We start from the raw sequence: 56,111 nt of genomic DNA on the forward strand, positions 1-56,111 counted from the left end.
CGGAACCTGGATCACTTCTAGGCGCATCTTCATGCGCCTAGGCTACCCCGCTCCCCCGGCGGGTAGCCGCGGTCCCTGGCCGCGGTCCCTAGAGGAACTCGGCGCGGCCTTCCATGCCGGAGGACGCCAGCGCGTGCTCGCGGCGCGGGATGCGGCCGGCCAGCCGGGCCAGGCGGCCCGCGGCGACGGCGTGTTTGAACGCCTCTCCCATCAGCACCGGGTTCTGTGCCCTGGTCACCGCGGTGGCCAGCAGCACGGCATCGCAGCCCAGCTCCATGGCCAGCGCCGCATCCGAGGCCGTGCCGATGCCGGCGTCGAGGACCACGGGTACCGAGGCCCGGGAGACGATCAGTTCGATGTTGTGCGGGTTCAGGATGCCCAGGCCGGTGCCGATCGGCGCGCCCAGCGGCATGACGGCCGTGGCACCGAGGTGCTCCAGGCGCAGCGCCAGGACCGGATCGTCGTTCGTGTAGGCGAAGACCTTGAACCCGCGCGCCACCAGCTGTTCGGTGGCGTCGGCCAGTTCCAGGGCGTCCGGAAGCAGCGTCTGTTCGTCGGCGATCACTTCGAGCTTCACCCAGTCCGTCTCCAGCGCCTCGCGGGCCAGTTCGGCGGTGAGCACCGCGTCGCGGGCGGTGAAGCATCCTGCGGTGTTGGGCAGCACCCGGATGTTGCGGTCGGCCAGCAGTTGGAACAGCGATCCGCTCTCGGCCGGGGAGTAGCGGCGCATCGCCACGGTGGTCAGTTCCGTGCCGGACGCTTCCAGTGCGGCGCCGAGGCCGTCGAGGCTGGGTGCGCCGCCGGTGCCCATGATGAGCCGGGAGCCCAGCTCCACGCCGTCGAAGGTCACCGGGTCGCGGTGCGCCGTGGCCTTCACGGCGGGCTCCTGCGCGGTGTCTGCTTCCTTCATGCCGTTCATCCTCCCTGTACCGCGGTGACGAGTTCGACGTCGTCGCCCTCGATGAGTTCTGTTGCGTGCCACCGGCTGCGGGGCACGACCTCGGCGTTGCGCGCGACGGCGACGCCGAGTTTGCGTCCGTCCGTGGCCTGGCCGTTGTCCGCCAGGGGCCGGCCGGTGACGCCGCTGACGAGGGCGCCGACCGTGGCGTTGTCCGGGAGCGCGTGCGGCTTCCCGTTGAGGGTGATGTTCATGCGGTTGTCCTGTGGGTCGCGGGGTGGAGAGCATTGGTAGGGCTGTGCGCCTGGCTGGTCGACTGGCTGTGCTCAGCGTCCGTGTGCGGGCGGTCGAAGCGGTCCGGGAGGAACCCGTCCCACCGCGGGTCCGGGGTGCCGTCCAGCAGCTCCCGGCAGATGGCCGCGGCGGCCGGGGTCAGCAGCACCCCGTGCCGGAAGAAGCCGGTGGCGATCACCAGGCCCGGGACGTGGCCGCCGCCGGCGGCACGGACCCGTCCCAGCAGCGGGGCGTTGTCCGGGGTGCCGGGGCGGGCCCTGGCCGTGGCCTCGTCGAGTTCCAGCTCGGCGACGGCCGGGACCAGCTGCTGGGCGTCGCGCAGCAGCTGGTAGACCCCGCCGGCGGAGACGGCCCGGTCCCGGGCCTGGTCCTCGCGCTGGGTGGCGCCCACCACCACGGTGCCGTCCCCGCGCGGAACAATGTAGACCGGGACGCCCCGGACCAGTCCGCGCACGGTGGAGCTCAGCAATGGACGCAGCCGTTCGGGCACCCGGAGCCGGAGGATGTCGCCGTGGACCGGCCGCAGCGGCAGGGTGAGCCCGGCCGGGAGGTCCTGCAGGGCGGCGGCGCCCAGGCCGTTGGCCACGATGGTCTCGACCGACCGGATCTCCCCTCCCCCGCTGAGCCGCACGCCGGCGACCCGGCCGTCCGCCTGGATTAGGCCCTCGGCCCGTTGCGGGACGGCCCGGAACCCGGTGTCGGCGGCCAGCAGCGCCGTGATCCGGGTGATCAGGCGGCGCGGGTCCACCTGATGGTCGGCGGGGATCTCGAAGGCGCAGGAGATCGCCGGGCTGAGCAACGGTTCGCGGCGGCGGGCCTCCCGCACGGTGAGGGGTCCGACGGACAGGCCGGAGGCCAGTTGGAGGGCGCGCAGGTCCGCGAGCGCCTGGCGGTCCGCGGCGTCGGCGCCCACGGCGAGGGTCGGCGTCGTGAGATAGCCGGTGCCGGCGCCTTCGTCGCCCCCGTCGGCGAGGCTGCCGGCGAAGGCGGGCCAGAGCCGGGAGGACTCCAGCATCAGGGGCAGGAGGCCCTCCTCCTGGTAGTGGAGTTCGCTGACGGGGGCTAGCATGCCGGCGGCGGCCCAGCTGGCGCCGTCCCCGGGGGCGTCGTCGACCAGCGCCACGGTGCGTCCGGAGCGCCGGAGTTCCCAGGCGATGCCGTAGCCGATCACGCCCCCGCCAATCACGGCGACGTCGACGGCGCCGTGGCGGCCGTCAGGCGGGGCCCCGGGGCCGTGCGGCCGGGCCTTAGGGCTGGGGGTGGTGTTCATGGGTTCCTTCCCTACGCCGGTACTAGCCGGATCAGGTCAAGCGGTCGGCTCTGACGCCCTCTCAGCCCTGCGCCGTCACCGGCCTGCGGGGCTCCCGCGGTATGCGCCCAGTTTAGAGGAACTACGCTTGGGGCATGAGCCAGGATGTCCACAGCACCGCCCGTTTGTACCTCTGCACCGATGCCCGCAAGGACCGCGGAGACTTTGAAGCCTTTGTCGATGCCGCGTTTACCGGGGGCGTGGACATCATCCAGCTCCGGGACAAGACCATCGAAGCCGCGGAGGAACTGGAGTTGCTGGAGGTCCTGCACACGGTCGCGGCGCGCCACGGCCGGCTCTGGGCCGTCAACGACCGCGCGGACCTGGCCTCGCTGGCCGGCGCGCCGGTGTTCCATATCGGGCAGAAGGACATTCCGTTCGGAGCGGCCCGGGACTTCCTCGGCAAGGACACCGTGATCGGCCTGTCCACTCACACCCCGGAGCAGGTCGACGCCGCCATCGCCGCCGCGCCGGGCCGGAGCGGGCTGGACTACTTCTGCGTGGGCCCGGTCTGGGCGACACCCACCAAGCCCGGCCGGGCCGCCGTCGGCCTGGACCTGGTCCGCTACGCCGCCGACGCGATCGAGCACGCCGAGGCCGCGGGCGACGGCGGCAAGGTGGCCGGCGTCGTGCCGTGGTTCGCGATCGGCGGCATCGACCTGACAAATGTGGAGCAGGTCCTCGACGCCGGGGCCCGGCGGATCGTGGTGGTCCGGGCGATCACCGAGGCGGAGGACCCCGCCGCTGCGGCGCAGGCCCTGCTCGCCGCCCTCGACGCCCGGGCTTAGTCGCGGCCGTGCCTAAGCGCGGCCGGTCGCCTCGGCCTCACCGGCCGCAGGCCCTCTACCCCGCCAGGCCCAGCAGGGTCATCCGGCGTGAGTGCGCCGTGGCCAGCGAAGTCAGCAGCGCCCGGACCGGATCCGTGCCCGCAGGGACGCCGTTGCCCGTTGCCCCGTTGCCCGCTGCTTCCGAACCCTGGACGGCCAGGAAGGCGTGGTCGGCCGCGACCCGCTGCGCCTGGGTCAGCGCCTCGCCGAGAAGCCGCCGTGCCCACAGCGCCAGCCGGGAGGCCAGCCGGGGATCGTCGGCCAGGGCCTGCTTGAGCCGTTCACGCAGCACCCCGGTGGCCTCTTCGGAGGCCTGGACCTGCTCCACGAGTTCCGCGGTGGCGGGATCCAGCCGCGGAATCAGGGAACGGTAGAAGTCGGCGGAGACGGTGTCGATGACGTAAGCCTTCATCAGCGACTCGAACCAGTCGGCCGGCCGCGTCCGCTCATGGAAGTGGTCAACCGAGCGCTGGAACGGCACCATGGCGCCCTCCACGTCCTCACCCACGGCTTGCAGCCGGGCGCACACCAGTTCGTAGTGCTCGAACTCCCGCACCGCCAGCCGGCCCAGCACTGCCCGGTCCCGGAGGGTGGGCGCGTAGCGGGCGTCGGAGGAGAGCCGTTCAAAGGCGGAGAGTTCGCTGTAGGCCATCACGCCGAGCAGGTCCGTGAGAAAGCGGTGATCGCGGGCGGAATCCGGCGTCGGAGTGCTCATCGTTCAAGACTAGCGGCGGATTTCGGGCTACCCTGACTTTCGTGTCTCACCATCGCCTGACGCCGAGCGTCCGCCAGCAGCAAAACCAGCTCGCCGGGGCGCTGAAGGCCCTGCGAACAGTACTGGAACTGCCTGGGCCGTTCCCCGAGGAGGCGCTGCGCGACGCCGAGGCGGCGGTGGCCGGGCACGAACTTCCCGGCCTGGACCTGACCCACGTGGAGTTCGTGACGATCGACCCGGCGTCGTCCACGGACCTGGACCAGGCCCTGTTCATTGACCGCTCCGGCGACGGATACAAGGTCTTCTACGCGATCGCCGATGTCCCGTCCTTCGTGGCCCCCGGCGGCCCGCTCGACGCCGAGACGCGCCGCCGCGGGCAGACCTTCTACACGCCCGAGGGCCGCATCCCGCTCCACCCCGAGGTCATCAGCGAGGCCGCCGGCAGCCTCTTGGCCGGCCAGCTCTGCGCGGCCTTCGTCTGGGAGTTCGAGCTCGACGCCGCCGCCGAGGTGTCCTCGGTCCTGGTGCGCCGCGCCCGGGTCATCAGCCGCGCCAAGCTCAGTTACGCCGGGGTGCAGGCGGACCTCGACGCCGGCACGGCCGCCCCCGTTCTGGAACTGCTGAAAGAGGTCGGCGGCAAGCGGGTGGAGCTCGAGCGGCAGCGCGGCGGAGCGAGCCTGAACATGCCGGACCAGGAAATCGAACAGCTCCCCGACGGCGGCTACCGGATCGTCGCGGCTCCCCCGCTGCCGGTGGAGGACTGGAACGCGCAGATCTCGCTGATGACCGGGATGGCCGCCGCGGGCCTGATGCTCGAGGGCAAGGTGGGCATCCTGCGGACCATGCCCGCGCCGGACGAACGCTCCCTGCGCCACTTCCGCCGGCAGACCGGAGCGCTCGGCAAGCCGTGGGACGGGCAGACCAGCTACGGGGAATACCTGCGCACCCTGGACCCCACGGACCCCAAGCAGCTGGCCATCCTGCACTCGGCCGGGATGCTGTTCCGCGGCGCGGGGTACACCCCGTTCGATGGCAGCGTCCCGGACGACGCCATCCAATCCGCCATCGGCGCGTCCTACGCGCACTCCACCGCCCCGCTGCGGCGGCTGATCGACCGGTTCGTCCTGGTCATCTGCGAGGCGCTCTCGAACGGCGCCGAAGTTCCCGCCTGGGCCCGGGAGGCGCTGCCGTCCCTGCCCGCGATCATGGCCGCCTCGGACCAGCTCGCCGGGAAGCTGGAGCGGATGTCGCTGGACACGGTCGAGGCGGCGCTGCTGGTCAACCACGTCGGCCAGGAGTTCGACGCCGTCGTCATCTCCGGGTCGAAGCCCGCCAACGGTAACGGCGCGGGGGCCGGCAACGGCAACGGGAATGGGACAAAAGCGAACGGAAACGGCAACGGTCCGTCCGGAATCGTGCAGATCGCGGAGCCGGCCGTGACCGCCCGATGCCCGGGTGAGATGGAGTCGGGCAGCCTGGTCCGGGTACGCGTCGTCTCGGCTGACATCGCCGCCCGCGAGGTGCGGCTGGAGCTCGCGGGCTGAGGCCGCACCGCGCCGCAACGGCCGCGCCGTCGGGGACGCAGGGGCCGAACGGCTAGACTGGAAGGGTAGTAATGGATGCCCGGTCGTTGATTTCCTCGTAATTTCGAATCAACAAGCCCGCCCCTACGCGATCTTGAGACACACCCGCTGGTCCCAGTGCCAGCATCTAGATAGCCCGCGATCGGCTCCACTGGACTTGCTTGCGCCTACCGAGCGTGCTCCGGAACGGCCCTCCGCCGCCCCGTCGAGCAGGCAGCGCAACCCAAATGAATAAGGAAACTCCCCGTGAGTGAATTGCACACGCATCAGCTTCTGACCGACGAATCCGGCACGGAATCGATCGAACCGGAAGAAACCATCAGCTCCGACGAGGCGCCCCACGCCCTTCCGGAAAAGACGTTCGCCGACTTCAACGTCCGCGCCGACATCGTCGAATCCCTGGCGGACGCCGGGATCACACACCCGTTCCCCATCCAGGCCATGACCCTGCCGGTGGCCCTGGGCGGCCACGACATCATCGGCCAGGCCAAGACCGGCACCGGCAAGACCCTCGGCTTCGGCATCCCCGCGCTGCAGCGGGTCATCGGCCGCGACGACGCAGGCTACGACGCCCTCCCGACACCGGGTGCCCCGCAGGCCCTCGTGATCGTCCCCACCCGCGAGCTCGCCGTCCAGGTCGCCAACGACCTGCAGAACGCCGCCCGCAAGCGCAACGCCCGGATCGCCACCATCTACGGCGGCCGCGCGTACGAGCCGCAGGTCGATGCGTTGCAGAAGGGCGTGGAAGTTGTCGTCGGCACCCCCGGCCGCCTGATCGACCTGTTCAAGCAGAAGCACCTGGTGCTCAAGAACGTGAAGATGGTCATCCTCGACGAGGCCGACGAGATGCTGGACCTGGGCTTCCTGCCCGACGTCGAGACGCTGATCGCCGCCACCCCGGCCGTGCGCCAGACCCTGCTGTTCTCCGCCACCATGCCCGGCCCGGTCATCGCCATGGCCCGCCGCTACATGAGCCAGCCCACCCACATCCGCGCCGCGGACCCCGAGGACGAGGGCCTGACCAAGCGGGACATCCGCCAGCTGATCTACCGCGCCCACAGCATGGACAAGGTCGAGGTGGTGGCCCGGATCCTGCAGGCCCGCGGCCGCGGCCGGACCATCATCTTCACCAAGACCAAGCGCACCGCCGCAAAGGTCGCGGAGGAACTCGTGGACCGCGGGTTCGCGGCCGCCGCCATCCACGGTGACCTCGGCCAGGGCGCCCGCGAACAGGCGCTGCGCGCCTTCCGCAACAACAAGGTGGATGTCCTTGTCGCCACCGACGTCGCCGCCCGCGGCATCGACGTCGACGACGTCACGCACGTGATCAACTACCAGTGCGTCGAGGACGAGAAGATTTACCTGCACCGCGTGGGCCGCACCGGTCGCGCCGGCAACAAGGGCACCGCCGTGACCTTCGTGGACTGGGACGACATGCCGCGCTGGGGCCTGATCAACAAGGCCCTCGGCCTGAGCGTTCCGGAACCCATCGAGACCTACTCCTCCTCCCCGCACCTGTTTGAGGATCTGGATATCCCCGAGGGAACCAAGGGCCGCCTGCCGCGCGACAAGCGCGTCCTGGCCGGCGTGGACGCCGAGGAACTCGAGGACTTGGGCGAGACCGGCAAGAAGAACCCACGCAGCAGCTCACGCGCCACCGGCAGTGACGGCGCCCGCACCGGCTCCCGCGACGGCGGCCGCCCGGGCTCCCGTGAGGGCGGACGCTCCGGCGGCCGCGAGGGTTCGCGGGCCGGTTCGTCCGAAGGCGGCCGCGAGGGCGGACGTTCCGGCTCCCGCTCCGGTTCGCGCGAAGGCTCCCGCGAGGGCACCCGCGAAGGCTCGCGCCGTCGTCGGACCGCCCCCGAGCAGGAGACGGCCGCAGCGCCCGTGGAGGCCACCGGCCGCGCCGCCGCCGCGACGTCCGCCACCGAGGTTGACCGGGCCACCCGTGCCCGCCGCCGCACCCGGACCCGCCGCCACAACGGCGAAGTGGTTTCCGGGGAGGCCCAGGGCGGTACCGCGACGCGCAGCGCCGAGGCCTAATCCCCACCATGCCTGACTCCGTCTGGGCGCCGGACGGCAGCAACCTGGTGGTACACGCGGACAACGCGGAGTTCCTCCAGACGCTGCCGGACGGCGCCTTCACCCTCATCTACGTGGACCCGCCCTTCAACACCGGCCGGGTCCAGAAGCGCCAGGAAACGAAGATGGTGCTCAACGCCGACGGCGTGGGCGACCGGGTGGGTTTCAAGGGCCGCTCCTACGACACGATCAAGGGCGCCCTGCACAGCTACGACGATGCCTTCAGCGACTACTGGTCCTTCCTGGAGCCGCGGCTGGTGGAGGCGTGGCGGCTGCTGGCGGATGACGGCACGCTCTACCTGCATCTGGATTACCGCGAGGTGCACTACGCCAAGGTGATGCTGGACGCGATTTTCGGCCGCGAGTGCTTCCTCAACGAGATCATCTGGGCCTACGACTACGGCGCCCGCGCGAAGTTCCGCTGGCCCACCAAGCACGACAACATCCTCGTGTACGTCAAGAACCCGGCGAAGTACCACTTCGACAGCGCCGAGGTGGACCGGGAGCCGTACATGGCGCCGGGCCTGGTCACGCCAGCCAAGCGGGAGCTCGGCAAGCTCCCCACCGACGTCTGGTGGCACACCATCGTCTCCCCCACCGGCCGGGAGAAGACCGGGTACCCGACGCAGAAGCCCGAGGGGCTGATCCGCCGCGTGGTGGCAGCCTCCAGCCGGCCCGGGGACTGGTGCCTGGACTTCTTTGCCGGGTCCGGGACGCTCGGCGCCGTGGCCTCCAAGCTCGGCCGCAAATTCGTCTGCGTGGACCAGAACCAGGCGGCCATCGACGTCATGGCCAAGCGCCTGTCCGGCGCCGCCGAGTTCACCGCCCACCCGGCCGCGCCGCCTGCCTGAGAACTCGGCCTGAGAACTCGGCCTGAAGAGCTACATCCAGCTCTTCACGAAGGAGTGCACGGCGTCGGCGATCATCTGCACGGCGATCGCCGAAAGCAGCAGGCCGGCAATCCGGGTGACCAGCTCGACGCCGTTCTCCCCCAGCGCCCGCTGCACCAGCCCGGCGAACCGCATCGCCAGGTACAGGGACGCCAGCGTCACGGCGATGCCCACCCCCACCGCAAGGTACTGCGGCACCGTCGACGAGCGCTGGACGAACACCATCACCGCGACGATCGCGCCCGGTCCGGCCATCAACGGCGTGCCCAGCGGGACGAACGCCACGTTCTTGTACTTCGCCGCGCTCTCCTCCCCGCCGGTGGACCCGGTCAGCAACTGCAGCGCGATAAGGACCAGCAGCAGGCCGCCGGCGCCCTGCAGCGCCGCCAGGGAAATGTGCATGTAGTTCAGGATGGACTGGCCGAAGATCGCGAAGGTGACAATCACGCCGGAGGCCACCACGAGCGCCTGCAGGGCCGAAAGGTTGCGTTCCTTCGCGTTCATCTGCGCCGTCAGGGACATGAAGATGGGCACCGTGCCCGGCGGGTCCATGATCACGAAGAGCGTCACGATCACCGAGGCCAGCAGCTGCAGGTCGATCCAGTCCATCAGCGCACCACCGCGGTGCCGCTGGCGAGTTCCTCGATGCGTGCCAGCACCTCCGGGGCAGTGGTGTTCTCACCCAGCAGGTTCGGCTTCCCGGCGCCGTGGTAGTCGGAGGAGCCGGTCACCAGCAGGTCGTGCTCGGTGGCCAGGCGGCGCAGGAAGGCCCGGCCCTGTTCGGGGTTGTCCCGGTGGTTGATCTCGAGGCCGGCCAGGCCGGCGTCGATCATCTCGCGGTAGGTGTGCTCGCCGACGATCCGGCCGCGGGAGGACGCCACCGGGTGGGCGAAGACGGGGACTCCGCCGGCGGCCCGGACGAGTTCGACGGCGGCTGCCGGATCCGGGGCGTAGTGCTGCACCCAGTAGCGGGACCGGGAGGTCAGGATCGTCTCGAAGGCCTCGCTCCGGTCCTCGACGACGCCGGCGGCCACGAGCGCGTCGGCGATGTGCGGGCGGCCCAGGGTGGCGCCGGGGGCTACGTGGTGGATCACGTCGTCCCAGCTGAGCGGGTAGTCCTCGGCCAGCAGGCTGACCATCCGTTCGGCCCGGGTGAAGCGGGCGTCCTTGGACTTGGTGATCTCCTCCAGCAGCCCGGGATGGGCGGGGTCGTGCAGGTAGCTGAGCAGGTGCACGCTGATGCCCTCGCGGGTCCGGCACGAGACCTCCATGCCCGGGACCAGGGCCACCCCCAGCTTCAAGGCCGCGGCAGAGGCCTCCGCCCAGCCGTCCGTGGTGTCGTGATCGGTCAGGGCCACCACATCGAGTCCGGCCCCCGCGGCGGCGGCGATCAGCTCCGCCGGCGGCTGGGTTCCATCGGAAACATTCGAGTGGGCATGCAGGTCTATCCTCACCTGCCCAGCCTAGTAGATCGGGGTGCCTCCGGGCCCCGGGCGGCCTGTTGGCCTAAGCCGCGCCGCTGGTGAGACGATGGGGACGTGAACGATGCAGATAACACCCAGATCTCCGCTTCCCAGCCCCTCGAAGAGCGCGTCAACAACCGCTCCCAGCGCCCCGCTTCCGAGGCCTTCAAGGCCTTCATGGCCAGCAACTGGGCGGCCGCCCCGGCAGAGCTGCCGGAACGGGACGCCGTCGCCGGCCACGCCGCCTCCCGCCGCAAGGCCATCTCCGAACAGTTCAAGGGTGAACGCCTGGTGATCCCGGCCGGCCCGCTGAAGGTCCGCTCCAACGACTGCGACTACCGCTTCCGCCCGCACTCGGGGTTCGCGCACCTGACCGGCCTCGGCCTGGACCACGAGCCCGACGCCGTCCTGATCCTGGAGCCCACGGATGAGGGCAAGGGCGACGACGGCGGCCACCACCACGCGACGCTGTACTTCCGTCCGCTGGCCGGCCGCGACACCGAACAGTTCTACGCCGACGCCCGCTCCGGTGAATTCTGGATCGGCGCCCGCCCGACCCTCGCCGAGTTCAAGGCCCGCCTGGGCCTGGCGACCGCCGACCTGGCCGAACTCGAACTGGCCATCACCAAGGACGTCGGGGCGCCCGAGATCGGCGGGATCTCCATCCGCCTCGTCCGCAAGGTCGACGAGAACATCGACGCCCTCGTGGACACCGCCCGCTACAACACCGCCAAGGACCCGGAAAACCTGGACCTCGGCGTGCTGGACGCCCTCGACGAGAAGCTCAGCGAGGCCCTCTCCGAACTCCGCCTGATCAAGGACGAGTGGGAAATCGAGCAGATGAAAATCGCCGTCGCCGCCACGGTGGAAGGTTTCACCGAGGTGGTCAAGGCCCTTCCGCGGGCACTCACCCACCACCGCGGCGAGCGCGTGGTCGAGGGCGCGTTCTTCGCCCGCGCCCGTGAAGAAGGCAACGAACTCGGCTACGACACCATCGCCGCGTCCGGCAACAACGCCACGGTGCTGCACTGGACCCGGAACACCGGCAAGGTCAACGCCGGCGAGCTGCTCCTGCTGGACGCCGGCGTCGAGGCGGACTCGCTCTACACCGCCGACGTCACCCGCACCCTGCCGGCCAACGGCACCTTCTCCGAGATCCAGCGCAAGGTGTACGAGGCCGTCCTGGACGCCGCCGACGCCGGTTTCGCCGCCGCCCAGCCCGGCACCAAGTTCCGCGACATCCACACCGCCGCCACCACGGTCCTGGCCGAGCGCCTGTCCGAGTGGGGCCTGCTGCCGGTCTCCGTGGAGGAGGCCATCAGCGTCGAGGGCCAGCAGCACCGGCGCTGGATGCCGCACGGCACCAGCCACCACCTGGGCCTGGACGTGCACGACTGCGCCCAGGCCAAGCGCGAGCTGTACCTGGACGGTGTGCTCACGCCCGGCATGGTCTTCACGATCGAACCGGGCCTCTACTTCAAGGAGGAGGACCTGGCCATCCCGGCCGAGTACCGCGGCATCGGCGTCCGGATCGAGGACGACATCCTGATGACTGAGGACGGCCCGGTCAACCTCAGCGCCGCCCTGCCGCGCAAGGCCGACGACGTCGAGTCCTGGATGGCGGGCATCTATCAGGACGTCGACGCCCAGTAGGCCCCGGATCCTACTTGCAAGAGAGGCCCCCCGGCGTTGCGCCGGGGGGCCTCTGTCATCTCTTGGGTTCAGCTACTGCTGCGGCTTGCCGCCCTCGGGCCGCTGACCCTCCTGCTTCGGGGCATCGCCGACCCGGATGCCGTACTGCGGTCGGCCGTCGGGCAGGTCCGGGTAGCGGACGGCGGAGGGTCGGGCGGGCTGCTGGTTCTGCTCGCCGGCCGGGGCACCGTACTGGCCCTGCTGGGGGCCCGCCTGCTGCTGGCCGGGCTGCTGGCCGGCCTCCGGGGAGCGCTGGCCGTACGGGTCGGTCCAGCCGGCCGGACGCTGCGGGCCCTGCGGCTGGCCGCCGTACTGGGGTCCGTTCTGCTGCGGGCCGTTCTGCTGGGGTCCGTTCTGCTGGTGGCCGCCCCAGGGCTGCTGGCCCTGCTGCGGGGCGTGCTGCTGGTAGCCGACCGCGTCGGCGCGGTTCATCGGCAGCTGCTGAAGCAGGCGGCGCGCCTCGTGGGCCGCCTCGAACGCCACCACCACGTCGTAGTTGGTGGCCACCACCTGGCTGGTGGAGGTGAAGTCACGCTTGCCGCGCTGCATGGCGTAGGTGACGATGCCGAACAACATGAAGAACGCGGCGCCCATCAGCACGGAGGTCATGATGGAGAAGTAGCCGTCCGAGGTGGAGAAGAAGGAGAGCATGACGCCGACGAACAGGCCGAACCACATGCCGCTGAGCGCGCCGGAGAGCGCCACCCGGGGGTAGGTCAGGCGCCCGGTGACCCGCTCCACCATCTTCAGCTCGTTGCCCACGATCGAGACAAGCTGCACGGGGAACTGCTGGTCCGCGAGGTAGTCCACGGCCTTCTGGGCGTCCAGGTAGGAGCTGTAGGAACCGACCGTGTCGCCCTTGGGGACGGCGCGGGCATCGTCCGCCCCGCCCGGAACGTTGGCCTTCGGACCACCAAAAATGTTTGACATAGGCCCATTCTCACCCATCGAGCTGGTGGGTGCCTGCAAATTCAGCTAAAAGAGAGCAGACTCGGTAGCCTGTAGGAGTGAGCACCACTCTTTCGCGGGTATTTGTCGCGCGCCTCCTCGGACTGGACGTCTTCGACCCCCTGGGCGACCGTCTGGGCAGGTTGCGCGATGTCGTCGTGCTCTCCCGCGGCAACCGCGGCGCGCCCCACGTGGTGGGCATCGTCGTCGAGGTCCCGGGCAAGAAGCGCGTCTTCGTGCCGATGACCCGCATCACCTCGATCGACCAGACCCAGGTGATCTGCACCGGGCTGGTGAACCTGCGCCGCTTCGAACAGCGCGGCGCCGAGACCCTGGTGGTCGCCGAGATGTTCGACCGGCGCGTGACCCTGGCCGACGGCAGCGGCGACGCCACCATCGAGGACATCGCGATGGACCGGCACCGCTCGGGTGACTGGTTTGTCAGCAAGCTCTTCGTCCGCCGCGGCCACTCGCTCTCGCCGCTGAGCCGGCTGCGCCGCAACGAAACCCTGATCATCGACTGGGCCGACGCGCAGCAGGGCGCCCGCACCGAGCCGCAGGCCGCCACCCAGTTCGTCGCCACCCACGAGGACCTCAAGCCGGCCGACTTCGCCGAGGCCCTCCAGGAGATGAGCGACAAGCGCCGTTTCGAGGTGGCCAGCGAACTTCAGGACGAACGGCTCGCCGACGTGCTGCAGGAGATGCCCGAGGGTGACCAGGTGGAGATCCTGTCCGCCCTCGACGTCGAACGCGCCGCCGACGTGCTGGAGGAGATGGACCCGGACGACGCCGCCGACCTCCTCGCCGAGCTCCCCTCCGCCCAGGCCGAGGAACTCCTGCAGCTGATGGAGCCCGAGGGTGCCGAGGACGTCCGGCGCCTGCTCGAGTACGACGAGGATACCGCCGGCGGCCTGATGACCCCTGTCCCGGTGATCCTCCCGCCCGAGGCGACCGTGGCCGAGGCCCTGGCGCACGTCCGCCGCGAGGAGCTCTCCCCCGCCCTGGCGTCGTCGATCTTCATCGCCCGGCCGCCGCTGGAGACCCCCACCGGGCGGTTCCTCGGCGTCGTCCACATTCAGCAGCTGCTGCGCTACCCGCCGCCGGAACCCCTGGGCAACCTGGTGGACAAAAATCTGGAGCCCGTTTCCGACCAGGCGCACATCAGCGAGGTGGCCCGCACCCTGGCCACCTACAACCTCAACTCGCTTCCCGTGGTCAACGATGACGGCCGGCTTGTCGGGGCGGTGACTGTTGACGACGTGCTTGATCATCTGTTGCCCGACGACTGGCGCGCCCACGAGGATGACGCCCCGATAAGGAAGCTTGGAGGCCGCATTGGCTGAACTCAGCACCCCCCGGAACTCCAACGTCCGTCCCGGCACCCGCTCCGCCGGCACCCTCGACACCCCGCTGAGCGGCCGGCAACGCATCCTGCCCAAGCTCTCGCCCAACCCGGACGCGTTCGGCCACGCCACCGAGGGTTTCGCCCGCTTCATGGGAACGCCACAGTTCCTGGTCTACATGACCGTGTTCTGTGTCTTCTGGCTGGCCTGGAACACCTGGGCGCCCAGTGACTGGCAGTTCGACTCCAAGGACCTCGGCTTCACCCTGCTGACCCTGATGCTCTCGCTCCAGGCCTCCTACGCCGCTCCCCTGCTGCTGCTGGCCCAAAACCGCCAGGATGACCGGGACCGCGTCTCGCTGCAGCAGGACCGGCAGCGCGCCGAACGGAACCTCTCGGACACCGAATACCTGACCCGGGAACTGGCGTCCCTCCGCATCGCGCTGCGCGAAGTCGCCACCCGCGACTACGTCCGCGCGGAACTGCGCAGCCTGCTGGAGGACATGCTGGAGGCGCAGGAGGAGCTCCGCAACCAGGACGAACCCGGCGCCGGTCCGGACAACCCGCGGGACAAGGTCAAAGAGCACCTCAGGGAACGCCGGGACAAGCAGCGCGGTCCCCGCACCCAGCAGATCCCCCGCGTCCGCGCCGACGGCGGCGCCGAGACCCAGGGCCGCCGCTCGGTCCCCGAAAGCTGACATTGGTGAACACCCTGCAGGATCACTCCGGCGCGCCCGGACTGGAAACGGCGGTCCGCGCCGCGCTGGCCACCGTCATTGACCCGGAGCTGCGCCGCCCCATCACCGAGCTCGGGATGGTCGACGCGGTGGAGGTCTCCGACGACGGCCGGGTGCGGATCAGCGTGTTGCTGACCATCGCCGGCTGCCCGCTGCGCGGCACCATCACCGCCGACTGCGAGGCGGCGCTGGCCGCCGTCCCGGGCGTTACCGCCGTCGACGTCGAACTCAAGGTGATGACGCAGGAACAGCGGGACGCGCTCAAGGAGATGCTGCGCGGCCCGGGCGGTGTCCGCGGCATCCCGTTCAACCAGCCCGGCTCCCTCACCAAGGTCTACGCCGTGGCCAGCGGCAAGGGCGGCGTGGGCAAGTCCTCCGTCACGGTCAACCTCGCCTCCGCGCTGGCGGCGAAGGGTCTGCGGGTGGGGATCGTCGACGCCGACGTCCACGGCTTCTCCGTGCCGGCGCTGATGGGCATCACCGCCGCCCCCACCCGGGTGGACGACATGATCCTGCCGCCGGTGGCCCACGGCGTGAAGGTCATCTCCATCGGCATGTTCGTCGCCGGGAACCAGCCGGTGGCCTGGCGCGGGCCCATGCTGCACCGGGCGCTGGAGCAGTTCCTGACGGACGTCTACTTCGGGGACCTCGACGTGTTGTTCCTGGACCTGCCCCCGGGCACCGGGGACATCGCCATCTCCGTTGCGCAACTGCTGCCCGGTGCCGAGCTCCTGGTGGTCACCACCCCGCAGGCTGCCGCGGCGGACGTCGCCGAACGTGCCGGCACCATCGCCGCGCAGACCGGGCAGACGGTGGCGGGCGTCGTCGAGAACATGTCCTACCTGCAATTGCCCGACGGCGGCCGAATGGAACTGTTCGGCAGCGGCGGCGGCGCGGTCCTCACCGAGCGGCTCTCCGCCACGGTCGGCGCCGACGTGCCGCTCCTGGGCCAGATTCCGCTGGAGATCCTGCTGCGCGAGGGCGGCGACGCCGGCACCCCGCTGGTGCTGGCGCACCCGGAAACCCCGGCCGCGGCGGCCCTGGAAGCCATCGCGGGCCGGCTCGCCTCCGTCCCCCGCAACCTCGCCGGCCGCCCGCTGGGACTTCAGCCCCGCTGAGCTGACGGAACAAGGTGCATGCTTTTGCACTGTGCTTCGCATTGGAGCGGTGGACAGGAACGATCACTCCGGAGGAGTCGGAGGTCAGCCACATCGCGTTCTTCCCCCTCGCCGCACCGCCGGAACCTCTGCACCCGCCCACACGTGAGGTAATCCGGCTGTACCTGCGGTACCGTCAAAGCGGCGCCTTTCAGGCTCGATAGAGCATCGAAATCCGCCCAATGGACGCTGTCGATGCACCGCCGGGGAGCGGCTCTTTAGGGCTTGGACAGGTCGAAGTAAAGGTCGGTTTGGGAAGTGTGAAGTATCGTCCTGAACCCGAGCTCACGGGCGGCAGCGATGTTGGTCGCGTTGTCGTCAATGAAGACGATGTCCTCCGGATGGGCGGAAAGCTCAGCAGCCACATAGCGGAAGATTCGAGGGTCAGGTTTTGCCATACCGAGCTTGCCGCTAAAATAAAGTCTCGAAAAATATCCCACCCATCCTGATCCGTCCAGATGCCACTCTGCCATCCCACGCGGCATGTTCGATAGGAGCGCAACCTTCGCCCGGCGGCTCCGCAAGGTCTCGAGAACAGCGATCGTTTGCGGGTTCAGGCGGGACCACTGCGCCGCATCAAGGCGCTCCAGTTGGTCGAGGTCCGCTGAAGGGACCGGCCGCCCCAAAACCTCCGCCCAATACTCCGCCGGGCCTATTCTTCCGGCGTCGAAGGCTTCACGGCTCGCCCAGTAGGAGCTCGATGCCGACCTTAGGTCCAGTCCCGTTGCCTGTTCCAGGGTGGCCCAGTCGCTGGGTCTCGGGGCCGTCGAGACCACCATTCCATAATCGAAGAGATACCAGGGAGCCTGGCGGGAAGTGTCCGTCATCGATCCAGCGTAGCGGCGTCCGCGAAGCCATCGCCGGGCAGGCTGGTCCCGTCTGCTCCGCCCAGCTGTTAGCGTGATGCCATGCCGCACCTTGTACGTCCGACAGTGGTCCTGCGCGCGAAGTGGCTGGATGCCCACGACGAGTGGGGCGAGGGCCTTCACGAAGACGGTTTCGGCCTGAGGACGGCCGATGATGTCCGTTCCCCGCACGGCTTCGAGGCATTCGTAGACCGGCTGTCCGCCGCGGAGGCAGCCTGCGGAGACGCCGGGTGCACCTACCGGTGGATCGTCGAGGACGGTCAGGTGCTCGGAGGAATCGCCCTGCGCCACTCGTCAAACCCCGCAGTGACGACGCTCGGGCATGTGGGATACGGACTGAGGCCTTCCGCCCGCGGACGCCGGGTTGCGGCCCTGGCGCTGCAGCAGATGCTCGGCGTTGCGAGGCTCCGAGGAATGGAACGCGTCCAGCTGTGCTGCTTGATGGACAACACCGCCTCCATCAGAACCATCGAACGCTGCGGCGGGGTGCTGGATCACCAGATCGAAACAGCCCATGGGAAAATCGGGCGCTTCTCGGTCAGCCTTTAGCGGATGCTTCCGGGCAGCCCATCCCCAGGAAGCCCCGCATCAGGAGCCTCCTTGTCCGGGGATGTCGGAACTGTGCTGCCGGCAGTGCGGCGCAGGAAGTCCCCGGTTCGTCGAAACTGCCAGGCCGCCGCGGCTACCAGGCCGGCGAAGAGTAACAGCAAGGGGATCCAAACCCAAAGGAATCCCGGCTGGCCCCAGCGGGAGATCGCCAACAGCATCTGGTTGGCACACAGCAATAGATATCCCGGCGCCAACAGTAGCTGTAATGCCAGGCCCGGTCGGAGTTGTGTGGCCAGACCCCTTAGCGGCGGCAGGCGATGGCCTGAGGGCTCCTCCTTGCCCAGGATCTCCCTGCGCACCTGGGCGCGTTCCGGGCCGGTCAGCAAGGCCAACGGACTGCGCCGGCGTGGACGCACCAGCGGGCTGACCCGAGCGCGAAAATAGAGCATCCCGCCAATGAATTCGCCGATTGCTGCCAACGACAGACCGGCCCCAATGTACTCAGGCCAGTCGGCGGGGCCGAGAGCGAAGATCCGGGCTGCAAGAACGCCCCCGACCACGGCCAGCAACAGCAGACCCGCCGGAAGGTACACCAAGTAGTAGGTCCGGACGGCGCCGGCAATTCCATGGTCGGTGACGTCTCTGGCGGCCCGCTCGACGGCGGCCCATCGTTCCTGGGCGGCCGGGTCAGCGTCGTTCATCCGTATCCCCCTTGGCGGCAGCGATCCGCTGAGCGTACGGCATCCGGCGCCTGGCGCCTAGGACGGGGTTCGCTGCCCCTAGGTGGCTTCGGTGTCGAAGGGGGCCGGCACGCCCTCGGGCAGCCGTTCCACCACCCGGGCGGGCTTCCGATCCTCCGCGGCGGCTACGGCCGCGGGAGCACCGGCACTGACCGGCTTGGTGTCATCCTCCAGCAGGGCCTCGCGGATGATCCGGCGGGGATCGTACTGGCGCGGATCGTACTTCTTCCAGTCCACATCGTCGATGTCGATGCCGACTTCTTCCTTGATCTGTTCCCGCGCGCCGGACGCCATCCGCCGGACTTCCTTGACGATATTCGCCAGTTTCTGGGTGTATTCGGGGAGGCGGCTGGGGCCGATCACCAGGAGGCCGATGATCAGCAGCAGAATGAACTCCGGGCCGTTGATTCCAAACACTCTAGGAAGATTACCCTCTCGTCCCGGGAGCCGACGATTCGGCGTCGGAACGTCCCCCGGCACTCCGCGTGCCGGCGAAAATGCGGGCGCTCATCGGGCCAGCAGCTCAACAACGCGCTGCAGGCCCCGGCCCAGCCGGGTCTGCAGGGACTCCGCTGCCGGGGCACCGGCAGCATCGGCCCCGGGGCCGGCGGTGGAGGGCTGGGAGGGCAGCAGCGCCGCGGCGACGCCGTCGTCCGTCCCGGCCGGCGGAGCCTCGGCGACCACGGTGAAAGTGGCGCGTTCAGTCCGGTAGATGGCCCGGTAGGGCGGCTGGCGGTTGACCCAGAGGACACCGGGTGCCCCGTGCCCTGCGGCGTCGGCGGCCGTAGCGTGCAGCGTGACGGGCACGAAGCCGTCGGCCGGGGCCGGGTGACCGGTGAGGACGTTGACGGGCACGCCGCCCCCGGAGCCAGCGGCAGTACCGGCGGGATCCGGGTGTTGTTCCAGCACCGTGGCGAAGGACTGTCCGTCGGTCAGGCGCAGCTCCAGGACGTCTTTTCCGTCCGCCCCGCCCGCACGCGCCCAAGCGAGGTGGTAGCCGAGGTCGCGAAACTCGGGGCAGGCCCAGCCGCGGGTGCGCAGCGCGGAGAGTTGCTCGGCGCTGAGGGATTCGGCCGGCGCGATGTCCGGTTCACCGCTCAACCGCCAGCCGGAGACGGATGCCATCTGGGCGGAGACGAAGCGGCCGGTGCCGGGCGGGGTAAGCGCATCGGTGAAGGCGGGCGCGCCGGCGGCAGCCCCGCTTTCTTCACCGAGGACGTACGCGGTACCCGCGGTCAGGCAGGTGGCTGCGGCCACGCCCCCGGTCACGGCGGCGGCCAGCCGGACCCGCGCGTTGCGGGCCGATGCAGAGGCGACGGGCCGGGCGACAGGCGTCCCGGCCCCGGGGGATGCGCTATGGGGCTGTGCGGTACCCGGGCGCGTGGCTTCGGGCTGCCGCGCCATCTCGCTGGTCCGTGCCAACAACCGGGCGGTCAGGTCGCCGCTGGCCTCCGGGACGGCGGCGTTGCGGAGCCGCTGCAGGTACTGCCGCTCGTGGGCCTGGCGCCGCCTGCAGCCGGCGCAACGCTGCAGGTGGCGTTGGAGGCGGCGCTCGGCGGCCGCACTGGGCAGCACCCCGGCCGACCGGTCACGCCGGGCCCGCCGGGCGAGGAACTTACACGCCAGGCCCGCCAGGAGAACTCTCAGCTGTGCCATCGTCCCGTCAGAGCAAACCGGCGATGCGCGGCATCTTCAGGCGGGGCTTCAGGGCGGCTTTGGGCTGCGGACGGGGGTCACGGTGGGCGAGCTTCTCGCGCAGGAGGGTCCGGCCGCGGTGGATGCGGGAGCGGACGGTGCCGAGCTTGACGTCCAGGGCGGCGGCGACCTCGTCGTAGGAGAGGCCCTCCAGGTCGCAGAGGACGACGGCGGCCCGGAAGTCCGGCGGCAGCTCCTCGAGGGCGGCCTGCACGTCCAGGTCCAGGTTGTTCAGCTCGAAGCTCTGCTCCGGGCCCGGTTCCCGGCCGGGGATCCGGGATTCGGCGTCCTCGGCCAGCGCATCGAACCGGATCCGGCTCTTGCGGCGGGCCTGGTCCAGGAAGAGGTTGGTGGTGATGCGGTGCAGCCAGCCGTCGAGGGTGCCGGGCTTGAAGTTCTCGAGCGACCGGAAGACGCGGACGAACACCTCCTGGGTGAGGTCCTCGGCGTCGTACTTGTTGCCCGTCAGCCGGTAGGCGAGGCGGTAGACCTTGGCGGAGTGGTTCGTGACCACTTCCTCCCACGTCGGCCGGACCCATTCGGCATCGGCCGCGGGCTGGGCGTGATCACTGACTGGGACATTTGCCAGAACCGACATTGTCCACTCCCCTCGCAGATGGTGTTTACGTCTCCGTGGCGCCTGCTCCCGCAGGCTCCTGCACCACTGGTTCGACGCCGATCACCGTGGGGATGAGCGGATAGCTATCATTTCAAAAATTTCTGGGAAATTCCTGACCCGCCCGGGGACTTCCGCCATCGGCGGAATGCCGCGCCGGTTCGCGGGGCCGGACCCAGTACGCTGGAGGGAACACTCCCCTCCTGCCCGGAAAGCGATACCCATGAGCGCCGATAAGTCCACAAGCTGGTCCTACGCAGAAGATCTGCCTGCCGAGGACGAGGTCTTGCTGCACGCGCGTGAGCGGTCGTTCCAACTGGGTGTGACGCCGGTGGGTCCGGGGGTGGGCGCCGTGCTGACCGTGCTGGCCGCCGCGTCCAAGGCCCAGACCGCCGTCGAGATCGGCACCGGGGCCGGCGTCTCCGGCGTCTGCATCCTCCGCGGCCTGGGCCCGCAGGCGGTCCTGACCACCATCGACGTCGACGTCGAACACCTTCGCGCGGCGCGGGAATCCTTCCAGGAGGCAGGGAACCCCGCCAACCGCACCCGCACCATCTCTGGCCGCGCCGGCGACGTGCTCCCCCGGCTGACCGACAGCGCATACGACCTGGTTTTCATCGACGCGGACAAGCCGAACTACCCGCGCTACGTGGAGCAGGCCATCCGGCTGCTCAAGCGTGGCGGCCTGCTGATCGTCAACGACGCCCTGGACCAGGACCGGGTGGCCAACCCCGCGGCCCGGGAGGCCACCACCGTGGTGCTGCGCCAGATCGGCAAGGCCATCCGCGACGACGAACGGCTGGCCTCAGCCATGCTGCCCACCGGCGACGGACTCCTGGTGGCCGTCAAGAAGTAATCCAGGCAAACGCAGAAGGGACCGGCTGCCTCGCGGCAACCGGTCCCTTTGTTCTTGTCCTGCCAGCCGTGCCGGCCGCGCCCTATTCGGTGACGCCGACCAGGCATTCCCTGAGGTTCGAGGCCTCAGCGGCATTAAGTTCGACCACCAGCCGGCCCCCGCCCTCCAGCGGGACCCGCATGATCAGGCTGCGACCCTCTTTGGTCACTTCCATCGGTCCGTCGCCGGTGCGCGGTTTCATAGCAGCCATGCGGAATATCCCCTCCAAATTGTCCCGTGACTTTCCAGCCCGGCCGGGCTGTGTCCGCTTGGTCCATTAAGCTGCCCGCCGACCGCGAGCGGACGCCGGGGTTTGACACTCAGTTTTCCTTAGCTTGGGCACCATTATCCCGCAATTACCTGAGCGTAGCTAATCGATGGAGATTCTTGGGAGCGGCAGATCAGGGCGGATAGTCCCCGCCGCCGGGCAGTTGGGCCCAGGCCCAGAGCCACACAACCCACACCAGCTGGAGCAGCAAAAACATCACCACAACGGCGCCGCGGTACGCCCGGGACCGGGATATCCAGGCCGCGCTGAGTGCCAGCGGGAAGAGCGGCAGGAGCATCCGGAAGGTGCTGGTTTGAGGGTGCAGGAACACCAGCAGGTACCCCACGTAACAAACGCACCAGAGGCGCAATTCGGTCCCCAGCCGGACCGCCGGCTTGGACATCATCAGCAGCGCAAACAGGGCCACGAACACAAACGGGGCCAGCAGCCCCAGCACGGGTCCGAACAACTGGACACCGGTATCGAACCACGGCTTGAAGGGCACCAGGTCGTGGCCCCGCCACACCGTCTCGGTCCGCGTGTAAGCCTGGATGTCCCCGGTGACGGCCCACGCGATCGCGGGCCAGAGCAGGGCACCGACGCCCGCGACGGCGGTCAGGGCGGCCAGCGTCCAGAGCCCGGCGGGCGTATGGTCGGCGGGACCGCCGACGGCCGCCTGGCCGGGTAGGCCGTGGCGGCGCCCGGCGCGGACGCGGCCATACAGGCGGTACAGGAACAACAGCCCGAGCATCGCAGCGAACGGGACGCCCGTGGGCCGGGACAGGTCCATCAGCAGCACCACCGGAATGGCCCACAGGTACCGCCGCTCCAGCACCAGCAGCAGCGCCGCCGCCAGCAGGAGCAGGTTCAGCGACTCGGCATAGGGCACCTGGAGGATGGGAGCCAAGGGGAAGGTCGCCACGAAAACGGAACCCCACAGCGCGGTGCGGTGACCGGCCTTAAACCGAAACAGGCGGTAGATCACCAGGGCGGCGCCCAGCCCCGCCACCGAGGCGATCAGGGTGAGAGAGGTTGCCGGGGCCAGTCCCGTCAGGCCGCTGAGCACCCGGCCGAGCAGCGGGAACAGCGGGTAGAACGCCCAGGCGTTCTCCTTGACGTTGCCGGCCGCGTCCACCGGGAGTTCGGACGGATAGCCGTTCCGCAGCGCCTCGCCGTACCAGCGGGCATCCCAGATGTTGATGAAGTTCCAGTAGTCCGGTTTCGGCGGGAACCACGGGTTAACGCCCTGCTGCAGTGCTGCGCCGGCGAAGATGCACGCACTGACCAGGCGGGCGGCAAGGTACAGCGCCGAGATCTGGACCCACCGGGGCCACCGGGCGGCGCGGGCGCCAGCGCCTGCGATCACCCGCCACAGGGCGCCGTTCACGCCCTCCGGCGCGGCCGGGCCGGAGGGACGGAACTCGACGGCGGGGCCCGCCTCGCGGACGGGGCGGGGCTCGTTCACGGCGCCGGGTGCGTGGCCGGGGCGGAATGCGTGGAGGGGCCCGGCTCAGCGGCGGGCGCCGTCCCGGTCTCCGCGCCGGTCCGGGACCTCAGGTCCTCCAGTTCCCGGTCCTTGCGGGTAATCTGCGCCTTCAGCTCGTCCAGGACCTGGTCCACCTGGTCCATGCGGTAGCCGCGGACTCCCACGGCGAACCGGATCCGGTCGATATCGGCCGTCGTCGCGTCCTCGGGCAGCAGGACGGCCGGCAGCGACGCGACCGGCTCATCGAAGCCGTCGTCGAACGCCCGGCCCACCCCGCGGCCGCGGCGGAACAGTCGCGGCACCAGGTCCGTTCCGAGGAAAATGGCGGCGGCTGCCAGCACGACCGCCAGGAAGACGAGGAAAAAACTCACAGCTCCATGGTGCCAGAGAAGCCGGGGCGCGGCCGGTCAGGCGTGCGGCGCGGCCTCCCCGCCGGGCGCCGCACCGGGGTTGTTGCCGCTGGGGTTGCGGTGCCGGGCAGCCCCCTCGACGATGAGTTCGACGGCGAGCGCCGGATCGTCGACCACCTGGACGAGGTCCAGGTCCTGCTCGGCCATCATGCCCTCGGTAACCAGCGTCGTCTGGATCCACTCGAGCATCGGGCTCCAGAACGCGGTGCCGATCAGCACGATTGGGAAGGACGTCACCTTGCGGGTCTGCACCAGGACCATCGCCTCGAACAACTCGTCCAGAGTCCCCAGCCCGCCCGGCAGCACGATGAAGCCCTGCGCGTACTTGACGAACATGGTCTTGCGGGCGAAGAAGTAACGGAAGTTGATGCCCAGGTCCACCCACTGGTTCAGGCCCTGCTCGAACGGCAGCTCGATGCCCAGGCCCACGGAGACCCCGTTGCCCTGGACGGCGCCCTTGTTCGCGGCCTCCATGGAACCGGGACCGCCGCCGGTGATCACGGCAAGTCCGGCCTCGGCCAGCTTCCGGCCCACCTCGACGCCGAGTTCGTAGTTCAGGCTGCCGGGCTGGGTGCGGGCCGAGCCGAAGACGCTGACCGCCGGGCCCAGGTCCGCCAGGGCACCGAAGCCTTCGACGAATTCGCTCTGAATCCGCAGCACCCGCCAGGGATCCGTGTGCACGAACTGCCCGGGGCCCTTGGTGTCCAGGAGCGTCTGGTCGGACATCGTGACCTTCGCCGCCCGGCGCCGCAGTTCCAGTGGGCCCTTGTGCCGGATGCCGTTGGCCGGCGGATTCTCCCGCCGTCCGGCTCCCCCGTTGCCGCCGGCGGTACTGCCGCCGGAGGACGCGGGCTGCTCGGGCACGGGCTGCGGTTCGCTTTTCATGCCCCCAAGGCTAGCCCCCGCGGCGGCACCGGATGTCCGAGGCCCGCCGGGCGCGTCCTGGGGCGCCGGGTGACGGGTATCTCTTGTGTCACGATGTGGACGAACTGGGAGTGATTGGCGTCATAAGGGGCTAATCTTCGCTAGATTCTTCCTATGACTACTCAAGTACCCGGCGATGCCCTCGTCTCCCTGAAGGCCGTGAATAAGCACTACGGCCAGTTGCATGTCCTCAAGGACATCAATCTGAACGTCCGCAAGGGAGAGGTCGTTGTTGTCATCGGCCCCTCGGGCTCGGGCAAGTCAACGCTGTGCCGCACCATCAACCGGCTGGAAACGATCGACGACGGCGTCATCACCATCGACGGCAAGGAACTTCCCGCCGAGGGCAAGGGCCTGGCCAAGCTGCGGGCCGACGTCGGCATGGTATTCCAGTCCTTCAACCTGTTCGCCCACAAGACGATCCTGGAGAACGTCACGCTGGGTCCGATCAAGGTCAAGGGTGCCTCCAAGGCCGAGGCCGAAAAGGACGCCATGGCGCTGCTGGAGCGCGTCGGCGTCGGCCAGCAGGCGCCGAAGCTGCCCGCACAGCTCTCCGGCGGCCAGCAGCAGCGCGTGGCGATCGCGCGGGCCCTGGCGATGAAGCCCAAGGTCATGCTGTTCGACGAGCCCACTTCCGCGCTGGACCCCGAGATGATCAACGAGGTCCTCGACGTCATGGTCCAGCTCGCCAAGGAAGGCATGACCATGATCGTGGTCACCCACGAGATGGGCTTCGCCCGCAAGGCCGCGGACCGGGTGGTCTTCATGGCCGACGGCCAGATCGTCGAAGACGAGACGCCGGAGGAGTTCTTCACCAACCCGAAGAGCAGCCGCGCCAAGGACTTCCTGTCCAAGCTCCTGACCCACTAAGCACACCGCATCTCTCTCCGGCCGCCGCCAGGCGGCCGTCCAATGAAAGGTATCCGATGAAGAAATTCTTTAACGGGAAGAAGCCCCTGTTCGTCGCGGCCACCGCGGCCCTGGCTCTCTCCCTCAGCGCCTGCGGCGGCTCCGGCAGCACCGGCGGCGCTGCTCCGGCCGGCGGCGGGGACCAGGCACCGTACAAGGTTGCGGACAACGTCTCGCTGACCGGCAGCCCGACCTACGACGCGATCAAGTCCAGCGGCAAGATCCGCATCGGCGTCAAGCAGGACCAGCCCGGCCTCGGCTTCAAGGATGCAGCCACCGGCGAGTACTCCGGCTTCGACATCGAGATCGCCAAGTGGGTTGCCGCGTCCCTGGGCATGAGCAAGGACAAGATCGAGTTCAAGCCGATCCCGTCCGCCAACCGTGAGTCCGCCATCACCAACGGCGACATCGACTACTACGTCGGCACCTACTCCATCACGGACAAGCGCAAGCAGCTGATCGACTTCGCCGGACCGTACTTCGTCACCGGCCAGGGCATCCTGGTCAAGAAGGACAACTCCAGCATCAACAGCGAGAAGGACCTCTCCGGCAAGAACGTTTGCTCGGCCACCGGTTCCACCCCGATCCAGAACATCAAGGCCAACTTCCCGGGCACCAAGACCACCGAGTTCGACACCTACTCGCAGTGTGTTGAGGCCCTCAAGAGCGGCCAGGTTGACGCTGTCACCACCGACCAGGCCATCCTGCTCGGCTACGCCGCCCAGGAGCCGGACAGCCTGAAGGTTGTCGGCCAGCCGTTCACCACCGAGAAGTACGGTGTCGGCCTGAAGAAGGGTGACACCGCCCTGCGCCAGTTCATCAACAAGACCTTCACCGACGGCGGTTCCGTCTGGCAGAAGATCTACGACCAGACGCTCGGCCAGTCCGGCACGAAGGTCCAGCAGCCCGCAGTAGAGAACTACTAAAACCTGCGTTGAGGGGGCGGCCTCCGGGCCGCCCCCTCTTCCACTGTCGAAAGCGACGATTCTGTGAATACGCTGCTGAATAACTCGGACCTCTTCATTACGGGGTTCCGAAACACGCTCATCCTCTTTTTCTTCTCGGCGATCTTCGCCCTGATCCTCGGCACCGTCGTCGCCGCCCTGCGGGTGTCCCCCGTCCCCGCCATGCGTGCGACCGCGACGCTCTACGTCAACGTGGTGCGCAATACCCCGCTGACCCTGGTGCTGTTCTTCTTCGCTTTGGGTTACCCGAAGCTGGGCCTGGTGCCGATCGACTTCACCACCGCCGCGATCATCGGCCTGAGCCTCTACACCGCCACCTACGTGGCCGAGGCTGTCCGCTCCGGTATCAACACCGTGCCGGTGGGCCAGGCCGAAGCCGCCCGCGCTATCGGCCTGCCGTTCACCCAGACCCTTACCCTGGTGATCCTGCCGCAGGCGTTCCGCGCCGTGATCCCGCCGATGTTCAGCGTCTTCATCGCCCTGCTCAAGAACACCACGGTGGCTGCGGGCTTCTCGGTCTTCGAGGCCGGCGCCATCCGCGCCAACCTCTCCGAGCGCGGCGAGCCGGCGCTGACCGGCCTGCTCTGGGTGGCCCTGGTGTTCATCATCCTTGTCTTCATCCTTTCCGCCCTGCAGCGAAAGCTTGAACAGAAGTGGAAGGTTGCCCGATGAGTTCCGTCCTCTTTGACGCCCCCGGCCCCAAGTCCCGAGCCCGCTACCGGATCCTCGGCGTCGTCACCGCCCTGGTGATCTTGCTGATCATCGGCTTCGTCCTGCTCCGGTTCGCCGAAAGCGGCCAGTTCGAGGCGAAGAAGTGGCAGCTGTTCACCTTCCCGCTGGTGCAGCAGACCATCCTCCAGTCCGTCGGCGCCACGCTGTCGGCCTTCGGCACCGCGGCCGTCCTGAGCCTGATCCTCGGCATCCTGCTGGCCTTCGGCCGGCTCTCGGACCGCCGCTGGATCAGCGCCCCGTGCTACGGCTTCACGGAGCTGTTCCGTGCCGTGCCGCTGCTGATCCTGATGATGATCTTCTACTACGGCCTGCCCACCGTCGGCATCCAGGGCATCACGCCCTTCACCGCCGTCGTGGCCGGCCTGGTGCTGTACAACGGTTCGGTCCTGGCCGAGGTGTTCCGCGCAGGCATCGAGTCGCTGCCGCGCGGCCAGAGCGAGGCCGGCTACGCGATCGGCCTGCCCAAGAGCAAGGTCATGACCAGCATCCTGCTCCCGCAGGCTGTCCGGTCCATGCTGCCGGTCATCATCTCCCAGCTGGTGGTCATCCTGAAGGACACCGCCCTCGGGTTCATCGTGACCTACAACGAGATCCTGTTCCAGGCGAAGTACTTCGGCAGCCAGATCCAGTACGGCTCCCCGATCATCCCGGCCGCCATGGTGGCTGCCGTGCTGTACGTGGGCATGTGCCTGATCCTGGCCGCGATCGCGAAGTGGCTGGAACGCCGGCTCTCCCGCAAGCCGGGCGTGGCGGTGGTCCCGGCGGCCAGCGTCCCCGCCGACGCCTAGCCCCACCAGCAACGCAGCCCCACCAGCAACGCAGCCACACCAGCAACACAGCCTCGACGCAGAACGGCCCGGAACCTCAGGTTCCGGGCCGTTCTGCGTTTCGGGCGTTTCAGTGCCGACGCGTTCCTACTCGGCGGCGGGCAGTCCCAGCCAGGAGCGCAGTGCGCGCAGGCATTCGCGGACGGCCGCGGCGTCGACGTGTTCGTTGTCCTTGTGCGCCAGCAGTGCGTCCCCGGGGCCGAAGTTCACGGCGGGGACGCCCAGTTCGCTGAAGCGGGCGACGTCCGTCCAGCCGTACTTGGGCTTCGGCTCGGCCCCGACGGCGGCGACGAAGGACGCGGCGGCCGGATGGTTCAGCCCGGGCCGGGCACCGGCGGCACCGTCGGTGCGGACCAGGTCGAAGCCGTCCAGCAGCTCGCGCACGTGCGCCTCGGCCTGCGCCATGGTCTTGTCGGGAGCGAAGCGGTAGTTGATCTCCACTACGCAACGGTCGGGGATGACGTTGCCGGCCGTGCCGCCGTGGACGCGCACGGCGTTCAGGCTCTCCCGGTAGTCCAGGCCGTCGACGGAGACCGTCTTCGGCTCGTACGCCGCCAAGCGTTCCAGGATGGGCGCCGCCGCGTGGATGGCGTTGCTGCCCATCCATGCCCGCGCGGAGTGGGCCGCCTCGCCGACGGTGGTGGCCTCGAAGCGGATGGTGCCGTTGCAGCCGCCCTCGACGGTCCCGTCAGTGGGTTCGAGCAGGATCGCGAAGTCGCCCTCGAGAAGGTCCCCGTGGTTGCGCACCAGCCGGCCCAGGCCGCTCTTGACGCCCTCGACCTCCTCGTGGTCGTAGAAGACGAAGGTGACGTCCTTGTCCGGTGCCGCGCCGCCGTCGAACATCCCGGCCGCCAGGGCCAGCTGCACGGCGACGCCGCTCTTCATGTCGGTGGCGCCGCGGCCGTAGAGGATGCCCTCCCCCGGCGCGCCGGAGGCCCAGTAGGAGGGGACGGTGCCGAGAGAGCCCTCGGTGGTGGGCAGCGGCACGGTGTCCAGGTGCCCGGCCAGGATGACCCGCTCGGCCCGGCCCAGCGAGGTGCGGGCGACGATCGCGTCGCCGTCGCGGGTCAGCTCCAGCTGCGGGATGGCCCGGAGCGCGTGCTCGACGGCATCCGCCAGCCGGCGCTCCTCCCCCGAAACGCTGAAGATGTCGATGATGTCTGCGGTCAGGAGGGCCACGTCCTGGTGCAGGTCCAGGCGGGCGGGGGCGCTTTGCTCAGTCACCGTCCCACTGTAGCGTCCGTGCACCGTCACCGTTTTAGAAGACGGCGGGGCCCGTCGATAGACTTGGGCGCATGACTGACAACGCTTCCTCCGCCGCGCCCGCCGACTCCCGCTCCGCCTACGGTTACGGGGTGGCCACCATCGCCACCCGCGAGGGCGAGGCCACCGTGCTGGACGCCTGGTTCCCGGCCCCGGCCCTCGGAACCGCCGCGGAGAGCCTGCGGGACGTCGCCAACGCGGACCAGGCCCTGCAGGACATCGCGGCGACGGGCGACGACGCCGACCGCGGCACCGAGCAGAAGGTCATCTTCGCCCAGATCAACCTGGATGAGGCCCCCGCGGACACCGCCGACGCGTACCTGCGCCTGCACCTGCTCTCGCACCGCCTTGTCAAGCCCAACAGCATCAACCTCGACGGTATCTTCGGCAAGCTGCCCAACGTCGTCTGGACCAACTTCGGCCCCGCCCCGGTGGAAGGCTTCGAAATGACCCGTGCCCGGCTCCGCCGCCGCGGCGCCGTTACGGTCTACGGCGTGGACAAGTTCCCGCGCATGGTGGACTACGTCCTTCCCTCCGGCGTCCGGATCGCCGACGCCGACCGGGTCCGCCTCGGCGCGCACCTGGCCGAGGGCACCACGGTCATGCACGAGGGGTTCGTGAACTTCAACGCCGGCACGCTCGGCACCTCCATGGTGGAGGGCCGGATCTCCGCCGGTGTCGTCGCGGGAAACGGCACCGACGTCGGCGGCGGCGCCTCGATCATGGGCACCCTCTCCGGCGGCGGCAAGGAACAGATCTCCCTCGGCGAGCGGGTCCTTCTGGGCGCGAACTCCGGCGTAGGGATCAGCATCGGCGATGACTCCGTGGTGGAGGCCGGCCTGTACGTCACCGCCGGAACCCGCGTCCGCGTGGTGGGCCCGAAGGACGCCGACGGCGAGGACACCACCCGGATCGTCAAAGCAGTGGAGCTCTCCGGCGTCCCGAACCTGCTGTTCCGCCGCAACTCCACCAGCGGCCAGGTGGAAGTACTGCCCCGCAAGGGACAGACCGTGGAGCTCAACGAGGCTCTGCACGCCAACTAGGCACCGGCCGAGAGCCTGACGGCTCAGGATTCGACCGGCCCCGCGGGGCCCGAGGGAGTATAGACGTGGCACGCAGACGTGGCTGGCGCCGCAGGATCGTGCTGTTGCTGGTCCTGGCGATGGTGGGCGGCGCCGTGTACACCGCCGTCGCCTTCCTGCAGCGCTCCGAGACCCTGGTGACGGAGGGCTGCAAGGTCCCCGGCGCGGACGAGGACCTCGCCACCGACCAGGCCGGGTACGCGGCCCTGATCAGCGCGATCGCGGTGCGGCGCGGGCTGCCCGCCCGCGCCGCCAGCATTGCGCTGGCCACCTCGCTGCAGGAATCCAAGCTCCGCAACATCGGCCACGGGGACGAGGCCGGACCGGACTCGCGCGGGCTCTTCCAGCAGCGGCCCTCCCAGGGCTGGGGCACCGAGGCCGAGGTGATGGACCCGTACCATGCCACGAACGCCTTCTACGATGCGCTGGTCAAGATTCCCGGCTATGAGTCGCTGCCCATCACCGCCGCCGCGCAGGAGGTCCAGCGTTCGGCCTACCCGGGCGCCTACGCCCAGCACGAACCCACGGCCCGGGCCTTCGCCTCCGCCCTGACCGGGCAGTCGCCGCAGTCCCTGGACTGCACGCTGCGCGCCCCCGACGCCGCCGGCGACCCGGCCGCCGTGCAGCAGCGGCTGACGTCCGCATTCGGAGCGCTCACCGCCGGAACGGAGGGGCGCACGCTCACCGTGCAGGCCCAGGACACCCGGGCCTGGGCCTGGGCCGTGGCCCAGTGGGCGGTGGCGAACGCGAAGTCGCTGTCCATCACCGCGGTGGCCGTCGACGGCCAGACCTGGACCCGGTCCGGCCACAACGGCTGGCAGCCCGGGGACGCCCCGGCCGGCCAGGTCAGCATCACGGTCGCGGCGGAACCGGCCAAGTAACCGGGACCGGTACGCCGCAAAGACCGGCGGCCGCGGACGACGTTCGCCCGATCAGGCCAGCAGTTCGATGACGGGCTGGACGTAGCTGCGGAACAGTTCCGGGTCCGCGGCCAGCGCCGAGCTCATGATGATCTTGTCCGGCTCCAGGTACCAGGCCCGCGGCTCGGCCAGCGGCAGTTCGATGATGGTCAGCTCGAAGTCGCGGGCATCCCTGCCGGCCTCCAGCAGGCGGTCCTCGACCATGTCGGCCAGGATCGACGAGGCGCCGTTGGCGTCCCGTTCAGCCTCGAGCGCGCGGTACTCCCCCTGGCGCTCCCGGGCCCAGCTGAGCGCGGCGCCGAAGTGTGCCTGGAGCACGCGCCGCAGGGCCGGGGAATTGCCGAAGGCGCGGAAACCGGGCGGCCCCAGCTCGGGCTCCATCTCCGGGTGCGCCTTGAGCAGCTGTGACCACCAGGCCTCCCACTCCGTCTTCAGTGCCGGCATCCCGCCCACCTCGTTGATCAGGTGGGAATGGTTCGACGGATGGATCTTGGGAACGACCGGGCAGAGGACCGGATGACCCACGGTCTCCAGGCCGGCCGCGTCCCGTACATACAGCGCGATCAGCATGGGACCCGAGGTGTCCATGGAGATCCGCCAGCCGGGCCCGCCTGTGTGGTGCATCCGATGTGCCTCCCTTGGCAAGACGTACTTTTTCAGTGTATTCCCGTTGGCCGCACAGGTTAATGGCGGGCACAGGTTAGTGGCGGTGCAGGTGATGGTCCCCGGCGGTCAGGCAGGGACCGGGTGCCGCCGATCCAGTGTCGAAAGGTGCGCCTCCAGGACGTCGCGGCACACCTGTGCCGTCATCCATTCCGGCTGCAGCAAGGCATGCAGGACCAGCCCGTCGAGGGTTGCCAGGAGCCGCTCGGCCTCGGTGACCAGCTGTTGCTGGTCCGGCTCCGCGCCGTCTCCGGCGAGGGTGAGGACCAGACGGCCGACGACGGCGGCCACCGCCCGGTGGCTGCGGTCCGCCTCCGGGACCAGGAAAGGGCGGGTACGGGCTGCGGCCTTGAAGGCCATCCAGACGCAGGCGTCCACGGCCCGCTCCTCATCGAGCGGCAGCAGTTCCTCCAGCAGCGCCAGCACGGCGGTCCGGTGGCCGGGGGTGCCGGGGGCTGCCGCGGCGAGCTGCTCCTCGGCGCCGAGCAACCGGCCGGTGATGCTGTCAACGGCGACGCTGAAGGAGTGGATGAGCAGCTCGTCGCTGCTGGCGAAGTAGTGCCGCACGGAGCCGACGGCCAAGCCGGCCTCATCGGCCACCTCACGCAGGGACGCCCGTTCCAGGCCGTCGGTGGCGATAATGCGGAAGACCGCGTCGACAATTTCCTGGCGCCGCAAAACAGCGTCGACAAATTTGGGCATTGCTCCTTTTTAGCACGCACGTGCCCCGTCCACGGCGAACCACGCCGTCCCACCCGTCACTCCTGTACCAGCCACGGGCACTTCCGGCACGGAAAACGGCGGCGGCCGCGCCCCTGGAAAAGGGTGCGCGGCCGCCGCCGTCGGGCTGTGCTCAGCAGTGCAGTGCCGTTGGATGGGACCTAGACGGCCGGGTAGTTCCGTTCCGGCTCTCCCGTGTACAGCTGGCGCGGGCGGCCGATCTTGGTGTTCGGGTCGCTGATCATCTCGCGCCACTGCGCGATCCAGCCGGGGAGGCGGCCGATCGCGAAGAGCACGGTGAACATCTTCTCCGGGAAGCCCATGGCCTTGTAGATCAGGCCGGTATAGAAGTCCACGTTCGGGTAGAGCTTGCGCTGGATGAAGTAGTCATCCTGCAACGCCTTCTCTTCGAGGCGGAGGGCGATCTCGAGCAGTTCGTCGTTGCCGCCGAGCTTGCTGAGGATCTCGTGGGCCGTGGCCTTGACGATCTTGGCGCGCGGGTCGTAGTTCTTGTAGACCCGGTGGCCGAAGCCCATCAGGCGGACGCCGTCTTCCTTGTTCTTGACCTTCTCCATGTAGTCCTCGGGCTTGATGCCGTCGGCCTGGATCTGGCGGAGCATCTTGAGGACGGCCTCGTTGGCGCCACCGTGGGCGGGGCCGAAGAGGGCGTTGATGCCGGCGGAGACGGACGCGAAGAGGTTGGCGTTGGAGGAGCCGACCAGGCGGACCGTGGAGGTGGAGCAGTTCTGCTCGTGGTCCGCGTGCAGGATGAGCAGCAGGTCCAGGGCCTTGGCAACGACCGGGTCGACCTCGTACTGCTCGGCGGGGAGGCCGAAGCTCAGGCGCAGGAAGTTCTCCACCAGGTTCATGGAGTTGTCCGGGTAGAGCATCGGCTGGCCGATGGACTTCTTCAGCGCGTATGCGGCGATGACCGGCATCTTGGCCAGCAGGCGGTAGGTGGAAACCTCGACGTGCTCGGCGTTGAACGGGTCCAGCGAGTCCTGGTAGAAGGTGGACAGCGCGGAGACGGCGGAGGAAAGCACCGGCATCGGGTGCGCGTCGCGCGGGAAGCCGCTGAAGAAGCCCTTGAGCTCCTCATGCAGCAGGGTGTGGTGGCGGATCCGCTGATCGAAGGCCTCCAGCTCGGCCGGCGTCGGCAGGTTGCCGTAGATCAGCAGGTAGGACACCTCGAGGAAGCTCGAGTGCTCGGCGAGCTGCTCGATCGGGTAACCCCGGTAGCGCAGGATGCCGGCGTCGCCATCGATGTATGTGATGGCCGAGGTGGTGGCCGCCGTGTTCATGAAACCGGGGTCAAAGGCAACGGCGCCGGTCTGCTTCAGCAGCTTGGAAACGTCGTAGCCTTCGTTTCCTTCAACAACCTTGATGCGCGGGAGCTCAAGCTCGCCGCCTGCATGACGCAGGGTTGCGCTGGTGGTCTCAGTCATGGATTCTCCTCATGAGGCCCTGGGCCCCTGTTGAAAGCTTGATCCAACATCTGGTGAAGCCGCCCACGGAATCCGCATCTACATGCCGGTTCCAACGGCCGCGCTGCCTTCTTGTGGAAAGCCACCATTGATCGTCAGTTAAAAAGTACCGGGACTTCGCGGGTGGTACTAATCCGCAGGGCCTTCAAGGCGGCGAATCCGCGCTTTGTGTGCCCCGCGTCACAGCATCGTTACGGTCCCGTAGCCAGACGCTCCGCGGCGGTGGCGATCCGCTCGTCGCTGGCCGTGAGGGCCACCCGCACGAAGCCGTTGCCGGCGTCGCCGTAGAACACCCCGGGGCCGACGACGATTCCGCGGTCCGCCAGCCGCCCCACCGTGTCCCAGGTCGGCTCGCCCGCGGTGGCCCACAGGTAGAGTCCGGCGCGGGACTCGTGAATGGTCAGCCCGAAGGACTCCAGTGCGGGAACGATCCGCTCGCGGCGGCCGCGGTACAGGTCCTTCTGCGCGGTGACGTGGGCGTCGTCGCCGAGCGCCACGCGCATGGCCTCCTGGACCGGGTAGGGCACGATCATCCCGGCGTGCTTGCGGCTGTTGACCAGGTTGGCCATCAGGGCCCCGTCGCCGGCGACGAAGGCGGCCCGGTAGCCGGCCAGGTTGGACTGCTTGCTCAGCGAGTAGACCGCCAGCAGCCCCTCGTGGGAGCCGCCCGCCACCCGCGGGTCGAGGATGCTGGGTACGGGTTCCCCGCCTCGCTGGACGTCCCATTCGCCCCAGCCGAGTTCGGCGTAGCACTCGTCGGAGGCGACGACGGCGCCCAGCTCACGGGCCTGCGCCACGATCCGGCGCAGGGACTCGGCGTCGCGGACGCTGCCGGTGGGGTTGGCCGGGGAGTTGACCCAGACGAGCCGGACGCGCGAGCGGGTGCCGGCGTCGAGTTCATCGAGGTCGTCGGCGGCGACGTGCTCCGCGCCGGCGAACGTGGCCCCGATGTCGTAGGTGGGGTACGCGACGGTGGGCCGGACGACGACGTCGCCGGGCTTCAGGCCGAGCAGGAACGGCAGCCAGGCCACCAGTTCCTTGGACCCGACTGTGGGCATGACGTTCTGCGGGTCGAGGCCGGGGACGCCGCGGCGGCGCTCGAACCAGGCGGCGATGGCCTCGCGGAGGGCCGGGGTGCCGTGCACGGTCGGGTAGCCGGGAGCGTTGGCCGCGGCCCGGAGGGCGTCCTGGACCAGGGCGGGCGTGTCATCCACCGGGGTGCCGATGGACAGGTTGGCCACTCCCCCGGGGTGCCCGGCGGCGCGGGCGCTGTAGGGCGCCATCGCCTCCCACGGGTAGTCGGGCAGGCTGAGGCCGAAGCTGCGCACCGCAGAAGTCACCGTGGATCCGTCCTAGTGGTCTTGGTTCTGCGGCGGCAGGGCGGCGATCATCGGGTGGTCGGTGTGGGTGTTGCCGATCTTGGCGGCGCCGCCCGGGGAACCCAGCACGTCGAAGAACTCCACATTGGCCTTGTAGTAGTCCGCCCACTCTTCGGGTGTGTCGTCCTCGTAGTAGATCGCCTCGACGGGGCAGACCGGCTCGCAGGCACCGCAGTCCACGCACTCGTCCGGGTGGATGTACAGGGAACGCTCGCCCTCGTAGATGCAGTCGACGGGGCACTCCTCAATGCATGCCTTGTCCTTAACATCTACACACGGCTGCGCGATTACGTACGTCACGACCCTGGCCTCTCCACGTTGGCTCCGGCTTCCGCCGGGCGTTCTGCCCCGGCCTGAGCGCCGGGCTGCTGACTTCCGAGCCTATTATCCCCCAGCCCGCTCCCGCCAACCTACCCGGCCGTCACAGACGCCCGCGGCAGGCGGTCTGCCCGCGGACCTAGGATGGTCCGGTGAGCGATTCCCCTTCCCGGCCCCGTGACTTTCTGGCCTCCGCCGCGCCGGGCACCCGGGTGGTGGTCCGGTACCGCATCGAGGGCGGCCTGACCGACGCGCTGGGCGAGCTGCTGGGTTGCGACGGTACCGAGTGCACGGTCCGCACGCGCCGGGAGGACACGGTCATCACGCTGGCGTCCGTGGTGGCGGCGAAGGCCGTGCCGCCGCCTCCGCCCCGCCGGGCGCCGCGGGTGAGGCCGGGCTCTACTGAGCCGGAGAAATCCCAGGACGCTGCCGGGCCGGAGGAAGCCTAGGAGGCGGGTCCCTCGACGCTGTCCGGGAGCTTCCGCATGGACATCAGCGGCGAGAACAGCACCGGCGCCACGGAGAGCAGGCTCAGCGCGGCGCCCAGCCACATGGCGGGCACCATCCCGATTGACTCGCCGAGGAAGCCGCCGATCAGGGCCGCCACCGGCATGACGCCCCAGACGACGCAGCGGACGGAGGCGTTCATCCGGCCCAGCAGCCGCGGCGGGCAGACCCGCTGCCGCATGGTCAGCTGCATAATGTTGTAGACCAGCGCGCCGAAGGTGGTGCCGAACTCGGAGATGGTCAGCAGCACCAGGGCGTTGCCGGGTTCGGTCTGCAGGGCCGCCACCGGCACCAGCACCAGCGCCAGCGACCCAAGCAGTGCCCCCGCCGGGATGACCCGGCCCTCGCCGATCCGGCGGGCAAGCCACGGGCCGGACACCGCGCCCAGCAGGCCGCCCGCGGCGCCGACGGACATGATGATGCCCATACCCTGGGGACCCAGCCCCAGCTGCCGGAGCACCAGCACCGGCAGCAGCGTGAACACCAGCATGCTGGCGAAGTTCATGCCGGCGGTGCAGAGCACCACGCGGCGGATCAGTTCGTGCCGCACCACAAAGGAGAGGCCCTCGCGGATCTCGGTGCCCAGCGAACCGTGTTCCCGGGCCGGGCGGGGCTCCTCACGGTCGCGGGTGCGGGTCAGGAACACGGCGGAGAGCAGGTATCCCACGGACTGGCCGACAAAGAGCACCGGCGCCGTCACCACGGCCAGGAGCGCTCCGCCGGCGGCTGGCCCGCCGATCCGGGCGATCTGGGCCGTGGCCTCGAGTTTGGAGTTTGCCTCGCCCACGTGGCGGGCGGGCACCAGCAGGGGGACGAAGCTCTGATAGGAAACGTCGAAGAACACGGTGGCGACGCCGACGACGGCGGAGATGACGTAGAGGTGCCAGACCTGCAGCGCACCGGCCCACCAGAGCAGGGGCACGGCGCTGATCGCGACCATCCGGACCAGGTCCGCGAGGATCATGGTGCGGCGCTTGAGCCAGCGGTCCACCCAGGCGCCGGCAGGCAGCCCAACCAGCAGGAAGGCGGCGAGTCCGGCGGCGTTGAGGATGCCCACCTCGAACTCGGTGGCGCGCAGCAGGGTCACGGCCAGGACGGGGAACGCGAGCTGTCCGAGCTGGGCGCCGAGCTGCGAAAGGGACTGGGCGGTCCAGAAGACGCCGAAGTTGGCGTCACGCCAGAGCGAGGCCTCCCGGGCAGTGTCCCCCGGTGCCTCAGCGTCCCCGCCGACGTCGGAATCCGCGGCGAAGTCGGCGGGTTTCTGGGCTGTCACCGGGTCAGCTTTGCAGTAGAGGTGACAGCTGTCAATCACTTCGCGGCGCGCCGGGACGGCGTTGCGCCGCACGGCACCGGCAGAACCGGGAGGGCCGCTTAAACGGCTCTGCCGCCGGGCGGCGGTTGGACCGCCTGCCCGACGGCAGTTCGTGGTGGCGCTGGACGCGCCGATGCCCTGGCGGGCTGGACCCTAGGCCTTGGCGCGGGCGCGGTTGGCCTTGGCCCGCTCGTTGGAGTCCAGGATCACCTTGCGGATACGGATGTCTTCCGGGGTGACCTCGACGCATTCGTCCTCGCGGGCGAATTCGAGGGATTCCTCGAGGGTCAGCTCGCGCGGCGGGGTCAGGTTCTCGAAGGAGTCCGAGGAAGCGGCACGCATGTTGGTGAGCTTCTTTTCCTTGGTGATGTTGACGTCCATGTCATCGGCGCGGGAGTTCTCGCCGACGATCATGCCCTCGTAGACCTCGGAGGTGGGCTTCACGAAGAAGGAGCCACGTTCCTGCAGGTTGATCATGGCGAACGGCGTCACGACACCGGCACGGTCGGCAACCATCGAACCGTTGGTGCGGTATTCGATCGGGCCGGCCCACGGCTCGTAGCCCTCGGAGATCGAGGCGGCGATGCCGGCACCGCGGGTGTCCGTGAGGAACCGGGTGCGGAAGCCGATCAGGCCACGGGCGGGAACGATGAATTCCATGCGGCACCAGCCGGTGCCGTGGTTGGCCATGTTGGTCATGCGGCCCTTACGGGCGGCCATCAGCTGCGTCACGGCGCCGAGGTATTCCTCGGGCACGTCGATGGTCATGTGTTCCATCGGCTCGTGGATCTTGCCGTCGATGGTCTTGGTGACAACCTGCGGCTTGCCGACGGTCAGCTCGAAGCCTTCGCGGCGCATCTGCTCGACCAGGATGGCGAGGGCGAGCTCGCCACGGCCCTGGACTTCCCAGGCGTCGGGACGCTCGGTCGGGAGGACCTTGATGGAGACGTTACCGATCAGTTCCTTGTCGAGGCGGTCCTTGACCTGGCGTGCGGTGACCTTGGCGCCCTTGACCTTGCCGGCCAGCGGGGAGGTGTTGATACCGATGGTCATCGAGATGGCCGGGTCGTCAACGGTGATCAGCGGCAGCGGCTGCGGGTTCTCGGCGTCGGTCAGGGTCTCACCGATGGTGATCTCCTCGATGCCGGCGACGGCGACGATCTCGCCCGGTCCGGCGGACTCGGCCGGGACGCGGTCCAGGGCCTTGGTGGCCAGCAGTTCGGTGATCTTGACGTTCTTGAGCTCACCGTTGGCGCGGGCCCATGCCACGGTCTGGCCCTTGCGCAGGGTGCCGTTGTAGATGCGGAGCAGGGCGAGGCGGCCGAGGAACGGGGAGGCGTCCAGGTTGGTGACGTGTGCCTGCAGCACACCGTCCGGGTTGTAGGTCGGGGCCGGGATGTGCTCGATGATGGTCTTGAAGAGCGGTTCCAGGTCCTCGTTCTCCGGGGCGGTGCCGTCGGCGGGCTGCTCGAGGGAGGCGCGGCCGACCTTGGCGGCGGCGTAGACGACGGGAACTTCGAGGATCTTGTCCAGGTCCAGGTCCGGAACCTCGTCCGCGAGGTCCGAGGCCAGGCCCAGGAGCAGGTCCATGGACTCGTGCACGACTTCCTCGATGCGGGCATCGGGACGGTCGGTCTTGTTGACCAGCAGGATCACGGGCAGGTGCGCGGCGAGGGCCTTGCGCAGCACGAAGCGGGTCTGCGGCAGCGGGCCTTCGGAGGCGTCCACGAGGAGGACGACGCCGTCGACCATGGACAGGCCGCGCTCGACCTCACCGCCGAAGTCGGCGTGGCCGGGGGTGTCGATGACGTTGATGGTGATGGTCTCGCCGTTGGAGGACGGACCGTTGTAGGCCACCGTGGTGTTCTTGGCCAGGATGGTGATGCCCTTTTCGCGTTCCAGGTCACCGGAGTCCATGACGCGGTCTTCGAGGTGGTTGTGCTCGGCAAAGGAGTTGGTCTGCTTGAGCATGGCATCGACCAGGGTGGTCTTGCCGTGGTCAACGTGGGCCACAATCGCGACGTTGCGCAGGTCACTGCGCAATGCAGTGGCTACCGCAGTGTTGGTGGTGGTTTCAGACATGCGTTATTGCTCGATTCAGTGGTGAAGTCAGCTGTTGTATCGCGACATTTCCGACCGGAACGCACGACAGGAATGGCCCGTTCGCACAGGGCACCTGCATCCATTCTAGCGGCTCGGGCATTTATTGGCCTAAATCGCCCGCCGGCGCGGGGATCCCCGGGCACCGGGCCCGGCGCCCGGCGACGGCGGCGGCGCCCGGCGGGGTCGTGTCCACGTGAGGAATGTCACTGGCTTTTGGGAGCGAAGTACCGCATTATTGCCGTGGTAAAGAAAAGCAAAGCCCGGAGACCCCAGATGCGAATCGCCTCGGCTCTGACCCGCTACGCCGCACCTGTGATCGCCACCGGCGTTCTCCTGGCCGGCTGCGGGCAGGCACCCACCACTTCCTCGTCCGGCCCGGACTCACCGGCCAGCGCCAGCGCCCCCGCCTCCGGCGTACCCGGAAAGTCGGCGGCCCGTGCGGGTGCAGGTGCGTCCGGCGAACCGGTCGCCGCCGGCGGGCAGAAGTCCCTGCTGGCACCCCTGCCCAACCCGGCCACCATGGCCCCGGGCACGGTATACCGCAACCCGGCCAACGGCCGGGAAGAGGTCATCGTGGCCAACATCTCCCGGACCGCGCTCCTGATCGGCGACTCCCAGTCCGAACCGACCAATGGGTGGCCCCGGCAGGGCCTTTCCGCGGCCGGGTACGACGTCTTCTTCTGCGGTCTGGGCGGAACCGGCTATGTCGCGGCGAATGGGAAGACCGGCAACTACGTCGACGCCCTGCAGCGCGGGGACTGGAAGCTGCCCTACGGCGCGCCCGCCCTAATTGTCATGGAAGGCGGCGGCAACGATGCAACCCGCGGGGCCACCGACGCCCAGATCGTGGCCAACGCCGAGCGGCTGATCGCCTCCCTCAAGCAGCGCTACCCCTCCGCCCGGCTGGCGATGATCGGCACCCTGGCCCGCGGGGCGAACTACGGCGGCGGCCGCCGGACCCAGGTGGATTCGTTGCTGGGCGGCCTTGCGGCCCGGCATTCCATCCCGTTCATCAGCACCGGCGACTGGCTGACCAAGTACAACCTGACCTCGCAGATGGCCGACGGCGTGCACATGAACAGCACCGGCCACGCCGCGCTCGGTACGATCCTGGCCGGCAAACTCAAGGATCTGGGCCTCGAACTGCCCCCGCCCGGGCCCGTGACCACCGAGCCCGGCAACTAGGCAGCGGTACCGGAGGACCGGGAAGAGTTAAACAAAGGGAGCCGGTGACCACCCCGCGGGGTGGTCACCGGCTGCCTTTGTTAGTGAGGGCCCGCAGGGGCGTCCTGCCTGGAGGTCAGGCGACGTCCGGTGGGAGCATCAGCTTGGCGCCGGGGATGGCGTTCAGCAGGGCCTTCGTGTACTCCATTTGCGGCGCGTCGAAGACGTCGTCGGTCGAACCGGTCTCCACCAGCTTGCCCTTTTCCATCACGCAGACGTGGTCCGCGATCTGCCGGACCACGGCCAGGTCGTGGGTGATGAAGAGGTAAGTCAGGCCCAGCCGCGACTGCAGGTCCGCGAGCAGGTTGAGAACCTGCGCCTGGACCAGCACGTCGAGTGCGGAGACGGCTTCGTCACAGATGATGACCTCGGGATCGAGGGCCAGGGCACGGGCGATCGCGACGCGCTGGCGCTGGCCGCCGGAGAGCTCGTTCGGGTAGCGCTGCATGGTGGACTGCGGCAGGGCCACCTGGTCCAGCAGTTCGCGCACCTTCTTTTCCCGGCTGGCCTTGGTCCCGATCTTGTGGGTGCGCAGCGGTTCCTCGATGGTCCGGAAGATGTTGTACATCGGATCGAGGGAACCGTAGGGGTCCTGGAAGATCGGCTGGACACGGCGGCGGAACGCGAAGATTTCCTTGGCGTTCAGCGTCGAGGTGTCCACGCCGTCGAACACGATCTTGCCGGAGGTGGGCTGGAGCAGGTTCAGCACCATCTGCGCCACCGTGGACTTGCCGGAGCCCGACTCCCCCACGATCGCCGTCGTCGTGCCGCGCTTGACGCTGAAGGACACGTCGTCCACCGCGGTGAAGTCGGTGGACCGGCCCAGGCCGGAGCGGAGCTTGAAGACCTTGCGGAGGTTCTCGATCTTGAGCACCTCGTCCGGCTTCGCGGCCTCGACCACGCCTTCCTCGGCGGGGGCGAGCAGGTCCTCGGACTCGACGCCCTGCTCCTTGGCGACCTGGATCCGGCGGGACGCCAGCGACGGCGCGGAGGCGACCAGGCGCTGCGTGTACGGGTGCTGCGGGTTGCGCAGCAGTTCCAGCGACGGACCCGATTCCACCACCTGGCCGCGGTACATCACGACCACCTTGTCGGCGCGTTCGGCGGCGAGGCCGAGGTCGTGGGTGATCAGCAGCACGGCGGTGCCGAGCTCGGTGGTCATCTTGTCCAGGTGGTCAAGGATCTGGCGCTGCACGGTCACGTCCAGGGCCGACGTCGGCTCATCGGCGATGAGCAGGCGCGGCTGGCAGGACAGGCCGATGGCGATCAGCGCGCGCTGGCGCATGCCGCCGGAGAACTCGTGCGGGTACTGCTTGGCGCGCCGTGCGGCGTCCGGCAGGCCGGCCTGCGAGAGGACCTTGGCGACGTCGTCGGGACCGTCGGGCAGCCCGTTGGCCTTGAGCGTCTCGCGGACCTGCTGGCCGATCTTCCAAACCGGGTTGAGGTTGGACATCGGGTCCTGCGGGACCATGCCGATGCTGTTGCCGCGCAATTCGATCATGCGCTTCTCGCCGGCCTTGGAGATGTCCTCGCCGTCGAACAGGATCTGGCCGCCGGAGACCCGGCCGTTGGTGGGCAGCAGGCCGATCGCGGCCAGCGCCGTGGTCGACTTGCCCGAGCCGGACTCGCCCACGATCGCGACCGTTTCGCCCGGCATCACGGTGAGGTGGGCGTTGCGGACGGCGTTGACGTCGCCGCCGCCGGTCTTGAAGGTGATCGCCAGGTCCCGGATTTCCAGGAGCGGACGCACGGCGGCCGTTCCCTCTTCACGGATTTCAACAGGGGTGTTCATGGCTTCCCCTTTCATCGCTTGCGCGCTTTGGGATCGAGAGCATCACGGAGGGCGTCGCCCAGCATGATGAAGCTCAGAACGGTGATGGAGAGGGCGATGGCCGGGTAGAGCAGCGGCATCGGGTTCGAGCGCAGGGAGGCCTGAGCTGCCTGGATGTCGTTGCCCCAGGACATCACGCTGGGCGGGAGGCCGATGCCCAGGAAGGACAGCGTGGATTCGGCCACGATGAAGGTACCCAGGGAGATGGTGGCCACGACGATGATCGGGGCCAGCGAGTTCGGCATGACGTGACGCATCAGGGCGCCGAACTTGGAGACACCCAGGGAACGCGCGGCGGTGACGAAGTCGGCGTTGCGGACCTCGATCACGGCGCCACGGGTGATGCGGGCGATCTGCGGCCAGCCGAACGCCATCAGGATCAGCACCAGGGTCCACGCGGTGCGGTTGGAGCGGAACATCGGCAGCTGCATGACGACGATCGCGCCGAGGATCAGCGGCAGCGCGAAGAAGATGTCGTTGATGCGGGCCAGGACCGCGTCAACCCAGCCGCCGTAGTAGCCGGCCAGGGCGCCCATGATGCCGCCGATGACCAGGACACCGATGGTGGTGAACAGGCCGACGGTCACCGAGGAGCGCGTGCCGTAGATGACGCGGGCGTAGACGTCGCAGCCCTGCTGGGTGAAGCCCAGCGGGTGGCCGCCGGTGGGGCCGCCGTCGGAGTTGGCCAGCTGGCAGGCCTCGGAGGTGGGGTCGATGCCGGAGAACAGTCCCGGGAAGAGGGACACGGCCACGACCACCAGGATCAGGAACGCGGAGATCAGGAACAGCGGCTGCTTGCGCAGGTTGCGCCAGGCCTCGGCCCAGAGGCTCAGGGGTGCCTGGTCCTCCTTGACCTTGTCCGTGGCCTGCAGCGGGGTCTCGGAAAAGTCGGCGACGAAGTGCTCGATGTGGCGCGGGGCGGGCATCGGAGCGTCCTGCCGTGCGGGATTGGTTTCAGGAGTCATAGCGGATCCTCGGGTCAAGCCAGGCGTAGAGCAGGTCAACGAGCAGGTTGGAGAGGCAGTAGATCAGCACCAGGACGGTGACGATCGAGACCACCGTGGGTCCCTCGCCGGAGAGCACGGCCCGGTAGAGCCGGTTGCCGACGCCGGGCACGTTGAAGATGCCTTCGGTGACGATCGCGCCGCCCATCAGGCTGCCCAGGTCCGCGCCCAGGAAGGTGATGACGGGGATCAGGGAGTTGCGCAGGATGTGCACGCGGACCACTCGGAACCGGGACAGGCCCTTGGCGGTGGCGGTGCGCACGTAGTCGGCGTTCATGTTCTCGATCACCGAGGTGCGCGTCAGGCGCAGCACGTACGCGAAGGAGCCCAGGCCCAGCACGATCGCGGGCAGGATCAGGTCCTGCACCGTAGCCGCGGAACTGACCGTGGGCTTGGCCCAGCCGAGCTGGACGCCGATGGTGAACTGCAGCAGGAAGCCAAGGACGAAGATCGGGATGCCGATGACGATCAGGGACGCCACGAGGACGGTCGCGTCAAAGAGCTTGCCCTTCCGCAGGCCGGCGATCAGGCCGAAGATGATGCCGAAGACGGCCTCGAAGATCAGCGCCATGATGGCCAGGCGGGCGGTAACCGGGAACACCTCGCCCAGCACGGCGGCGATGGGACGGCCGGAGAAGTCCTGGCCGAGGTCGAAGGTGAAGATGCTCTTGAGGTAGAGCAGGTATTGGATCCAGAACGGCTGGTCCAGGTGGTACTGCGCGCGGAGCTTCGCGGCGACGGCCTCGTTGACCGGCTTGTCGCCGAAGAGGGCGACGATCGGGTCACCGGGGAGGCTGAAGACCAGGAAGTAGACCAGCAGCGTTGCGCCCAGGAAGACGGGGATCAGTTGGAGAAAACGCTTGAGGATGTAAGTCGCCATCAGCGAAGCACACCCTTGTCAGCAGGCATCCGGTCCAGGGATGCGGCGGAGTTGTTCATCGAAGAACCTTTTCACTTTGGACTGCGGCCCGGCGCCGGGTCGGTCACAGAGGACGGGCTGCAGAGTTCACCCGAGGCGGTGGCCGTCAGGGCGGACTGTCAGGGAGAACTTGCGGGGATCTGTCCGGAAAACAGAGTGGAAGCAGAACAACGGCGGAGGCCCCAATCCAGGCAGCCCCCGCCGTCGTTCAGTTATTTACTTGCCGCTGATGTTGTAGTACAGCGGGACGCCGTCCCAGCCGTAGTCAACGTTGGTGACCTTGTCGCTCCAGCCGCCCTGGGCAACCTGGTACCACAGGGGGATGGCCGGAAGGTCGGTCAGGAGGATTTCCTGAGCCTTGTTCATGGCCTTGTTGCCGTCGGCGACGGTGGAGGCGTTCAGGCCGTCGGAGATGGCCTTGTCGAACGTCGGGTTCGCGTACTTCGCGTCGTTGGAGCCGGCACCGGTCTTGTAGATCGGGCCGAGGAAGTTGTACAGCGACGGGTAGTCGGCCTGCCAGCCGGCGCGGATGGCACCGGTCAGGGTCTTGGCGGTGGCGTCGTTGCGGGCTTCCTTGAACGTGGCGTAGGGCTTGCCCTCAACCTTGATGCCGAGGGTGTTCTTCAGCTGGTTCACAACAGCCTCAACCCATGCCTTGTGGCCGCCCTTGTCGGCGTTGTAGGCGATGGTGAAGGTCTTGTCAGCGTCCCACTTCTGGATCGCGTCGGCCTTGGCCCAGGCGTCCTTGGCCTTGGTGGCGTCGAACTTCAGGTTGTCCGAACCCGGGATCGAGTCGCTGTAGCCGTCCAGCACGGGGGCGGTGAAGTCCTTGGCGGGCTGGCGTGCACCGTTGAAGATGACCTTGGTGATCTCATCGCGGTTGATGGCCATGGAGATGGCCTGGCGGCGCAGCTTGCCGGCCTCGCCGCTCCACTCCGGCAGGTATTCCGGGATGGCGATGGTCTGGTTGCCGGCGTACGGCTTGTTGATCGTGCGGTCACCCAGGTCGGACTTGTAGTTCTTCAGGGCGCTCGTCGGGATGGTCTGCAGGATGTCCAGGTTGTTGGACAGCAGGTCCTGGTACGCGGCGTCGTCGTTCTGGTAGATCTTGAACGTCACGCCGGCGTTCTTGGCCTTGCGCGGGCCGTTGTAGTCCGGGTTCGGGACAAGCTGGATCTGCACGTTGTGCTGCCAGCCGCCGTCGGCCATCTTGTACGGGCCGTTGCCGACCGGCTTCTCGCCGAAGCCCTTCGGGTCCTTCAGGGCACCGGACGGGACCGGCACGAAGGCGGTGTAGCCCAGGCGCAGCGGCCAGTCGGATTCCGGCTGGGAGAGTTCAACGGTGAAGGTCTGGTCGTCAACGACCTTCAGGCCGGACATGGTCTCGACCGTGGAGCCTTCCTTGCTGGCCTCGTCGTAGCCCTTGATGGACTCGAAGAAGCCACCGCTGAGCTGTGCGTTCTTCGCGGCGGCACCGAAGTTCCAGGAGTCAACGAAGGTCTTGGCCGTGATGGCCTCGCCGTTCGTGAACTTCTGGTCCTTCTTGATCTTGATCGTGAAGTGCTGGCCGTCCTTGCCCTCGATGGACTCAGCCAGTTCGTTCACGGGCTTGCCGTTGGGGTCGTAGCTGACCAGACCGGAGAACATCATGTCGATGACCTTGCCGCCGCCAACTTCATTGGTGTCGGCGGGCATCAGCGGACGCTGGGGCTCGGAACCGTCAGCAATGATGACCTTGCTGGTGTCGCCACCGGTGCTGCCGCCGGCGGTGTTGGAACCGCCGCCGCCGCAACCGGTCAGGGTCATGGCAGCGATAGCCACCAGGCCCAGTGCTTTGGAAGTGCGCGAAAAACGCATTCCTCCTCCTAAGAGTTGTGGGAGTTCTGCGGGAGAGACTTGTGCTTCCCGGCAGGCGCGGGCACAGGGATATCCCTGTGACGTGGCCTACATATGGAAGTAGCCTAACCGCAAGATGTCCAGATCATGGAACTCCGTTGCCAAACCGTGACTCGACAGCACTGTGACGGCTAGCGTCAAGCGCAACGTATTTCAAGTCACAGATTACTGGCTGGTAGGATACGTGCCGCTTCTCCCGTTCCTCGTGGATTCCCTCCCTGTTGCCCCTTTCCTAACCGCTCTCCTAGCTGGCGCCCGAGAGCAGCTGGGCCCGCAGTTCCCGCCGTTCCCGCTGCTTCTCCGGGTCCGGCAGGGGCACCGCGGCCAGCAGGCGCTGGGTGTACGGCTCCTGCGGGTTGCGCAGGATCTGGTCGCGGCTGCCCTGTTCGACGATCCGGCCCCGTTGCATCACGCAGATGCGGTCGGCGAGGACGTCGACGACGGCGAGGTCGTGGGTGACGAAGAGGCAGGCGAAGCCGAGTTCCTTCTGAAGGTTCTGGAACAGCTCCAGCACCTTGGCCTGGACCGAGACGTCGAGGGCGGAGGTGGGTTCGTCGGCCACCATCAGCTTCGGCTTCAGGGAGAGGGCCCGGGCGATGCCGACGCGCTGCTTCTGGCCGCCCGAGAGTTCGTGCGGGTAGCGGTTGCGGTAGTTGCGCGGCAGCTCCACCTGGTCCAGCAGCGCCTCGATCCGGGTTTGCAGCTCGGCACCCTTCGCGACGCCGGCCAGGAACATCGGCTCGCCGATGCTCTCGCCGATGGGCAGGCGGGGGTTCAGCGAGGAGGACGGGTCCTGGAAGACCATGCCCACGTGGCGGCGCATCTCGTGCAACTGCCGGCCGTTGCGCTTGGCGGCGGAGATGTCCTGCCCCACCACCTTCATGGTGCCGGCCGCGACGGGCAGCAGGCCGACGGCGGCGCGTCCGATGGTGGTTTTGCCGGAGCCCGACTCCCCCACCAGGCCGACGACCTGGCCCGGGTAGATCGCCAGGTTGGCGCCCTCCACCGCGCGGAAGGCCGGCACCCGGCCCTGCTTGGGGTATTCGATCGCGACGTCGGTCAGTTCCAGGACCGGGTCGCCCTGCGGCTTGGCGGTCTCCGCGGCGGCGGCGAGGGCCGCGGCGTTGGCCCGTTCCCGGCGAAGGAGTTCCTCGTGCGGGATGGCCTCGAGGTCGGCCTGGGTGGCGGCGGCGAGGGCCGCGGTAACGTCTACGTCGCCGTCGGCCTCCCCGCCCTGGCCCAGGTGCGGCACGGCGTCCAGCAGCGCCTTGGTGTACTCGTGCTGCGGGTTGTGGAAGATCTCCGCCGCCGTGCCGGTCTCCACAATTACGCCGCGGCGCATGACCGCGATCCGGTCCGCGAGGTCGGCGACGACGCCCATGTCGTGGGTGATCAGGACGATCGCGCTGTCGAGCTTGTTGCGGAGGTTCCGCATCAGGTCCAGGATTTCGGCCTGGACGGTGACGTCGAGGGCCGTGGTGGGCTCGTCGGCGATCAGCAGCTTGGGGTCGCAGGAGAGCGACTGCGCGATCATGGCGCGCTGCCGCTGGCCGCCGGAGAGCTGGTGCGGGTAGGAGCGGAAGGCCTTCTCCGGGTCCGGCAGCTCCACCAGCTCGAGCATCCGCACGGCCCGTTCCCTGGCCTGGTCCGGGGAGACCTCGTTGTGCAGCCGGATGGTTTCCACGATCTGCGCCCCGACGGTGTAGACCGGGTTCAGTGCGGTCATCGGCTCCTGGAAGATGACGGCGACGTCCTTGCCGCGGACGGCCCTGATGTTGGCTTCGCTGCCGCCCAGGAGTTCATTGCCGGCCAGCTTGACGCTGCCGTTGACGCGGCTGTTGCTCGGCAGCAGGCCCAGCAGCGCCATGGAGCTGGCGCTCTTGCCGGAGCCGGACTCGCCGACGATCGCGAGGACCTCGCCGGCCCGGACCTCGTAGTTCAGCCGGATGGCGGCCGGGACCCATTTCTTGTCCACGCCGAAGTCGACGCTGAGGTCGCGGACCTCCAGGACGACGTCGCCCTTGCCGGGGGCGGAGGGCTGCGCCGGGTCCACGGTGATGAAGTCAGTCATGATGGGGTGTTCCTTCCGCCGGGCCGCCGCACCGGGAATTTAGTGCGTTCGGCCGGAATGCTGAAATATGGGGGGCATGAGCACAGCGCCCGATGCCGGAAACGTCGAAATCTTCAAGGCCCGGACCAATAAATGGTTCGCCGGCCTGGCCTGGGGCGTCGGGCTGCTGGGCCTGGTCGTGACGGTGGCCTCGGCCGGTCCCGCGGGGCTGCTGGGCACCGCTCCCCTGCTGCTGGTGGCCTTCCTGGGCTGGCAGTTCTTTTGGCTTCCCGCCGTCGTGGTGCACGACGGCGGGGTCACCCTGGAGAACCCGTTCCGGTCCGTCGAGGTGCCGTGGGCGGCGCTGGTGCATGTGGACACCCGCTACGCCCTGACCCTGGTGACGGCCCGGCGCAGCTACGCCGCGTGGGCAGCCCCCGCGCCGGGCATCTGGGGCGGCCGCAACGCCCGCCCCGAGGACCTGCGCGGGCTGCCGGACACCAGCTACGGCCCGGGCAACTCGGTGCGCCCGGGAGACCTGAAGACCACCGACTCGGGCCAGGCCGCCCGGCTGGTGCGCGGCCGCTGGCAGGCCCTGGTGGAGAGCGGCGCCCTGGCCGCCGGCGAGGCCGCCACCACCGCGGTGTCCGTGACCCCGCGGTGGGCGGCGATCGCCGTCGCCGTGGTGCTGCTGGCGGCCAGCGTCTGGACCGTCGCCGCCGTCTAGCCTGCGGCCCGGGTTCGGGGCTGTCACCTTAGTCGTCCTTGGTGCCATCGAAGGCGGTGACCGCGGACTTTTCCGCTGCCGGCGAGGCACCCGCTGCAGCGGGAGAACCGGCGGGGGTGCCCGCGGCGGCGTCGGCTTCGCGGGCCTTCTTGGCGTTGAACTTCTTCTGCCGCGGGTCGAAGGCATCCCGCAGCCCGTCGCCGATGAAGTTGATGCTCAGGCAGATCAGCACGATGAACAGGCCGGGGAACCAGAACAGCCAAGGCCGGGTGGCGAAGGCCTGCTGGTTCTGCGAGATGAGCAGGCCCAGGGACGTGTCTGGGGCCTTGACCCCGACGCCCAGGAAGCTCAGCGCGGTCTCGGTGAGGATGGCCGCGGACATGGTCAGGGTGACGTTGACGATCAGGACGCCGACGGCGTTGGGCAGGATGTGCTTGAAGATGATCCGGGCGTTGCTGGCACCGGAGATCCGGGCGGCGTCGACGAATTCGCGTTCCCGCAGGGACAGGAACTCGCCGCGCATGAGCCGGGCGAGGCTGACCCAACTGATCAGGCCGAGGAAGATGCCCAGGGCCAGGACGCCGTTGCTGCTGGCGAAGGAAGCGAACCAGCTGCCGGAGTCGCGCCGGCCGGCCATCTGCGCCATGACCGCCGCGAGCAGCAGCGCCGGGATGATGATGATGACGTCGGTGAGGCGCATCAGGATGGCCTCGGCCCAGCCGCGGAAGTAGCCGGAAATCGCCCCGACCAGGACGCCGAGCAGGCCGGCGATCAGGCCGATGACCACCATGACGGTGATGGACTGCTGCGCTCCGCGCATGGTCATGGCGAACAGGTCGCGGCCGATCCGGTCCTGGCCGAAGGGGTGCTCGCCCCAAGCCAGCGGCCAGAGCGAGGAGGTGGGGGCGCCGTCGTTGACCAGGGCGGAGACCTGCTCGTGGTTGTACTTCCACCAGCCCGGGATGCCGAGGTAGCCCACGGAGGTGAAGGCCATCAGAAAGATGATGGCGAAGACCACCAGGCCGATGATCGCGCCGGTGTGGCCGAGGAAGCGCTTGCGTACGATCTGGCCCTGGCTCAGGCCCTTGGCCTCGAGGACGGGTTCTATGCCGGCCGCGGGGGCACCCTTGAGGGCCGCGTCCTCGGCCATGATTTCGTCTTGCTGGCTTGGCTGGCTCATGCTTTTACCCTTACGCGCGGATCAAGTGCGGAGTAGGCGAGGTCCGCAATGAGGTTGAAACCCATGGCCGTGATGGCCACACAGACGAAGACGCCCATGACCGGGTTGGGATCGGTGTGGGAGATGCCGTCCAGGAACAGGAAGCCCATGCCGCGCACCGAGAACACGGATTCGGTGATGACGGCGCCGCCGATCAGGCCGCCGATGTCGAAGGCCACGATGGTGGCGATGGGGATCAGGGCGTTCCGGAAGGCGTGCCGCATGACCACTGTCCGTTCCGAGACGCCCTTGGCGCGGGCGGTGCGGATGTAGTCCATGTTCATGATTTCCAGCATCGAGGCCCGGGTGAAGCGGGTGTAGCTGGCCAGAGAGATGAGGATCAGGGCCATGGTGGGCAGGATCAGGTGGGTGAAGGAGTCCAGGCCCAGGATCCAGAAGTCGCCCTCGATGTTGGGGGTGCCGGCGCCGATCGTGGCGATCGGGCGGCCGCGGACGCGGCTGTTGTCGAAGTAGCTCGGCCAGGCCTGCATGAACCGGTCCAGCAGGATCATTCCGCCGACCAGGAACGAGGTGATCGCGGCGGCGCGCATGGACTGGCCGCGGTCGTAGCCGCCCATCAGGTAGCCGATGCCCAGGCCCACCAGGACGGCGGCGACGGCCAGCAGCACGATCATCAGGAAGGTCGCCTGGTCCAGCAGCGGCTGGACCACGAAGTAGAGGACGACGCCGACGGCGACGGCGATCAGCGAGGATTGCAGCGCCTTGCGGTTTTTCAGGCCCGCGGAGAGCAGGGTGACGGCGAAGGCGATGCCGACGCCCGCGATGGCGATCACCACTGGTCCGAGGCCCGGGTTCTTGAACCAGAGGGTCGCGGAGAAGTAGATCAGGACGGCGCTGACGAAGGCAAATACGACGGCGCCGACGGTGAGCCGCCGCCGCAGTGCGCCGCCGGCGGCGACGGCGACGATTACGCCGAGCACCAGGCCGATGGCCAAAGCTACGGGGAGCGGGACGTCGGGGTCCCTTAGGAAGTTGTTGAAGCCGATGGCGCCGAATTCCTTGAGCAGGACGGCGACCCAGAAGATCGGCAGCGAGAAGAACAGGAACGCCATGAAGGTGACGCCGTAGTCCAGGGCGCTGTATTGGCGCAGGGCGGTGATGATGCCGAGTGTGATGCCGATCAGGATGGCCAGGATGGTGGCACCGGTGACCAGCGTCAGGGTCTGTATCAGGGCGTGGCCGAGGGCGTCCGTGACGGGCTGCCCGGCGATGTTCTTGCCCAAGTCGCAGGAGTTGGCGAACGGCACCAGGCACTGGGCCGCTCCGCCGAGCCAGCGGAAGTAGCGCACAGGGGCGGGGACGTCGAGCTGCAGCAGCTGCGTCCGGGCATCCATCAGGGCCTGTTTCTGCGGGGAGTTATTGACCCGGAATTCCTCCAGGGGGTCTCCGGACGCCGCCGTCAGGAGGTAGACCAGGAAGGAAGCGCCGAGAAGGATGAGGGCGGCCGTCATGAGCCGCCGGACTACGTAAGTCACCATGGGAGTACAACCTCGGTATTCAGGTCCTGGGATTGCCGGGACCGGTTGCTGGGTTCGCGCCGGCTGCGGGGATACGGCGGGCCAAACCTCTGTGGGGTGCCGCTAGAAAGGCGTCGGGACCGTGGAGCCTTGGTCCCGACGCCTTTCGCCAGCACGTGTTACTTGCGGTCGTCGGCTACTTCTGAGCCCACTCCCAGAAGTTCCACCAGACGCCGGTCTGGTTCGGCATGTACTTCACACCGGTGATGCGGTCGGAGTAGGCGTCAACGCCCACTGCCTGGAACAGCGGCAGACCGTACGCGGAATCCCAGATCTTTTTGTCGATCTGCTGGATGAGTCCGTCCTGCTTGCTCTTGTCGGTGGTGACGATCAGCTCGTCCATCAACTTGTCAGCATCCTTGTCGGAGAACTTGTTGAAGTTGGAGTCGTTGCCGGTCTTGAAGATCTGCGGGACGCCGGAAACGCCGACACCCGGGTTGATCCAGCCGAAGATGGTGGCGTCGTAGCCACCCTTGCCCAGGGCCTTGCCCCAGTCGGACTTGCCGAGACCGCCGTCGACGATCTTGAAGCCGGCCTTGGCGGCGGACTCGCGGATCAGGGAGAAGGCGTCAACGCGGTTGGGGTTGTCCTTGTTGTACATGATGCGGACTTCGGGGGTGGCACCGTTGAGCAGCTTCTTGGCGCCGTCGATGTCGACATCCTGGTACGCGGAGGAGCCGTTGTTCTTGACCGAGTCAGCGTAGGCGGCCTGGTCCGGGACGAACAGCTGGGAGTCAAGCGGCTTGGCCTTGTCGTCCAGCTTCTTGACGATCTTGTCGACGATGTCCTTGCGCGGGACGGTCTTCATGAACGCCTCGCGGACGTTCTTATCCGCGAACGGGCCGCTGTAGTTCAGGTCGATGTGGTCGTAGGAGAGCTGGTTGCCCTGGTCGACGGTCACGCCTTGGCTCTGCAGCGCCTTGAGCTGGTCCACCGTGTCGGCGGAGGCCTGCGGGGCGATGATGTCGGCCTCGCCGTTCTTCAGCGCCTGGACCTGGGCGGCGGAGTCGCCGATGTAGCGGACGGTGATTTCGTCCAGCTTGGCGTCCGGGCCCCAGTTGTAGTCCTTGTTCTTGACCATGGTCAAGGACTGGTCCTGGTTGATGGTCTTGACGACGTACGGGCCATTGGAGAGGAAGAGCTCCGGGTCGGCCGGCAGGGTCTTGGTGTCGAAGCCGGTGTTCCAGAGGTCGGACATGGCCTTCAGCTGCGCGTTGGCAGGCTTCGGGGCCTTGGCGTCGCCGCGCGGCATGCCCTTGAGCATGGAGACGAACGCCTTGGCATCGGCCAGGCCGGCCTTCTTGGCCAGGACGTGCGCGGGGATGTCGACGCCGGGGCCGCCGAGGGCGATTTCCCAGTCGGCGAACGGCTTGGAGTACTTGATGGTCATCGACTTGCCGTCGTCGCTCATCTCCGGGAAGTCGGTGAGCGCCAGGCCGGTGGGGTCACCGGCGTAGGAGAAGTACGAGGTTCCGGTCTTCGCGTCGGCATCGGCGTCGTTGTAGTAGCCGGAGAAGGCGGCCCACTGCAGGAGGAGGTCGGCGGCGGTGACAGGCGTGCCGTCGGACCACTTGACGCCGTCGTTGATGGTGTATTTCACCGTCAGCGGGTTATCGGAGGTCTTTTCCATCTTGCCGAACTTTTCGTTGCGGACAACGTTCAGCTTGTTATCGATGTAGTAGAAGCCCGAGTGGGTGGCGTAGCTGACCTTCGAGTTGATGTCAGTGTTGCCGTCGGCGGTGTTCGGGTTGAACGTGTTGAACGCGTTAACCTCGACGACCGTTGCCGATCCGCCGGTTTTGCCTGCCGCGGCTGACGACGACGGGGTTGACCCGCCGCTGTTGCCGGCGCAGGCGCTGAGTGCGAGGGCAGCTGCCGCTGCCACCCCCACCGCTTTGGAAATACGACCGAAGCGCATTCCGCCTCCTTGTTTCTGTGGTGTGGATGAGACCTGCGCCAACGGCACCGGCCAGACGCCCACACTCCCCCAGCGGCAGTGTGGTTCGTCTCACATGGCATGAACTGTAAACCCGGGATGGCGCGGAATGGTGGGAAATTCGGACAGCACTATCGTTCGTTATCGAGCTGTAACAAATTTTGATTCCGCTGTGTAAATTTTGTGAAAATTCGTTGACGGATACGTTACCGGGGGCTATTGACGGCCCGGAAGAAATCCGCTTGGCGGCGCCCGGACGAGCTCTCCCAGTTAGGCGGTAATTACCGGGCTCCCCGTGCCGTGAGCCGGTTCCCCGGATTGCCGCCCGGCAGCAAGACCTCCGCGCGGCTCCGGTGGCGGGCGCGGGTCTCCGGATCCATCCCGTCCAGCAACGAGACGACCATCCGCGACCGTGGGTTCGCGGCAAATACCTCCCGGTGGTCCGCGATGAACGTCCAGTACAGTCCGTCCCAGTCCGCGGTCCACTCTCCCGGCGGGAGGTCCGACATCTTCTTCAGGTAATTACTGCCGGAGACGTAGGGCTTGGTGGTGATGGCGTCCCCGGCCGCGAACTGGCTCATGGCGTAGACGTTGGGGACCATCACCCAGTCGTAGGCGTCGATGAACAGTTCCATGAACCACTCGTAGACGGCGTCCGGGTGGATGCGCAGCAGGGACATGACGTTGCCCAGGACCATCAGCCGTTCGATGTGATGGGCGTAGCCGGTGGCCAGGACGCGGGAGACCACCAGGTCCACCGGCGCCAGGCCGGTGCCCGCGTCCCACCAGCCCTCCCCCAGTTCATTCCGATGGCCCAGCCGGTTTGCGCTGCGCAGGGCACGGCCGCCGGTCCGGTAGGTGGCGCGCATGTATTCGCGCCAGCCAATGACCTGCCGGATGAAGCCCTCCACCGAGGCCAGGGGCGTAGCCTCTGTGGCTCCGTCCAGGACAGCCTCGACCACCTCCCGTGGGTCCAACAGGCCGATGTTCAGGGCCGGGGTGAGCAGGCCGTGGGCGATGAACGGGTGGCCGGCGGAGATGGCGTCCTCGTAGGGGCCGAAGTCGTTCAGCCGGTCCCGGACGAATTCACGCAGATGGTCCCGGGCCTCCCCGGCGCTGGTGGGCCAGGCGAAAAGCTTCGGGTCCCCCGGGGCTTCCGGGAACTCCCTGGCCACCCAGTCGATCGCGTCGGCGACGTCGCGGTGCTGGCCGGCCTGCGGGCCCCCGTCGAGCTGTTCCGTCGCGGGTCCGTCCAGTCCCGTCAGGTCGAAGCTGCCCTGCGGCTCGACGGCGGGATGGCCGGCGAACCGGCCCACCGCGGCGGGGGTATAGCCGCGCGGCAGCTTCTTGCGGTTCTCCGCGTCGAAGGACCACTTGCCGCCCACGGGCCGACCACCCTCCATCAGGAGGTCCAGCCTGCGGCGCTGCCACACATAGAAGTCGTGCATGCGTGCGGTTTTCCCGGCAAACCAGTTGTCGATGTCCCGGCGGCTGGTGAGGAAGTTCGGGGTCTCCAGCACGTCGGCCACGCGCGGCCGGTAGCCGCCGTCGTTCAGCGCGGCGCCCAGGTCCCGCTCCAGCCAGTCGTCGACGACGTCGAACCACGTCACCCGGGACGGGCGGCGGCTGCGGACCAGCTCGGCCAGCTGATCGCCGGAGGGCCGCCCGGCGTCGCTGGCCAGGACCTCCACCTCGAAGCCGCGGCCGCGCAGCCGGCGGGCGAATCGGGTCATCGTGGCCCGGTGCAACACCAGCTTCTGGGCATGGAACGAGTACTGGCGGAACATCAGATCGTGCTCGATCAGTACGAACACGGTGCCGGCCGCCGCGTCCAGGTGCTGGTCGAACAGCTGGTGCGGGAGGACAAGGCGCAGTTCCGGGCCGGGGCTCATGACCCAACGATAAAGGACTCCACGCGGCGGTCCCCGGCCTCAGCCCTGAGTCAACCCAGGTCCAGGGCCTTGAGGACGCGGGCGACGCGGGCCCGCTGCTCCGTGTCCAGCCCCCGGATGGGCAGCGGAAGGCTCGGCCCTTGGACGAGGCCCAGCTGTTCGGCCACCGCCGCAACAACGCGGAGGCTGCCGCCGAACTCCTGGAAGAGTTCCCACAGCGGGCCCAGCCGCGTGGACTCCGCCGCCGCGTCCGCGGCCCTTCCCTCCTGGACGGCCCGCGTGATGGTGAGCGCAGGCCCGGGCAG

At 68.6% G+C, this 56,111-nt stretch carries 54 protein-coding genes and 1 riboswitch (2 of these 55 running past the window's edge); of the genes, 19 read left to right on the forward strand and 35 right to left on the reverse strand.

Features of this window, described 5'->3' with window-relative positions; genetic code table 11:
* The 4 genes from AB0O44_RS00460 to thiO form a co-directional block, all read right to left on the reverse strand.
* Window positions 1-33 carry the 5' portion of a VOC family protein gene (locus tag AB0O44_RS00460; protein ID WP_364133008.1) on the reverse strand. 330 nt of this gene lie to the left of the window's left edge, so the window shows 33 of its 363 coding nt (coding positions 1-33); it begins with the start codon at window positions 31-33; its stop codon lies beyond the left edge, outside the window.
* 55 nt (window positions 34-88) lie between these two features.
* Entirely contained in the window at window positions 89-910 is an 822-nt protein-coding gene (locus tag AB0O44_RS00465; protein ID WP_364133010.1) for a thiazole synthase, read from the reverse strand.
* A gap of 5 nt (window positions 911-915) precedes the next feature.
* Window positions 916-1,152: a sulfur carrier protein ThiS gene (thiS, locus tag AB0O44_RS00470; protein WP_290255751.1), complete on the reverse strand. Its 237-nt coding sequence runs from the start codon at window positions 1,150-1,152 to the stop codon at window positions 916-918.
* A complete protein-coding gene (gene thiO, locus AB0O44_RS00475) occupies window positions 1,149-2,462 on the reverse strand; it encodes a glycine oxidase ThiO (RefSeq protein WP_364133013.1) in 1,314 nt (437 codons plus the stop codon). Before thiO ends, thiS begins: the two co-directional genes overlap by 4 nt.
* A riboswitch (TPP riboswitch) is annotated at window positions 2,453-2,570 on the reverse strand. (Overlaps the previous gene by 10 nt.)
* A gap of 26 nt (window positions 2,571-2,596) precedes the next feature.
* Between thiO and thiE the strand changes: the two genes are divergently transcribed.
* Complete coding sequence (thiE, locus tag AB0O44_RS00480; protein ID WP_364133016.1) at window positions 2,597-3,289, forward strand: thiamine phosphate synthase; 693 nt, start codon at window positions 2,597-2,599, stop codon at window positions 3,287-3,289.
* 55 nt (window positions 3,290-3,344) lie between these two features.
* Here thiE and AB0O44_RS00485 read toward each other — a convergent pair whose 3' ends face one another.
* Window positions 3,345-4,043 carry a ferritin-like fold-containing protein gene (locus AB0O44_RS00485; protein ID WP_364133019.1) on the reverse strand — a complete coding sequence of 233 codons (699 nt, stop codon included), beginning with the start codon at window positions 4,041-4,043 and terminating at the stop codon, window positions 3,345-3,347.
* 41 nt (window positions 4,044-4,084) lie between these two features.
* On the opposite strand from AB0O44_RS00485, the gene AB0O44_RS00490 reads away from it, so the two are divergent.
* The 3 genes from AB0O44_RS00490 to AB0O44_RS00500 all read left to right on the forward strand — a co-directional run bounded on the left by AB0O44_RS00490 (window position 4,085) and on the right by AB0O44_RS00500 (window position 8,559).
* Window positions 4,085-5,587 carry an RNB domain-containing ribonuclease gene (locus AB0O44_RS00490; RefSeq protein WP_364133022.1) on the forward strand — a complete coding sequence of 501 codons (1,503 nt, stop codon included), beginning with the start codon at window positions 4,085-4,087 and terminating at the stop codon, window positions 5,585-5,587.
* A gap of 285 nt (window positions 5,588-5,872) precedes the next feature.
* The gene (locus tag AB0O44_RS00495) at window positions 5,873-7,669 is read left to right on the forward strand and encodes a DEAD/DEAH box helicase (RefSeq protein WP_364133025.1); all 1,797 of its coding nucleotides are present in this window, start codon (window positions 5,873-5,875) and stop codon (window positions 7,667-7,669) included.
* An 8-nt stretch (window positions 7,670-7,677) separates the two neighbouring features.
* Window positions 7,678-8,559, forward strand: coding sequence for a site-specific DNA-methyltransferase (locus tag AB0O44_RS00500; RefSeq protein ID WP_364133028.1), 882 nt, complete (start codon window positions 7,678-7,680; stop codon window positions 8,557-8,559).
* A gap of 30 nt (window positions 8,560-8,589) precedes the next feature.
* Here AB0O44_RS00500 and AB0O44_RS00505 read toward each other — a convergent pair whose 3' ends face one another.
* A complete protein-coding gene (locus AB0O44_RS00505) occupies window positions 8,590-9,198 on the reverse strand; it encodes a MarC family protein (RefSeq protein ID WP_364134621.1) in 609 nt (202 codons plus the stop codon).
* 8 nt (window positions 9,199-9,206) lie between these two features.
* Window positions 9,207-10,052, reverse strand: coding sequence for a PHP domain-containing protein (locus AB0O44_RS00510; protein ID WP_364133030.1), 846 nt, complete (start codon window positions 10,050-10,052; stop codon window positions 9,207-9,209).
* An 84-nt stretch (window positions 10,053-10,136) separates the two neighbouring features.
* On the opposite strand from AB0O44_RS00510, the gene AB0O44_RS00515 reads away from it, so the two are divergent.
* Window positions 10,137-11,714 (forward strand): aminopeptidase P family protein, encoded by a 1,578-nt coding sequence (locus tag AB0O44_RS00515; protein ID WP_364133033.1) that lies wholly within the window; start codon window positions 10,137-10,139, stop codon window positions 11,712-11,714.
* Window positions 11,715-11,786: 72 nt separating this feature from the next.
* Here AB0O44_RS00515 and AB0O44_RS00520 read toward each other — a convergent pair whose 3' ends face one another.
* Window positions 11,787-12,683: a general stress protein gene (locus AB0O44_RS00520; protein WP_364133035.1), complete on the reverse strand. Its 897-nt coding sequence runs from the start codon at window positions 12,681-12,683 to the stop codon at window positions 11,787-11,789.
* Window positions 12,684-12,760: 77 nt separating this feature from the next.
* Between AB0O44_RS00520 and AB0O44_RS00525 the strand changes: the two genes are divergently transcribed.
* The 3 genes from AB0O44_RS00525 to AB0O44_RS00535 are packed head-to-tail and all read left to right on the forward strand — an operon-like array spanning window position 12,761 to window position 15,898.
* Window positions 12,761-14,044 carry a CBS domain-containing protein gene (locus AB0O44_RS00525; RefSeq protein WP_290255761.1) on the forward strand — a complete coding sequence of 428 codons (1,284 nt, stop codon included), beginning with the start codon at window positions 12,761-12,763 and terminating at the stop codon, window positions 14,042-14,044.
* Window positions 14,025-14,741, forward strand: coding sequence for a DUF1003 domain-containing protein (locus AB0O44_RS00530; protein ID WP_364133038.1), 717 nt, complete (start codon window positions 14,025-14,027; stop codon window positions 14,739-14,741). Before AB0O44_RS00525 ends, AB0O44_RS00530 begins: the two co-directional genes overlap by 20 nt.
* Window positions 14,742-14,755: 14 nt before the next feature.
* A complete protein-coding gene (locus tag AB0O44_RS00535; protein ID WP_364134624.1) occupies window positions 14,756-15,898 on the forward strand; it encodes an Mrp/NBP35 family ATP-binding protein in 1,143 nt (380 codons plus the stop codon).
* Window positions 15,899-16,155: 257 nt separating this feature from the next.
* Here the strand turns inward: AB0O44_RS00535 and AB0O44_RS00540 are convergent, their stop codons facing one another.
* Window positions 16,156-16,764 carry an HAD family phosphatase gene (locus AB0O44_RS00540; RefSeq protein WP_364133041.1) on the reverse strand — a complete coding sequence of 203 codons (609 nt, stop codon included), beginning with the start codon at window positions 16,762-16,764 and terminating at the stop codon, window positions 16,156-16,158.
* A gap of 81 nt (window positions 16,765-16,845) precedes the next feature.
* Here AB0O44_RS00540 and AB0O44_RS00545 point away from each other — a divergent pair, with 81 nt between their 5' ends.
* Window positions 16,846-17,352: a GNAT family N-acetyltransferase gene (locus AB0O44_RS00545; RefSeq protein WP_364133044.1), complete on the forward strand. Its 507-nt coding sequence runs from the start codon at window positions 16,846-16,848 to the stop codon at window positions 17,350-17,352.
* Here AB0O44_RS00545 and AB0O44_RS00550 read toward each other — a convergent pair.
* From AB0O44_RS00550 to sigE, 4 genes are all read right to left on the reverse strand, one after another.
* Entirely contained in the window at window positions 17,349-18,053 is a 705-nt protein-coding gene (locus AB0O44_RS00550; RefSeq protein ID WP_364133047.1) for a hypothetical protein, read from the reverse strand. The two genes, AB0O44_RS00545 and AB0O44_RS00550, sit on opposite strands and share 4 nt — an antisense overlap.
* A 78-nt stretch (window positions 18,054-18,131) precedes the next feature.
* Window positions 18,132-18,509 carry a twin-arginine translocase TatA/TatE family subunit gene (locus AB0O44_RS00555; protein ID WP_364133050.1) on the reverse strand — a complete coding sequence of 126 codons (378 nt, stop codon included), beginning with the start codon at window positions 18,507-18,509 and terminating at the stop codon, window positions 18,132-18,134.
* Between the two features lie 90 nt (window positions 18,510-18,599).
* Window positions 18,600-19,748, reverse strand: a complete 1,149-nt coding sequence (locus tag AB0O44_RS00560) for a hypothetical protein (RefSeq protein WP_364133053.1) — start codon at window positions 19,746-19,748, stop codon at window positions 18,600-18,602.
* 7 nt (window positions 19,749-19,755) lie between these two features.
* Window positions 19,756-20,385, reverse strand: coding sequence for an RNA polymerase sigma factor SigE (gene sigE / locus AB0O44_RS00565; protein WP_290255768.1), 630 nt, complete (start codon window positions 20,383-20,385; stop codon window positions 19,756-19,758).
* Between the two features lie 241 nt (window positions 20,386-20,626).
* On the opposite strand from sigE, the gene AB0O44_RS00570 reads away from it, so the two are divergent.
* Window positions 20,627-21,259 (forward strand): O-methyltransferase, encoded by a 633-nt coding sequence (locus tag AB0O44_RS00570; RefSeq protein WP_290255769.1) that lies wholly within the window; start codon window positions 20,627-20,629, stop codon window positions 21,257-21,259.
* 82 nt (window positions 21,260-21,341) lie between these two features.
* Here the strand turns inward: AB0O44_RS00570 and AB0O44_RS00575 are convergent, their stop codons facing one another.
* The 4 genes from AB0O44_RS00575 to AB0O44_RS00590 all read right to left on the reverse strand — a co-directional run bounded on the left by AB0O44_RS00575 (window position 21,342) and on the right by AB0O44_RS00590 (window position 24,347).
* The gene (locus tag AB0O44_RS00575; RefSeq protein ID WP_290255770.1) at window positions 21,342-21,509 is read right to left on the reverse strand and encodes a DUF3117 domain-containing protein; all 168 of its coding nucleotides are present in this window, start codon (window positions 21,507-21,509) and stop codon (window positions 21,342-21,344) included.
* 190 nt (window positions 21,510-21,699) lie between these two features.
* Complete coding sequence (locus tag AB0O44_RS00580) at window positions 21,700-22,953, reverse strand: hypothetical protein (protein ID WP_364134627.1); 1,254 nt, start codon at window positions 22,951-22,953, stop codon at window positions 21,700-21,702.
* Window positions 22,954-23,027: 74 nt separating this feature from the next.
* Entirely contained in the window at window positions 23,028-23,423 is a 396-nt protein-coding gene (locus AB0O44_RS00585) for a DivIVA domain-containing protein (protein WP_290255771.1), read from the reverse strand.
* Between the two features lie 36 nt (window positions 23,424-23,459).
* Window positions 23,460-24,347: a TIGR00730 family Rossman fold protein gene (locus tag AB0O44_RS00590; RefSeq protein WP_290255772.1), complete on the reverse strand. Its 888-nt coding sequence runs from the start codon at window positions 24,345-24,347 to the stop codon at window positions 23,460-23,462.
* A 153-nt stretch (window positions 24,348-24,500) separates the two neighbouring features.
* Here AB0O44_RS00590 and AB0O44_RS00595 point away from each other — a divergent pair, with 153 nt between their 5' ends.
* The 4 genes from AB0O44_RS00595 to AB0O44_RS00610 all read left to right on the forward strand — a co-directional run bounded on the left by AB0O44_RS00595 (window position 24,501) and on the right by AB0O44_RS00610 (window position 27,780).
* Window positions 24,501-25,256, forward strand: a complete 756-nt coding sequence (locus tag AB0O44_RS00595) for an amino acid ABC transporter ATP-binding protein (RefSeq protein WP_290255773.1) — start codon at window positions 24,501-24,503, stop codon at window positions 25,254-25,256.
* A 56-nt stretch (window positions 25,257-25,312) separates the two neighbouring features.
* Window positions 25,313-26,221, forward strand: a complete 909-nt coding sequence (locus AB0O44_RS00600) for a glutamate ABC transporter substrate-binding protein (RefSeq protein WP_290255774.1) — start codon at window positions 25,313-25,315, stop codon at window positions 26,219-26,221.
* 63 nt (window positions 26,222-26,284) lie between these two features.
* Complete coding sequence (locus AB0O44_RS00605; protein WP_290255775.1) at window positions 26,285-26,932, forward strand: amino acid ABC transporter permease; 648 nt, start codon at window positions 26,285-26,287, stop codon at window positions 26,930-26,932.
* Complete coding sequence (locus AB0O44_RS00610; RefSeq protein WP_290255776.1) at window positions 26,929-27,780, forward strand: amino acid ABC transporter permease; 852 nt, start codon at window positions 26,929-26,931, stop codon at window positions 27,778-27,780. Before AB0O44_RS00605 ends, AB0O44_RS00610 begins: the two co-directional genes overlap by 4 nt.
* 126 nt (window positions 27,781-27,906) lie before the next feature.
* Here the strand turns inward: AB0O44_RS00610 and dapE are convergent, their stop codons facing one another.
* Window positions 27,907-29,043 carry a succinyl-diaminopimelate desuccinylase gene (gene dapE, locus AB0O44_RS00615; protein WP_364133061.1) on the reverse strand — a complete coding sequence of 379 codons (1,137 nt, stop codon included), beginning with the start codon at window positions 29,041-29,043 and terminating at the stop codon, window positions 27,907-27,909.
* 71 nt (window positions 29,044-29,114) lie between these two features.
* On the opposite strand from dapE, the gene dapD reads away from it, so the two are divergent.
* Together dapD and AB0O44_RS00625 are read left to right on the forward strand one after the other, a co-directional pair.
* Window positions 29,115-30,125, forward strand: coding sequence for a 2,3,4,5-tetrahydropyridine-2,6-dicarboxylate N-succinyltransferase (dapD, locus tag AB0O44_RS00620; RefSeq protein ID WP_364133064.1), 1,011 nt, complete (start codon window positions 29,115-29,117; stop codon window positions 30,123-30,125).
* Between the two features lie 119 nt (window positions 30,126-30,244).
* Window positions 30,245-31,045: a hypothetical protein gene (locus AB0O44_RS00625; protein ID WP_364134630.1), complete on the forward strand. Its 801-nt coding sequence runs from the start codon at window positions 30,245-30,247 to the stop codon at window positions 31,043-31,045.
* Window positions 31,046-31,096: 51 nt separating this feature from the next.
* On the opposite strand, the gene AB0O44_RS00630 is transcribed toward AB0O44_RS00625, so the two are convergent.
* From AB0O44_RS00630 to fdxA, 5 genes are all read right to left on the reverse strand, one after another.
* Window positions 31,097-31,708 carry a hypothetical protein gene (locus AB0O44_RS00630; RefSeq protein ID WP_364133066.1) on the reverse strand — a complete coding sequence of 204 codons (612 nt, stop codon included), beginning with the start codon at window positions 31,706-31,708 and terminating at the stop codon, window positions 31,097-31,099.
* Window positions 31,709-31,816: 108 nt separating this feature from the next.
* Window positions 31,817-32,449 carry a TetR family transcriptional regulator C-terminal domain-containing protein gene (locus AB0O44_RS00635; protein ID WP_364133069.1) on the reverse strand — a complete coding sequence of 211 codons (633 nt, stop codon included), beginning with the start codon at window positions 32,447-32,449 and terminating at the stop codon, window positions 31,817-31,819.
* A 179-nt stretch (window positions 32,450-32,628) separates the two neighbouring features.
* Window positions 32,629-33,912 carry a citrate synthase gene (locus AB0O44_RS00640; RefSeq protein WP_290255781.1) on the reverse strand — a complete coding sequence of 428 codons (1,284 nt, stop codon included), beginning with the start codon at window positions 33,910-33,912 and terminating at the stop codon, window positions 32,629-32,631.
* Window positions 33,913-34,142: 230 nt separating this feature from the next.
* The gene (gene dapC / locus AB0O44_RS00645) at window positions 34,143-35,291 is read right to left on the reverse strand and encodes a succinyldiaminopimelate transaminase (protein ID WP_364133072.1); all 1,149 of its coding nucleotides are present in this window, start codon (window positions 35,289-35,291) and stop codon (window positions 34,143-34,145) included.
* 12 nt (window positions 35,292-35,303) lie between these two features.
* Window positions 35,304-35,630, reverse strand: coding sequence for a ferredoxin (fdxA, locus tag AB0O44_RS00650; protein WP_290255783.1), 327 nt, complete (start codon window positions 35,628-35,630; stop codon window positions 35,304-35,306).
* A gap of 170 nt (window positions 35,631-35,800) precedes the next feature.
* On the opposite strand from fdxA, the gene AB0O44_RS00655 reads away from it, so the two are divergent.
* On the forward strand, window positions 35,801-36,097 hold the full coding sequence (locus AB0O44_RS00655; RefSeq protein ID WP_364133075.1) for a hypothetical protein: 297 nt from the start codon (window positions 35,801-35,803) through the stop codon (window positions 36,095-36,097).
* Here AB0O44_RS00655 and AB0O44_RS00660 read toward each other — a convergent pair.
* Window positions 36,094-37,428 (reverse strand): MFS transporter, encoded by a 1,335-nt coding sequence (locus AB0O44_RS00660; RefSeq protein WP_364133078.1) that lies wholly within the window; start codon window positions 37,426-37,428, stop codon window positions 36,094-36,096. The two genes, AB0O44_RS00655 and AB0O44_RS00660, sit on opposite strands and share 4 nt — an antisense overlap.
* A gap of 192 nt (window positions 37,429-37,620) precedes the next feature.
* Window positions 37,621-39,549, reverse strand: a complete 1,929-nt coding sequence (gene typA / locus AB0O44_RS00665; RefSeq protein ID WP_290255786.1) for a translational GTPase TypA — start codon at window positions 39,547-39,549, stop codon at window positions 37,621-37,623.
* A 294-nt stretch (window positions 39,550-39,843) separates the two neighbouring features.
* Between typA and AB0O44_RS00670 the strand changes: the two genes are divergently transcribed.
* A complete protein-coding gene (locus tag AB0O44_RS00670; protein WP_364133081.1) occupies window positions 39,844-40,755 on the forward strand; it encodes an SGNH/GDSL hydrolase family protein in 912 nt (303 codons plus the stop codon).
* A 115-nt stretch (window positions 40,756-40,870) separates the two neighbouring features.
* Here the strand turns inward: AB0O44_RS00670 and AB0O44_RS00675 are convergent, their stop codons facing one another.
* The 5 genes from AB0O44_RS00675 to AB0O44_RS00695 all read right to left on the reverse strand — a co-directional run bounded on the left by AB0O44_RS00675 (window position 40,871) and on the right by AB0O44_RS00695 (window position 48,515).
* Window positions 40,871-42,586 carry an ABC transporter ATP-binding protein gene (locus AB0O44_RS00675; RefSeq protein WP_364133084.1) on the reverse strand — a complete coding sequence of 572 codons (1,716 nt, stop codon included), beginning with the start codon at window positions 42,584-42,586 and terminating at the stop codon, window positions 40,871-40,873.
* Window positions 42,587-42,597: 11 nt separating this feature from the next.
* Entirely contained in the window at window positions 42,598-43,590 is a 993-nt protein-coding gene (locus tag AB0O44_RS00680; protein ID WP_364133087.1) for an ABC transporter permease, read from the reverse strand.
* Entirely contained in the window at window positions 43,580-44,509 is a 930-nt protein-coding gene (locus AB0O44_RS00685; protein WP_290255790.1) for an ABC transporter permease, read from the reverse strand. Before AB0O44_RS00685 ends, AB0O44_RS00680 begins: the two co-directional genes overlap by 11 nt.
* Before the next feature lie 255 nt (window positions 44,510-44,764).
* Window positions 44,765-46,405 carry an ABC transporter substrate-binding protein gene (locus AB0O44_RS00690; RefSeq protein ID WP_290255791.1) on the reverse strand — a complete coding sequence of 547 codons (1,641 nt, stop codon included), beginning with the start codon at window positions 46,403-46,405 and terminating at the stop codon, window positions 44,765-44,767.
* A gap of 283 nt (window positions 46,406-46,688) precedes the next feature.
* Window positions 46,689-48,515 (reverse strand): ABC transporter ATP-binding protein, encoded by a 1,827-nt coding sequence (locus AB0O44_RS00695; RefSeq protein WP_364133092.1) that lies wholly within the window; start codon window positions 48,513-48,515, stop codon window positions 46,689-46,691.
* 76 nt (window positions 48,516-48,591) lie between these two features.
* On the opposite strand from AB0O44_RS00695, the gene AB0O44_RS00700 reads away from it, so the two are divergent.
* The gene (locus tag AB0O44_RS00700) at window positions 48,592-49,221 is read left to right on the forward strand and encodes a PH domain-containing protein (protein WP_364133095.1); all 630 of its coding nucleotides are present in this window, start codon (window positions 48,592-48,594) and stop codon (window positions 49,219-49,221) included.
* Window positions 49,222-49,249: 28 nt separating this feature from the next.
* On the opposite strand, the gene AB0O44_RS00705 is transcribed toward AB0O44_RS00700, so the two are convergent.
* From AB0O44_RS00705 to AB0O44_RS00725, 5 genes are all read right to left on the reverse strand, one after another.
* Window positions 49,250-50,371 carry an ABC transporter permease gene (locus AB0O44_RS00705; RefSeq protein ID WP_290256469.1) on the reverse strand — a complete coding sequence of 374 codons (1,122 nt, stop codon included), beginning with the start codon at window positions 50,369-50,371 and terminating at the stop codon, window positions 49,250-49,252.
* A gap of 26 nt (window positions 50,372-50,397) precedes the next feature.
* Entirely contained in the window at window positions 50,398-51,939 is a 1,542-nt protein-coding gene (locus AB0O44_RS00710; RefSeq protein WP_290255794.1) for an ABC transporter permease, read from the reverse strand.
* A 175-nt stretch (window positions 51,940-52,114) separates the two neighbouring features.
* The gene (locus AB0O44_RS00715) at window positions 52,115-53,896 is read right to left on the reverse strand and encodes an ABC transporter family substrate-binding protein (RefSeq protein ID WP_364133098.1); all 1,782 of its coding nucleotides are present in this window, start codon (window positions 53,894-53,896) and stop codon (window positions 52,115-52,117) included.
* Between the two features lie 299 nt (window positions 53,897-54,195).
* Window positions 54,196-55,806, reverse strand: coding sequence for a cryptochrome/photolyase family protein (locus AB0O44_RS00720; RefSeq protein ID WP_364133101.1), 1,611 nt, complete (start codon window positions 55,804-55,806; stop codon window positions 54,196-54,198).
* 50 nt (window positions 55,807-55,856) lie between these two features.
* Window positions 55,857-56,111, reverse strand: partial view of a dihydrodipicolinate synthase family protein gene (locus AB0O44_RS00725; RefSeq protein WP_290255797.1) — the final stretch only. 648 nt of this gene lie beyond the right edge of the window; 255 of the gene's 903 nt are visible here — the last part of the coding sequence; the start codon falls outside the window, past its right edge — the gene reads right to left on this strand; its stop codon occupies window positions 55,857-55,859.

It is taken from the genome of Arthrobacter sp. NPDC080082 (genome assembly GCF_040686595.1).
GTDB lineage: Bacteria > Actinomycetota > Actinomycetes > Actinomycetales > Micrococcaceae > Arthrobacter.

Coding starts and splice junctions, on each gene's coding strand:
- AB0O44_RS00575 (WP_290255770.1), bottom strand. CDS start 21,509: ATGGCTGCTATGAAACCGCGCACCGGCGACGGACCGATGGAAGTGACC.
- AB0O44_RS00485 (WP_364133019.1), bottom strand. CDS start 4,043: ATGAGCACTCCGACGCCGGATTCCGCCCGCGATCACCGCTTTCTCACG.
- AB0O44_RS00545 (WP_364133044.1), top strand. CDS start 16,846: ATGCCGCACCTTGTACGTCCGACAGTGGTCCTGCGCGCGAAGTGGCTG.
- AB0O44_RS00570 (WP_290255769.1), top strand. CDS start 20,627: ATGAGCGCCGATAAGTCCACAAGCTGGTCCTACGCAGAAGATCTGCCT.
- AB0O44_RS00695 (WP_364133092.1), bottom strand. CDS start 48,515: ATGACTGACTTCATCACCGTGGACCCGGCGCAGCCCTCCGCCCCCGGC.
- AB0O44_RS00680 (WP_364133087.1), bottom strand. CDS start 43,590: ATGACTCCTGAAACCAATCCCGCACGGCAGGACGCTCCGATGCCCGCC.
- dapD (WP_364133064.1), top strand. CDS start 29,115: ATGACTGACAACGCTTCCTCCGCCGCGCCCGCCGACTCCCGCTCCGCC.
- AB0O44_RS00640 (WP_290255781.1), bottom strand. CDS start 33,912: ATGACTGAGACCACCAGCGCAACCCTGCGTCATGCAGGCGGCGAGCTT.
- AB0O44_RS00710 (WP_290255794.1), bottom strand. CDS start 51,939: ATGGTGACTTACGTAGTCCGGCGGCTCATGACGGCCGCCCTCATCCTT.
- AB0O44_RS00600 (WP_290255774.1), top strand. CDS start 25,313: ATGAAGAAATTCTTTAACGGGAAGAAGCCCCTGTTCGTCGCGGCCACC.
- AB0O44_RS00625 (WP_364134630.1), top strand. CDS start 30,245: ATGGTGGGCGGCGCCGTGTACACCGCCGTCGCCTTCCTGCAGCGCTCC.
- AB0O44_RS00675 (WP_364133084.1), bottom strand. CDS start 42,586: ATGAACACCCCTGTTGAAATCCGTGAAGAGGGAACGGCCGCCGTGCGT.
- thiS (WP_290255751.1), bottom strand. CDS start 1,152: ATGAACATCACCCTCAACGGGAAGCCGCACGCGCTCCCGGACAACGCC.
- AB0O44_RS00520 (WP_364133035.1), bottom strand. CDS start 12,683: ATGTCAAACATTTTTGGTGGTCCGAAGGCCAACGTTCCGGGCGGGGCG.
- AB0O44_RS00500 (WP_364133028.1), top strand. CDS start 7,678: ATGCCTGACTCCGTCTGGGCGCCGGACGGCAGCAACCTGGTGGTACAC.
- AB0O44_RS00630 (WP_364133066.1), bottom strand. CDS start 31,708: ATGCACCACACAGGCGGGCCCGGCTGGCGGATCTCCATGGACACCTCG.
- AB0O44_RS00550 (WP_364133047.1), bottom strand. CDS start 18,053: ATGAACGACGCTGACCCGGCCGCCCAGGAACGATGGGCCGCCGTCGAG.
- AB0O44_RS00595 (WP_290255773.1), top strand. CDS start 24,501: ATGACTACTCAAGTACCCGGCGATGCCCTCGTCTCCCTGAAGGCCGTG.
- AB0O44_RS00705 (WP_290256469.1), bottom strand. CDS start 50,371: ATGGCCGAGGACGCGGCCCTCAAGGGTGCCCCCGCGGCCGGCATAGAA.
- AB0O44_RS00540 (WP_364133041.1), bottom strand. CDS start 16,764: ATGACGGACACTTCCCGCCAGGCTCCCTGGTATCTCTTCGATTATGGA.
- AB0O44_RS00670 (WP_364133081.1), top strand. CDS start 39,844: ATGCGAATCGCCTCGGCTCTGACCCGCTACGCCGCACCTGTGATCGCC.
- AB0O44_RS00715 (WP_364133098.1), bottom strand. CDS start 53,896: ATGCGCTTCGGTCGTATTTCCAAAGCGGTGGGGGTGGCAGCGGCAGCT.
- sigE (WP_290255768.1), bottom strand. CDS start 20,385: ATGTCGGTTCTGGCAAATGTCCCAGTCAGTGATCACGCCCAGCCCGCG.
- AB0O44_RS00635 (WP_364133069.1), bottom strand. CDS start 32,449: ATGCCCAAATTTGTCGACGCTGTTTTGCGGCGCCAGGAAATTGTCGAC.
- AB0O44_RS00590 (WP_290255772.1), bottom strand. CDS start 24,347: ATGAAAAGCGAACCGCAGCCCGTGCCCGAGCAGCCCGCGTCCTCCGGC.
- AB0O44_RS00685 (WP_290255790.1), bottom strand. CDS start 44,509: ATGGCGACTTACATCCTCAAGCGTTTTCTCCAACTGATCCCCGTCTTC.
- AB0O44_RS00560 (WP_364133053.1), bottom strand. CDS start 19,748: ATGGCACAGCTGAGAGTTCTCCTGGCGGGCCTGGCGTGTAAGTTCCTC.
- thiE (WP_364133016.1), top strand. CDS start 2,597: ATGAGCCAGGATGTCCACAGCACCGCCCGTTTGTACCTCTGCACCGAT.
- AB0O44_RS00610 (WP_290255776.1), top strand. CDS start 26,929: ATGAGTTCCGTCCTCTTTGACGCCCCCGGCCCCAAGTCCCGAGCCCGC.
- AB0O44_RS00690 (WP_290255791.1), bottom strand. CDS start 46,405: ATGCGTTTTTCGCGCACTTCCAAAGCACTGGGCCTGGTGGCTATCGCT.
- AB0O44_RS00465 (WP_364133010.1), bottom strand. CDS start 910: ATGAAGGAAGCAGACACCGCGCAGGAGCCCGCCGTGAAGGCCACGGCG.
- typA (WP_290255786.1), bottom strand. CDS start 39,549: ATGTCTGAAACCACCACCAACACTGCGGTAGCCACTGCATTGCGCAGT.
- AB0O44_RS00700 (WP_364133095.1), top strand. CDS start 48,592: ATGAGCACAGCGCCCGATGCCGGAAACGTCGAAATCTTCAAGGCCCGG.
- AB0O44_RS00720 (WP_364133101.1), bottom strand. CDS start 55,806: ATGAGCCCCGGCCCGGAACTGCGCCTTGTCCTCCCGCACCAGCTGTTC.
- thiO (WP_364133013.1), bottom strand. CDS start 2,462: ATGAACACCACCCCCAGCCCTAAGGCCCGGCCGCACGGCCCCGGGGCC.